Consider the following 56936-nt stretch of genomic DNA (forward strand, 5'->3'; position numbering starts at 1 on the left):
TCCCATGGACGCGTCTTCGCTGGTCACCTACGGTTTCGCCCATGACGAAACGCCAGGGGGCCCCGCCGGCAAGGCGGGTGATAGTCAGTGGATCGACGTTCGAGGAGCGGATCGGGTACGCCCGGGCCGTCGTCGACGGCGACCGGGTGCACGTGTCGGGGACGACGGGGTTCGACTACACGTCGATGACGATTTCCGACGACGTCGTGGAGCAGGCCGAGCAGTGCCTGCGGAACATCGGGGCCGCGCTCGCCGAGGCGGGGTGCACGTTCGCGGACGTGGTGCGGGTGCGGTACCTGCTGCCCGCACGGGAGGACTTCGAGCCCTGCTGGCCCGTGCTGCGGCGGACGTTCGGCCGGGTGCGGCCGGCCGCGACGATGACGGTGTGCGGGCTCGCGGACGAGCGGATGCGCATCGAGATCGAGGTGGACGCGCGGCGGGGGACGGTCGCCGCGGGGCCCGGATCGGCGCTGCGGATCGAGCCGGTGGACGGGGACGCCATGGTGGAACAGTGGCGGCACGTGCACAACGTGATCGTGCCGCCGGCCGCCATGACCCTCGACGAGGCGCGTGAGCGCGTCGGACGCAACCGGCTGGCCAACGCCTACCTGGGGGACGTCCTCGTCGGCTGCTCCACCGTGCGGCCGCCCGGCGGCGAGGAGCGGGCGGCGACCGTGATCGCGCGGGTGCTGCCCGCCTACCGGGGGCGCGGGATCGGTACGGCGCTCTACGAGGAGGGGCTGGCGCACGCGCGCGTACTGGGTGCCGGGGCGGTGGAGACCGTGGTGCTGGCGGCCAACGCCGACGGGCTGCGGTTCGCCGGGGCGCGCGGGTTCGTCGAGAAGGAGCGGTACGTGCTCGACGGCGAGAGCGACGAATGGGTCGATCTCAGGCTCGCCGCCGGGCCGGCGTGACGCCTGCCGTCTCCCGCCGCACGGCCCCCGTCATGCCCCGTCATGACGGGGGCGTATGCCGAGTTTCCGCAGTACAACGATTTCCCGCGAACTTGCGGGAACCCGGTGTGTGCTGCATCACGTTCGAGTTGAATGAAGGCCAGTGAGCGAACCGACGTACGGTACGGCGGACGCAGCCTGCAGGGGGTCCAGGTGAGTGCTTCCCGGCGTAGTGGGACCACCGACGAGCTGGGGCCGGACGAGCCGGAGCAGCCCGAGCGGGACGGCGCGGACCTGTTGGCCGCGCTCCTCGACGGCATGGACGCGGCTCTGTGCGCCTTCGACGCGGAGGGGGTCGTCACCCACTGGAACCGCGAGGCGGAGCGGATCCTGGGCTGGAGCGCGGCCGAGGCCGTGGGACGGCAGGGCTTCGCCGGGTGGGCGGTGCGCAGCGCGGACGCCGGCGAGGTGGAGGACCGGCTGCTGTCCGCGATGCGGGCGCCGGGGCGGCAGGTGCACGAGTTCGCGCTGCTGACCAAGGACGGCGGCCGGGTGCTGGTACGCACCCAGTCCGCGGCGGTGCGCGGTCCCGACGGGAAGCCCGCCGGGGTGTACTGCGCGTTCAGCGAGGTGCACGCGCAGATCGACCTGGAGCGGTCCATCGCGCTGAGCGAGGCCCTGCTGGAGGACGCGAGCTGGGGTGTCGTCCTGGTGGACGTGGACCTGCGGCCCGCCGTGGTCAACGCGCACGCGGCGCGGGCGCTGGGCGCCGGGCGTACGTCCGTCCTGGGGCGGCCGCTCGGTGATCTGCTCGCCCAGGGCGTCGAGGAGCTGGAGAACGCGCTGACGCACGTCCTCGCCGAGGGCGCGCCGCCCGCACCGGCCGAGGTGTGGGTGAGCCTGCGCACGCCGGAGGGCGAACGGCGCCGGTGCTGGCGCAGCGGGTTCGTGCGGCTGGCCTCGCCGCTGGCCGAGGAGCCGGTGCCGTTGGGGGTCGGCTGGCTGTTCCAGGACGTCACGGAGTCGAAGCAGGGCGAGCAGGAGGCGGCGCTGCTGCGCTTCAGGGCCAACCAGCTGCACCGGGCGGCGCGTGCCGCGGCCGAGTGCGAGGACCCGGCGGAGGCCGCGATCGTCCACCTCGACTTCGCGCTGGCCGGGTTCGCCGACCACGCCCTGATCGACCGGGTCGTCGGCGGCGCCGCGCCGGACACCGACGCGGCCGAGCCGGTGCGGCTGGTCCGGGTCGCGGCCACGCCGTCCGGCGCGCCGGGGCCGAGCGTTCCGTCCGGGACCGCCGGGATGCCGGTGCGCTACGGCGAGGGGCATCCCGCCGTGCAGTGCGTGGAGCGGGCCGGCTCGGTGCGGGCCAGCGCCGGGGTGCGGACGGTGCCCGAGGAGCAGGTGCGGCAGTGGGCGGCGGCCCGGCAGTGGCCGGCGGACACGGTGCACGGCCTGTGCGCGGTGCTGCGCAGCCGCGGCCGGACCCTGGGCGTCGTCACCTTCCTGCGGGGCGCGGGCCGCAGCGCCTTCGAGCGGCCGGACGCCATGTACGCCGAGGACGTGGCGGTCCGGATCGCGACGGCACTGGACCTGGCCGGCGCGGTGGACCGGCGCTGAACGGGGCCCGGGTCCGTTCAGCGGCGGTAGAAGATGCGGTCCCCGTACTGGTCAAGGACGCGGCCGTTCCACTCGTGGCCGCCGTCCACGTTGCCGGAGCGCAGGAGCGGGGGCTCGATGCCGCGGTCGGCGAGGGCGGCGGCCGCCGTGGCCGTCATGGCCTGCATGAGGGCGCTGGTGACGACCGTGGAGGCGGGCGCGAAGGGCGCCGGGACGGTGTCCAGGGTGAGTTCCGCGTCGCCGACGGCGATCTTGGAGTCCAGCACGATGTCGCAGTGGTCCTTGAGGAACGTGCCGGAGGCGTGCCGCGACGTCGTCTCGGTCGCGTACGCCACCGAGGTCACCCCGACGACCCGGACGCCGAGGGCGCGGGCGTTCATGGCCATCTCCACGGGCAGCGCGTTGCGGCCGGAGAGGGAGATGATCACCAGGGCGTCGCCCTCGCGGAGCGGCGAGGAGTCCAGTACGGCGCTCGCGAGGCCGTCGACGCGTTCCAGGGCGGAGCCGAGCGTGGCCGGCATCACGTCGACGCCGACGACGCCGGGCACGGTGAGCAGGTTCATCAGGGCGAGTCCGCCCGCGCGGTACACGACGTCCTGGGCGGCGAGCGAGGAGTGGCCGGCGCCGAAGGCGAAGAGCCGGCCGCCGTTCTGCACGGTGTCGGCGAGCAGGGTGCCGGCCGCCTCGATGCTGTCCGCCTCCTCGTCGCGGACGCGTCGCAGGAGGTCGATCGCCGCGTCGAGGAACTGGCCGGCCGGCTTGCGGTCGCTCATGCGGGACCCCTTCGGTGTGGCTGCGTCGCGGATCACGGTGCGGTCTGGACCAGTGCGGTGTCAATACGGCGTCAACGCTGTGGGACGGTGGGGCGCGAGTGGGCGCGCGCGGGCCCGTCCGGGCCCGGCTTTTCGCGGCGCGGCACGGTTGTCGGTGGTATGCGTCAGAATTGGTGGCAGGGCCAGCGCACGCGCCGGTGGGCCGCAGCCTCCGGCAATCTCATCGAGGGGCACATATGTCCGGACTGATCGACACCACGGAGATGTACCTCCGCACCATCCTCGAACTGGAAGAGGAAGGTGTGGTCCCGATGCGCGCCCGGATCGCCGAGCGGCTCGACCAGAGCGGTCCGACGGTCAGCCAGACGGTGGCGCGGATGGAGCGCGACGGTCTGGTGTCCGTGGCGGCGGACCGGCATCTGGAGCTGACCGACGAGGGCAGGCGGCTGGCGACGCGCGTGATGCGCAAGCACCGGCTCGCGGAGTGCCTGCTCGTCGACGTGATCGGCCTGGAGTGGGAGCAGGTGCACGCGGAGGCGTGTCGCTGGGAGCACGTGATGAGCGAGGCGGTGGAGCGCCGCGTCCTGGAGCTGCTGCGGCACCCGACCGAGTCGCCGTACGGCAACCCGATCCCGGGCCTGGAGGAGCTGGGCGAGACGGACGGGGCCGACCCCTTCCTGGACGAGGGCATGGTGTCCCTCGCCGACCTCGATCCCGGGGTGGAGGGCAAGACGGTCGTCGTGCGCCGTATCGGCGAGCCGATCCAGACGGACGCCCAGCTGATGTACACGCTGCGCCGGGCCGGAGTGCAGCCCGGCTCGGTGGTGAGCGTGACCGAGTCGGCGGGCGGCGTGCTGGTGGGCAGCGGCGGTGAGGCCGCCGAGCTGGAGTCGGACACCGCCTCCCACGTGTTCGTCGCCAAGCGCTGACCGCACCGGGGCGGACCCGGTGGGCGGAATCGCAGCGGCCGGGCGTTTCCCGTGCGAGGCTGTGGCGTGAGGCAGAGGACGCGAGGGGCTCTTGGCCGTGGCCGGCAGTGATGTCGCGCCCGGGCCGGAGAGGGGGAGGGCGTGCCGGAGAGACGGAGAGGGCCCCGGCGCCGTGCGGCGCCGGGGCCTGTCCTCCCCTGTGCTGACCTGGAGCCCCGAGCTCTCAAGGTCAATCCCCTCGGACCGATTTCCCCGAGCGGTCCGCCTCCCGTTGAAGATCTCCCCTGGGCGGCGGCGATCAATCCCTGAGTGGTGTCACTCGAATGAGGGGTGTTGCTCGGCGGGACGGCTTTTTCGAATGGGTATTCGATAAGCTTCGATAAATCTGCACGGCAGGCAGGACACGGTTCACAGGACCGGCCGGCCCGCGAGGGCGGGCGGGTCCGAGCGGAGCTTGGGGGTGCCAGGACCAATGGCGCGGCGCATCGACGTGACCGGCGCGGGCGGCGTACGGCTCGCGGCCTGGGAGTTCGGCGACCCTCCCAAGACCGACCGGACGCAGGACCGGGCGCACGAGACGTCCGGCCCCGCATCCGTCCCCGCGATCCCCGCGTCCGGGGCCGCAGACCTGCCCGGCGTGCTGTTACTGCACGGCCTGATGGGCCGCGCCTCGCACTGGGCCCCCACGGCCCGCTGGCTCTCCGCCCGCCACCGTGCCGTCGCCCTGGACCAGCGCGGCCACGGCCGCAGCGACAAGCCCCCGCGGGCCGCCTACACCCGCGAGGCCTACGTCGGGGACGTCGAGGCCGCCCTGGAGCAGCTCGGTCTCGGCCCGGCCGTCCTCGTCGGCCACGCCATGGGCGCGCTCACCGCCTGGCAGCTCGCCGCCAAACGCCCCGACCTGGTCCGCGGTCTGGTCATCTGCGACATGCGGGCCTCCGCTCTCGGCGCCGCCTCCCAGCACACCTGGACCGAGTGGTTCCGTGCCTGGCCGGTCCCCTTCGCCACGCTCGCCGACGTCCGCAAGTGGTTCGGCGAGGACGACCCCTGGGTGGAGCGCCCCAACCCGGCCCGCGGCGAGTTCTACGCCGAGGTGATGGCCGAGTCCCCGGACGGCTGGCGTCCCGTCTTCGAACCCGAGCAGATGCTCCGCTCCCGCGAGACGTGGGTCTACGACGCCCACTGGGAGGAGCTGGCCCAGGTGCGCTGCCCCACCCTGGTCGTGCGCGGCCTCGACGGCGAGCTGGGCCGCGCCGAGGCCCAGGAGATGGTCCGCGTCCTGCCGGACGGCCAGTACGCGGAGGTCGCCGACGCCGGCCACCTCGTCCACTACGACCAGCCGGAGGCGTGGCGGGCGGCCATCGAGCCCTTCCTGACCGCCCTCGGGGGCGCCTGACCGCCCGCGCCCCACGGAGGAGGGCCCGTCACCCTTTGCTGACCGCCGTGAGGATCTCCGGCAGCCGCCGGGCCGTACGCGGCGCGGCCAGCCGCAGGCCGAGCAGCGTCAGCGCCGCGCCGTACACCGCGCCGACCGGCAGCAGCAGCCATCCCGAGTCCCCGGTGCCCGCGCTGACGTTCACCCAGATCGTCAGCGCGATCACGGGCGCGCACAGCAGGGCCGCACCGATCATGCCGCCGAAGATCGAGACCCAGGCCAGCCCGACCTGGCCGGGGGCGACGTTCTTGTAGCCCTCCTGCGGGATGGAGTACGGGAAGCGCGCCGAGGTCCACGCGCCGGTCGCCAGCATCGCGCCGAGCAGCGCGAAGGACAGCCCGAGCGCCTCGGGCAGGGTCCGCCAGTCGTCGAGCATCGCGGTGGTCAGCACCGTGACGAGGGTGGCGTACGGCAGCGTGATCAGCAGCAGCGCCAGTGCGCGGGCGCGCAGCTCGACGTAGGCGTCCCTGGTCGAGGAGATGGTCATGGCGACCATCCAGAACGCGGACGTGTCCTGGCCGAACTGGTTGTACATCTGGATGCCGAGCATCCCGGCGGCGAAGCAGGCGAAGTAGACCGATCCGGTGCCCTGCCAGGCGTTGAACACCGGCACGATCAGGCCGATGGCCAGCGAGGTCACCCACGCCGCCTTGGTCTTCGGGTCGCGCCACACATAGCGCAGGGTGCGTTCCATGGTGGTGCCGGTGCGGCCCGCCGGCAGCCAGCGGGCGGGCCCGGCCGAGCCGCGCTCGCGCACCGCGCCGGTGTCGCCCTGGACGGTGGAGCCGTCGGGCGCCGTCATCAGCCGCGTCAGATGCCGCGCCCACACCCGCAGCAGCAGCACCAGCGCCGCCGCGGTCAGCGCCAGCTGGGCCACCGCGACGCCGTACGAGCCCTCGCTCGCCGCGTCCATCGCGCCGACCGCGGAGGCGGGCGGCACCCAGCGCACCACGTCGGCCACCGGGTCCAGCTCGCCGAGCCCCGACGAGCCCAGCCGCTGCGCGCCGAAGTTGACGAGCTGGGCGCCGACGGCGACGACCAGCCCGCTGAGCACCGCGAGATCGCGCCCCTTGCGACTGGTCAGCAGCCGCACGTTGGCGGCGGCGACGGCCCGTGCCAGGGTCACGCACACCAGCAGCGCGAGGACCGCGCCGACGATCCCGACGGCGTACGCCGCCCCGCCGTGCGCGACCGCGACCACGGAACCGGCGAACAAGCACAGCGTGAACAGCGGTCCGATGCCCACCAGCGAGGAGACGAGCAGGGCCCGCACCAGGGGGCCGGGCCGCAGCGGCAGCATCACCAGCCGGGTCGGGTCGAGCGTCTCGTCGCCGCCGGGGAAGAACAGCGGCATCACCGCCCAGCCCAGGGCGAGCACCGCGGCGAGCAGCACGACCAGTGCGTCCACGTGCGCGTACCCGCGCAGCGCGACGAGACCGATCAGCTGGAGCGCGGTGAAGAGCAGCACGAGGACGGCGGAGGCGATGTAGGCGGCCCGCCGCCCGCCGGACTGGCGCAGGCCGTTGCGCAGGAGCGACAGCTTCAGCCGCACGAAGACGGTGGTGAGGGGGGTGATCTGTGCGGTCCCGGGGGCCGGTGCGGTCCGCGCTCTCATCGGGACCCGCCGCCCAGCCAGTCCAGGTCGGAACCGGCGTCCCGGCCGCCCGCACCGACGAGTTCGAGGAACGCCTCCTGCAGCGAGGCCGCCTCGCCGCGCACCTCCGCGAGGGTGCCGGTGGCGCGGATGCGGCCGGCGGCCATGACGGCCACCCAGTCGCACAGCGACTCCACCAGCTCCATGACGTGGGAGGAGAAGACGACGGTGGCGCCGGAGGCGGTGTAGCGCTCCAGGACACCCCGGATGGTCTGCGCGGAGACCGGGTCGACGCCCTCGAACGGCTCGTCCAGGAACAGCACTTCAGGGTTGTGCAGCAGTGCGGCGGCCAGCCCGGTCTTCTTCCGCATGCCGGTCGAGTAGTCGACGACCAGCTTGTGCTGGGCGCCCGAGAGGTCGAGCACGTCGAGGAGTTGGGTGGCCCGCTTGTCGACCTCGTCGCCGGGCAGTCCGCGCAACCGGCCGGTGTAGCCGAGCAGTTCCCGGCCCGACAGCCGCTCGAACAGCCGCAGCCCCTCGGGCAGCACCCCGATCCTGGCCTTCACCTCGGCCGGGTCGCGCCACACGTCGTGCCCGACGACCTCGACCGAGCCCTGATCCGGCCGCAGCAGACCGGTCACCATGGAGAGCGTGGTGGTCTTCCCGGCCCCGTTGGGCCCGACGAGCCCGATGAACTTCCCCGCCGGCAACTCCAGGTCGATGCCACCCACGGCCACCTGCTGCCCGAACCGCTTCCAGAGCCCCTGAACCCGCACGGCGCTGTTACTCACCACATCTCCCTCCGTCGCGATGAACCCTACGGGGGAGCAGCGCCCCTGAAGGGGCGCGGGGGAACGGCGCGAGTACCACGGACCGGCCCGCGGCCGCCGAAGAGACAGTAACCGGGCAGACGAGAAGGCGCCCCCTAACGATCCCTGCCGCACGCGTACGCCAACGGCGAGATCAGCTCCTCCACATCCGGCAGCCACCGATTCGCAGCGGTCGGCCGGCAGGCCCACTGGACCGCTCCCCACGTCCCGACCCGCGTGGGCGGCGCCGCCACGTACGCCCCCTCCCCGAGCACGCCCAGATCGAGAGCCCGGGGCGCCCACCCCAGCCGACGTACGAGATCCGGCACCTTCGCCCCCGCGCCCGGCAGGACGAAGAACCGCATCCGCCGGTCCGGTGCCAGCGTCACCGGCCCCAGCGTCAGCTCCATCCGCTGCATCCGGGCCAGCGCCAGGAAGCCGGCGGTCTCGGGCACGTCGACCGCGTCGAACGTCCGCCCCGTGGGCAGCAGGACCGACGCCGTCGGCTGCTTCTGCCACATCCGCCGGACGGCGCTCGCGCTGCCCGTCGCCTGCGCCGCCCAGTCCTCGCGCGCCGGGTGCGCGCCCGGGGCGGCGCACGCCGGGGCGCCGCAGGAGCAGTGCTGCACCCCGCCGGCGGGCACCAGCCGGGTGCCGGGAAACACGTCCCAGTGACGCTCCTCGGCGTAGCGAACGGCGGTCTCCAGCAGCGACGTGCCGCGCTGCTGCGGGATCTGGGCGGCTTCGGTGCCGGGGATGGTCTCTTCCACGAGATCCTCAACTCCCGTGCTCACCGGGGGTTACGGGGCCTCCGCGCGCGGGGGAGGTGCACCGATGCCGCATTCGGGGCGCATGGGTGCATAGGTGGGGGCGCGCAGGAGGATTCGCCGTGGGAGCTGGGTAACCACGACTGGGGTCGGCGCGGGCCGTTGCCCCGGCAATCCTCGCAAACTACGCAAGTCTCGCATTGTCGGCACATCGACTGGGCATTGATCTTCACGGCCGGATCCGCTTCGTCCACCGATCCGTCCGGACAGCATCGAGACCGCAAGAGACCGCATGGGGGTTACGCCATGGCCGCAAGGCCTCTCGTCGCGCGGCAGCCGAACGAACGACTGCAGGCGCTCATTCAGGAAGCGGGCTGCTCGAACGCGGGCCTCGCCCGCCGGGTCAACGTGTGCGGGGTCGAGCACGGTCTCGACCTGCGGTACGACAAGACCTCCGTGGCCCGCTGGCTGCGCGGACAGCAACCGCGGGGCCGGGCACCGGCGATCATCGCCGAGGCGCTCGGACGCAAGCTCGGCCGCACGGTCACGGTCGACGAGATCGGCATGGCCAACGGCAAGAACCTCGCGTCCGGCGTCGGTCTCCAGTTCTCGCCGACGGTACTGGGGGCCATCGAGCAGGTCTGCGAGCTGTGGCGCAGCGACGTGGGGCGCCGGGACTTCCTGTCCGGTTCCTCCGTCGCCGCCTCCGCGCTGGTCGAGCCCAGCCGGGACTGGCTGATTTCCGCCCCCGATCCGCAGGTGTCGCGGTCGGCGGGGCCGCGGGTGGGCCAGTCCGACGTGGCGGCCGTGAAGGCGATGACACAGGCACTGGTCGGCCTGGACCACCAGTACGGCAGCGGGCACGTGCGCCCGGTCCTCGTGCACTACCTGAACAGCGTCGTCTCCGGACTGCTGGCCGGTTCCTACCGGGAGGCGGTCGGACGGGACTTGTTCGCCACGGTCGCGCGACTGACGGAACTGGCCGGATACATGGCCGTCGACACCGGCCAACCGGGCCTCGCCCAGCGGTACTACATCCAGTCGCTGCGGCTCGCGCAGGCGGCCGGGGACCGCGGCTACGGCGGGTACGTGCTGGCCGCCTCCATGAGCCACCTCGCCGCGCAGCTCGGGAACCCGCGCGAGATCGCCCAGTTGGCGCGGGCGGCGCAGGAGGGCGCACGCGGGCGGGTCACACCGCGCGCGGAGTCGATGTTCCACGCGGCCGAGGCCCGGGGCCACGCGCTCCTCGGCGACGTGCGGGCGGCCCACGAGGCGGCCGGCCGTGCGGTCGGGGCGATGGAGTCGGCCGATCCGTCCTCCGGGGACGACCCCGTGTGGATCGCGCACTTCGACGATGCCTACCTGGCCGACGAGTTGGCGCACTGCCACCGGGACCTCGGCCAGGCCGACGCGGCGGCGCGCTACGCACGGCAGTCGCTGGAGGGGCACCCCGAGTCCCGGGCGCGCAGGCGGGCCATCGGCCATGTGCTGTTGGCCACGGCGCAGGTGCAGCAGCGCGAGATCGAACAGGCCTGCAACACGGCGACGAGAGCCGTGGAACTCCTGGAGACGCTGCGCTCGAACCGGGGCGCCGAGTACCTGGACGACTTCCAGGCCCGGCTCGAGCCGTACCGGGAAGAAGCCGTGGTCAGAGAGTTCGGTGCCCGGCTCGACCTGCAGGCCGCCGCGTGAACGGACGGGGCGCGAATGCGTGAACGGGCGTGAAACCGCGCCGTGGTGAGCGCAAAGGCACATCAACAGCGTGGCGCGGCCCGGTTTTGTTACTGCTGTCACAGGGAAGGAGTTGACGCCCCGGGCGGCGTGGCAGCGGGCTCCGGGGACCCGGTAGCGTGAGCCGACGATTCCGAAGGTCCCCCATTCGTAGGAGTCCCGGTGACGCAGAGTGGACAGGGCGAGGAGCCCTCGGCGCGGCAAGCGCGCGAAGGCATCGTGCTGCCCTCGGACGGTGGCGAGCCCCTGCTGCCCGGTCGGGCCGACGCGCCCGTCGGCCCGCAGGCCGGCGGCCCGCCCGCATCGGCGCCGCCCGGCGGACAGGCCTGGGACCGGCCCTGGGGCCCCGAGCAGCCGCAGAGCCCGCCCGCCGACCAGGGCTGGCCCACGCCGCCGGGCGCCCAGCCCTGGGGCGCCCCGCAGGCGCCCCAGCCGTCCGCCTGGCCGCCCGCGCAGGGCGACCCGGGGCGGGCCCCCGGTGCCCTGCCGTCCCAGGCCGGCCCCGGACCGCTGCCGCCGGAGGGCGCGCAGCCCCCGTCGTACGGGGCACCGGCGGGCGACCAGATCTACGGCGCGCAGCCGCCGTACGGGCAGCAGCACCAGCAGCAGTACGGCGGGGCGGCTGTGCCGCTGCCGTCCGCCGACGACGGCGCCACGCAGTTCATACCGCCCGTCGCGGCCTCCGCCGACGAGGGTGCCACCCAGTTCATCCCGCACATACCGCCCGCGGGGCCGGGCGCGCTGCCCCCGGAGAGCCCCGCGCAGCCGCACGCCGCCGAGTCGACGCAGTACCTCGGCCAGGCACCGCAGTACCCCGTGCAGTCCGCGCCCGCGTCCCACCCCGACGCGGAGGCGACGCAGTACATCGCGCCCGTGCCCGCCGGCCCCGCCGGTGCCCCGTTCGGTGCCGGGCCGGGCACCGACGAGGGGCGTCAGCCGCCCGCCGAGTTCGACAACCTCTTCCGCGGGGCGCCCGGTGCGGAGGGCCCGGCCTCGGCCACCCAGCAGATGCCGCGCTTCGACGCGCCCCAGGCGCCGTACCCCGGTGCCCAGGCCGGGTACCCACCGCAGGGCCCGGGCGGCGGCGGCAGGCGCCGCGGGGGCGGTGACGGCGGCGGCCGGGGCGGCCGGGGCGGGCGTACCGGCTCGCGGCTGCCGCTCATCGCGGCCGTCGGCGTGGGCATCGCCGTCGTCGGGGTCGGCGCCGGCGCGATGATGGCCGGCGGCGGGAAGGACGAGGACAAGGGCGGCAACCAGACGGTGTCGGCCACGGCCCCCGCCTCCGAGTCCGCGTCCGCCTCGGCCTCGCCGTCCGCCGACCCGGCCGAGGAGCAGGCCGTCGAGCTGGACAAGCTGCTCGCGGAGAGCGGCACCGGCCGCACCACGGTGATCAACGCCGTGGGTGACGTGAAGACCTGCGACAACCTGTCCCAGGCGGCCAAGGACCTGCGGGAGGCCGCCAAGCAGCGCAGCGGACTCGTCGACAGCCTCGACAAGCTCTCCGTGGACCGGCTGCCCCGGCACACCGAGCTGACCACCGCGCTCACCAAGGCGTGGCAGGCCTCGGCGTCGGCCGACAACCACTACGCGGCCTGGGCCGACCGGACGGCCGGCAAGAAGGGCTGCAAGAAGGGCAAGGCCACCACCCAGCCGTCGGCGGCCAACCGGGAGAGCGGCACGGCCAGCAAGGAGAAGGCCAAGGCCGCGAAGCTCTGGAACGCCATCGCCAAGAAGTACGGCCTCACCGAGCGGCAGCCGACCCAGCTGTGACCCGGCGGCCCGCTCCCGGCGGGCTCCGCACCTCTCAGGCCACGTCCGCGTCCCGGAGGGTCCCGGTGGTGTCCACGGCCCCCTCGCGGGCCGAGACCAGGCGGCCCTCCCGCACGACCTGGAGGGTGACCTCGGCGTTGACCAGGCGGGGGAAGCCCACCGAGGCCAGCTTGTCGGCGAAGGTCCACCGCAGGTCGGGCGTGAGCCCGCCCGTGCCGACCTCCAGGCCGTCGTCGAGGGCCCGCCGGACGGTGTCGGAGCTCATCTCCCCGTCGTCGAGGGACTCGACGACGGCCTTGAACACGGTGTACGCGATCCAGGTCGTCTGCACCCCGGCGTCCGCCGCGTCCACGTCGTTGTCGCCGAACGCCTGCTCCTTGACCAGCTGCTTCAGCCCGTCCCACGCCGGGTCGCCCACCGACGGGTACCAGCCGGTGACGTACGCCCCCTCGTAGGGACCGGACGCCCCGCCGCTCGCGTTGACCGTCGTCTGGTCGACGCTGCCGAGCACGGTCGCGGTCCGTACGCCGGGGTGGTCCTCGCGGGCGCGCCGGAAGGAGTCCATGAAGGTGCCGGTGCGGTCCCCGAGGACGGGCACGACGCATCCCGGCTTCCCCGGGCCGGTGTCCTCCCGTGCCAGTGCCTGCTCCGACTGGTCGTCGTACGCGGTGGCGTCCTCCGCGGCCCGCTGGTCGTGGGACCGACCGTGCCCGCCCGAGACCAGGCCCGAGTCCAGCAGCGGGGGCAGCTGGTCTCCCGCGATCGTGTCGGGGCGGACCAGGGTGACCGGCCCGCACGAGTCGGCTAGGGCGCTGCCGAGGCCCGCGAGGAGCGCCGGCTGACCCCCGTTGACCGGGTACGAAAGGGGACTGGTGAACTCGGTGTTGGTGAGGCCGTAACCGCCGATGTACGGGATGCGGGCGCCCTCGAGGACGGGGAAGAACGAGTCGGCGTGCTGGCTGTAGGAGCCCACCACGGCGACCGCCTTCTCCTTGACGGCTCGGCGGGCGCACTTCGCGGCGGCGACGCTGTCGTTGTGGTCGTTGCAGGTCAGGACGTTCAGCTTGCGGCCGCCGAGGCCGCCCCGGTCGTTGACCCAGCGGGCGTAGGCCTGGGCGAGCGCGGGCATGCCGGGTTTGTTGGTCGCGCCGGTGTCCTGCGGCGCCCAGGTCATGACGGTGATCGGGCCGTCGTCCCCGGAACCCCCCGTGGTACCGGGGACGACCCCGCAGCCGACGGCGAGCGACGCGCACGCCACCAGCGCGCCCGCGGACAGTGCGGCGGTGCGGGTGGCCCGGGAACGGCCTCGGGGGCCGCCGGGGGAAGTGCTGCGGATGGGTCGCCTGCCGGTCATGTCCCCGCACGATTCCGGCACCCGGCCAACCCGGGAGTGACCCGCGGTCAACGCATGGTGACGCGGAGGTGAATTGCGGGGGCCGGCGGGGCGCGGAGGAGAGGAACGTAGGATCGACGACCGTGCAAGGTTCGGAGAACTCTTCCCGTCGCGGCCGTCGCTCCACCACCATGGGCGGCATGCCACTCAACGACATGCCGTGGTGGCGCTGGCGCAGTCAGGTGCGCTCCGCGCTGCACATGCTCTCCGCCCCCGCCTTCCAGCGGGACGTCTGGCTGGCCGGTGTCGACGGCTACGGGGACGTCACCGACGCGGTGTACCGCCTGGTGGAGGACACCTGGCTGGACCACTGGTCGGCCGAGAAGTACGTGGGCACGGTCTTCCGCGACTCGCAGGAGGCCGCGCTGGTCGACACCGCCGTGCTGCGGGTCCTGCGGATCATGCACCAGGTCGGGCCGGACGCGCCGGTGACCGCGTACCTGGAGCACGCGGACTGGCCGGAGGCGGTGCGGGCGGCGCGCGACGCGCACGTACGGCTGGCCACCGGCGACGGCGAGGACCCGGAGACACAACCGCGCACGCTGGAGGTGCTGCAGATCATGACCAGGTCCGCCTGACCCGGTCCGCCTGCCGGGACGGCACGCGGTCCGGGAGGCCGGATATGGGACCCTGTGCTGCATGAATCCGCAGTCCTCCGCCGCCGTCCTCCCGGCCGACGTCCCGGCCGACCAGTACGTCCTCACGCTGTCCTGCCCGGACAAGCAGGGCATCGTGCACGCCGTGTCGAGCTACCTGTTCATGACCGGCTGCAACATCGAGGACAGTCAGCAGTTCGGGGACCACGACACGGGTCTGTTCTTCATGCGGGTCCACTTCTCGGCCGTCGAGCCGGTGACGGTGGACAAGCTGCGCGCCAGCTTCACCGCGATCGGCGACGCCTTCCACATGGACTGGCAGATCCACCGGGCCGACGCCAGGATGCGCATCGTGCTCATGGTGAGCAGGTTCGGGCACTGCCTGAACGACCTGCTCTTCCGCGCCCGGATCGGCGCGCTGCCCGTGGAGATCGCGGCGGTGGTCTCCAACCACACCGACTTCGCCGAGCTGGTGGGGTCCTACGGCATCCCCTTCCACCACATCACCGTGACGAAGGACACCAAGCCGGAGGCCGAGGCGCGGGTCCTGGAGATCGTGCGCGAGGAGAACGTCGAACTCGTCGTGCTGGCCCGCTACATGCAGGTCCTCTCGGACGATCTGTGCAAGGCGCTCAGCGGGCGGATCATCAACATCCACCACTCCTTCCTGCCGAGCTTCAAGGGCGCGAAGCCGTACCACCAGGCGCACGCGCGGGGCGTGAAGCTGATCGGCGCGACCGCGCACTACGTGACGGCCGACCTCGACGAGGGGCCGATCATCGAGCAGGAGGTCGAGCGGGTCGGCCACGACGTCACCCCGGACCAGCTGGTGGCGGTCGGACGGGACGTGGAGTGCCAGGCGCTGGCGCGCGCCGTGAAGTGGCACGCGGAGCGGAGGATTCTGCTCAACGGCCGCCGGACGGTGGTCTTCGCCTAGCGGGGGTGGGGGTGCGGTTTCGAGGACGGCTGCGGGTGCCCCGCGCCCCTTGAGGGACGTGCGGTGAACGCCCTTCGGGGGCGCGGGGAACTGCGCGACAAGCCACGACGCACCCGCAGCCGCCGACGAATCCGCAACCGCCCCCTACATCCGGCTCAGGCTCGCCGCGGCGAACAGCACGTCCCGGATCGCCTCCCGGTCCCCGACCTGGCCCGCCGCCGCCTCCGCCGGAGGCACGTGGCCCGCCGCCAGCCGGCAGAACTCCACGCCGTCCAGGGCGACATGGGCCACCTCGTGGTCGGGGGAGGCCGCCGCGCCGGGCGCGTCCAGCGGGATCAGCCACTCGCCGCCGCCCGAGCCCTCGATCTCCAGCCGCAGGCTGCGCCCCGGCTCGCCCGCCGCGACCAGGTGCGGACGGTCGCCGGGCGCGGCCAGACCCGCCCGGCGCCGGGCCGCGAGGACCCCCGGCAGCATCCGGGCCGCGAGGTCGATCATGCCGTTGAGGTGGCGCGCGGACGGCGGCGCGTACGGGTAGTCCACCGCCTCGGCGATGTCCTCCGCGTGCACCCAGCACTCGAACGCCCGGTCCAGCATCGCGTCCCGCAGCGGCAGCTCGAAGTCGCCGTAGGAGACCGGCATCCCGCCCGCGTCGCCGGTGAACGCCACCGTCCGGACGATGCCGTGGGTCTGCTCGCGCCAGGGCGCCCGCAAGGCGCGGGTGGGCGGGCGGCGCGAGGCCCGCCAGTACGCCTCCGTGCGGGCGGCCGGCGCCTGGCCCGGTGCCGCGCCGTCGCCCAGCGGGTCGTCGAGGCCCAGGGCGGCCGCGACCGTCCCGTCGACCGTCAGCAGGTGCGCGAGGACCCCGGCGACGGTGGTACGGCGGCTCGCGGCGCCGTCGTCCTCGAACCAGCGCAGCCGGACCGGCGCGTGCCACTCGGCGTCCCCGAAGTCCTGGAGCAGCGCGTCCAGGCGCGCGGTCTCGGCGTCGTAGGGGGCGGCCCACTCGGGCACCGGGATGCGGGGCGGCCGCCGCTCCAGGCAGCCGTCCAGCACGCGGGTGCGCAGGGCGGGGTCCAGATCGAGGCTTTCCGGCCGCTGGAGCAGCGTGACCGCCTCGCGCAGGCGCAGTGCCTCGTCGGCGCAGGCGTCGCACTCCCCGAGGTGCTCCTCGACGGCCGCCGCCTCCTGCGCCGAGCAGGCCGCCAGCGCCCACGCCCCGAGCAGTGACGTCAGCACCTGGTGCTCCAGCACGAGCGGCGGCTCGGGCAGTGCCCGTCCACCGTCCTCGACGGAGGCCCGGGGCAGCGGTATACGCGCGCCGGTGCCGGCCCCGGCGCCCGCGTCGTCGTCCGTCCCCTTCGTGTCGTGCTCGTCGTTGCCGTCGTCCTCGTCGTACGCCTTCATGCGGCACCCCCGTAGCCGGGCGGCGTGCCGGGTGGGTGCGGGGTGCCGGCGTCGCGGGCCGTGGACAGGAGCTGGAGGCCCAGGCGGAGCCGGCGGCGGGCCTCGTCCTCCGTGACGCCGAGGTCGACGGCGGTCTGGCGGTAGTCGCGGCGCTGGAAGTAGGCCAGCTCCAGGGCGGCCCGCAGCGGAGCGGGCATGGACTGGACGATGTAGTCGGCGCGGGCGGCGACCGAGGCGTGCCGCACCTTGGTCTCCAGCTCCTCGGCGGTGCCGGGCCCGCCCCGGACGAGCGCCGCCGTCTCGGTGGCGCGCAGCCGCTGGACGGCGAAGCGGTGGGTGAGCGTGGCGACCCAGGTGCGCAGCGGGCCCTGCCGGGGGTCGTAGGTGTCGGGGTGCTCCCAGACGTGCGCGAACACGTCGCGCGTGATGTGGTCGGCGGCCCGCTCGTCGTCGAGCACCCGGTGCGCCAGACCGTGCACCAGCGAGGCGAACCGGTCGTACAGCTCCCCCAGGGCGGCGGCCTCGCCGCGCGCGAGCCGCTGCTGCATCTTCCGGTCCCAGCGCAGTGGCACGTCCCTCTTCGCCATGCCGTCCCTCCACCCCCTCGTCCCCCTCGTCGGACCGGCCCGCGGCCACCCTCTCACCGAATGTAGTCGGCACGTCCGACAGCGCACGCCCCTTTGCTCCAATGTGCGCCCCCGACGGGCCGGAGGTGATATGGGCCTCCACTACCCTCTATCGTGCGACCGAAATCGATCGAACGGGATCGAAAGCGTCTGAAACAAGCCACTTCCGACCGGTCTCCGTTTCCGCCTCGGCGTTTGCGGGAACGGCCGGTGGGCAGGCGCGCCGCCAGGAAGCGTAAGTAGGGCTTCCGTTTCGGGTGAATCCAGGCGTTCCGGCGCTCCGACGGATGAAGGGCATGGTGGTGACGTTCAACGTGACCGGCGGGGAGCGGGGCCGGTGGGCCGTGCTCCAGGTGTCCGGCGAACTGGACCTGGTGACGTCACCGGTGCTGCGGCAGCGCGTGCACGACGAGGTGGCCGAGGGGCGGCACAGCCTCGTCCTGGACCTCTCCGAGGTCCTGTTCTGCGACTCCAGCGGGGTCGGCGTCCTCATCGCCTCCCGGCGGCTCATCCGCTCCTGCCAGGGCAGGCTGCGCCTGATACTGCCCGCTCAGGGCGCCGTCGACGGATCCCACGTCAACCGCGTGCTCGGCGCGCTGGGTGTGCGCCGGCTCTTCGACTGCCACCCCGATCTCGCCTCGGCGACCGGGGACGAGCCGCGCCCCCTGTCCGCGTAGACCCGCGCCGGCGCGCACGGGTGCGGCGCCCAGGGCACTTCGCGGCAAGTCGCGTCCGCGCCGGCGTCCGGCGACGTACGCTCCGGGCGGGACGTGCCCCGAACCCCTGAGACGGCCGGAGAGAACCATGGTCAACAGCGAGTACGAGCGCAGGATCGCCGCGCGGTTCACCACCTTCGACCAGGACGGCAACGGTTACATCGACCGTTCCGACTTCAGCGGGGCGGCCAAGGCCCTGCTCGCCGAGTTCGGCGTCGCCGCCCGCTCCGACAAGGGGCAGGCCCTGTACGGCGGCGCGGAGGCGCTCTGGCAGGGGCTGGCGGGCATCGCCGACCGGGACGGCGACCAGCGCATCACCCGTGAGGAGTTCGTCACCGGGGCGGTCAAGCGGCTGCGGGACAAGCCGGACCGGTTCGCCGAGATCGCCCGCCCCTTCCTGCGCGCCGCCCTCGCCGTCGCCGACGGCACCGGTGACGGGACGGCCACCGTCGCGGACACCGCGCGGGCGCTGACCGCGTTCGGCGTGCCCGGGGACGTCGCCCGGCCGGTCGTCGCCGCGCTCGACACGGACGGCGACGGCAGGGTGGGGGAGGCGGAGGTCGTCCCGGCCTTCGCCCGCTACTTCACCGTGCCCGAGTAGCGCCCCGCTCGGCCGGGCCGGAGCCGGAGCCCGGGGCGCCCGCCCGCGCACCGCATGTCGCGGATCGTGGCAGAACGACGTCACAGAGCGTTGATACCGGGTTGTGTCCGCCGCGTGACCCGTTACGGCCCGGAGTCGGCGCCACGCTCCGGTACCTTGTGTGGGATGCGAGTGGTCCTCAGCGCCGGCCGTGCCGCAGTTGCCCCCGGGGCGGCTCCGGAACCGACGGTGTGCGCCATGCCCCGCAGGGTGGAACGGCCGTCGGCCGCCGCCTGTTCGACTCCCCGGAATGTGCGTCGCACAGTATGGCGCACGAGTACTCCTTCGCGCTGGAATATGCCCGAAGCGCTTGTTGACGTGACTGTCCGTCAACCATGCTGTTCCACAAGGGATTCACGTTGGGTGATCCCCGCCCCGGCCGTTGTTCTGGCCATGCTGGAAATGGCTACGATCGTGGCCCTCATGAGGCGCGAGCCTTTGTGTCCGCCGGTTCGGATGGTGTGAGCGGTGCAGGTGCTTCAAGTGCAGCTGGAGGTCCGTCCAGACCCCTCGGAAGTGGGGCGTGCCCGGCGTTGGGCGCGTTCACGTCTGGCCGGGTCGGGGATACGGGCCGACGAACCCCTCGCCGAGACGCTGGTCCTGCTCGTCTCCGAACTCGTCACCAACGCCGTGGTGCACACCGGCCGTTCGGCGGTGCTGCGGCTGGTGCTGCCGGGTGCGGTGACCGAGGAGACGAAGGAGGCCACCGTCCGCCTGGAGGTGGAGGACGCCAGCGACCGCGCCCCGGTGCCCCGTTGCGCGGGCGGCGAGGCGACCGGCGGCCGGGGCCTCGCCCTCGTGGACGGACTCGCCGACCGGTGGGGCTGGAGCCGGGAGGGTACCGGCAAGCGCATCTGGTGCGAACTGGACCGCTCCTCCGGAGGCGAGGGCGGTGCGCCCGCCTGCGGCGACGGCGGTGGCGCGGTGGCGTACCAGGGCGTCGCCTTCGAAGTCGTGTGACGCCCGTGCGCCGGGGTCTGCTTCCGTGCGCGTCCCCGGCGAATCGGTGCACAAGTGCTGAAACTCCACTCACCAGTTGACGGATCGTGACGGTTTCCTCACGCTTGTAGCCACGATTCGCCGCGAGGGGACGACGAGGGCTCGGTGACGGAAGCCCTCGACGAGTGTGGGTCGTGTCGGCGGCGGTTCCCTCGGGGGCGACGGGAGCCGGGCGGGAGCGCCGGAGTCGGGTGGCGGCGCGCGATGCCGTGCTCGGGGCGGACAACGCCGCGCCGCCGGCCGACGAGAACTCATGGTCCACAGGGTGTGGACAACTCCGCGCGAAAGGTACGCCGGTACCCGGTCGGCGTGACGCCGAGCGCCGCCTGCAGGTGCTGCCGCATCGACTGGGCCGTGCCGAACCCCGCGTCCCGCGCGACCTGGTCGACCGACAGGGCGGTGGACTCCAGCAGGTGCCGGGCCCGTTCGACGCGCTGCCGGGTGAGCCACTGGCCCGGACTGACGCCGGCCTCCTCGCGGAAACGGCGGGTGAAGGTGCGTACCGACATCGACTCCTGGGCGGCCATGTCCCGCAGCTGGATCGGCTCGTGCAGGCGGCCGAGCGCCCAGGTGCGGGCGTGCGTCGTGGACGACTGCTGCGGATCCGGCACCGGCCGCTCGATGAACTGCGCCTGTCCGCCGTCCCGGTGGGGCGGTACGACGGTGCGCCGGGCCACCTCGTTGGCGACGGCGGTGCCGTGGTCGCGGCGCACGATGTGCACGCACAGGTCGATCCCGGCCGCGACCCCGGCCGAGGTGAGCACGTCGCCGTCGTCGACGAACAGCACGTCGGCGTCCACCCGCACCTTCGGGAACAGCCGCTGGAAGTGCTCGGCCGAGGCCCAGTGCGTGGTCGCCGGACGGCCGTCGAGGTACCCGGCGGCGGCCAGCACGAACCCGCCCGTGCAGATGGCGACGAGCCGGGCGCCGGGCCGCACGAAGGCCAGCGCGGCGGCCAGCTCCCCGGTCAGCAGGCCCTCCTCGTACACCGGACCCAGTTCGTAGGAGGCGGGGACGACGACCGTGTCCGCCGTGGCCAGCGCCTCCGGGCCGTTCTCGACCATGATCGCGAAGTCCGCGTCCGTGGCGACCGGGCCCGGCGGCCGGACGGAGCAGGTGACGACCTCGTACAGCGGACGCCCGCGTTCGTCGCGGGCGAGACCGAAGATGCGCGGCGCGATGCCCAGCTCGAAGGGGAGCAGGCCGTCGAGGGCGAGGACGACGACACGGTGCGGACGGCCCTCCGTGCCGGCGGCGGGCGGGGGGACGGAGACGCCGGAAGTGCCGGAGGTGTCGGAGGTGTCGGTGGCCATGGCCCGATCCTAGCGAACGATGTCCTCCGGGCCACTCGTCCGGCCCCGGACCGCTGCGGAGACTCGGTGACGTGCCCCAGACGACCGACGCAGCCGCAGCGGCTCCCGTACACCAGCCGGAGCCCACCCGACCGAGCCGCCCCCACGTGCACCGCGCCTGGTGGGTCGCCGCCGTCACCTTCGTGACGATCATCGGGGCCGCCGCCTTCCGCTCCCTGCCCGGCATCCTCGTGGACCCGCTCCACGACGACTTCGGCTGGTCGCGCGGCACCATCGGCGCCGCCGTCTCCGTGAACCTCGCCCTCTACGGGCTGACCGCCCCCTTCGCCGCCGCGCTGATGGACCGCTTCGGCATCCGGCGGGTCGTCGCCGTCGCCCTCATGGTGATCGCGCTCGGCTCCGGCCTGACCGTGTGGATGAACTCCGCCTGGCAGCTCATCCTGTGCTGGGGCCTGCTGGTGGGCCTCGGCTCCGGCTCCATGGCCCTGGCCTTCGCCGCCACCGTCACCGACCGCTGGTTCACCGAGCGGCGCGGCCTGGTCACCGGCGTCCTCACCGCCGCCTCCGCCTCCGGGCAGCTGATCTTCCTGCCGCTGCTGTCCTGGATCGTCGAGACGCACGACTGGCGCCCGGCGGCCGTCACCGTCGCCCTCGCCGCCCTGGCCGTCGTCCCCTTCGTCTGGCTCCTCCTGCACGACCACCCGGCCGACGTCGGTCAGAAGCCGTACGGGGCCGAGGAGTTCGTACCCAAGCCCGCCCCCGTGCCGGGCGCCGCGCGCCGCGCCCTCACGGTCCTGTTCGCCGCCGTCCGCACCGGCCCGTTCTGGCTCCTGGCCGGCACCTTCGCGATCTGCGGCGCCTCCACCAACGGCCTGATCCAGACCCACTTCGTGCCCGCCGCCCACGACCACGGCATGCCGATCACCGCCGCCGCCTCGCTGCTGGCCGTCATCGGCGTGTTCGACGTGGCCGGCACGATCGCCTCCGGCTGGTTCACCGACCGCTTCGAGGCGCGCCGCCTGCTGGCCGTCTACTACGCCCTGCGCGGCGTCTCCCTGCTCTTCCTCCCCATGCTGCTCGCGCCGAGCGTCCACCCGCCGATGGTCTTCTTCATCGTCTTCTACGGCCTCGACTGGGTCGCCACCGTCCCGCCCACCCTCGCCCTGTGCCGCGAGCACTACGGCGAGGACAGCGCGATCGTCTTCGGCTGGGTGCTGGCCTCCCACCAGGTGGGCGCCGCCCTCGTCGCCTTCCTCGGGGGCGTGGCCCGCGACCACTTCGGCTCCTACGACGTGGTGTGGATCGCCTCCGGCGCCCTGTGCGCGGCGGCGGCCCTGATGGCGTTGGTGATCCGGCGCCGGCCGACTCCGGTGGCCTCCCTGTCCTGAGCGGTCCTAGGGTGCGGGCATGGGGTGGGGGAAGACGGGGGAGTCCGGGAGGCGTCGGCGGCCGGACCGGCACGAAGCCGACTGGAACCGGGCGGTCGCGCTGTGCGCGGCCCAGGTGCCGCTGGTGTGGCTGGCGTGGTGGTTCGTCATGGAGGCGGGCCGGGACGACTACGGCTACGGGGGCGGCGGCTATCTGGGCATCTGCTGCGTGCCGCTGATCCTGCCGTTCATCGGCCTCTTCCACGCGGCCGCGCAGATCGCCCCCGCCGCGGCCCTGGCCCGCCTGCGGCCCCGCACCTTTCCCGGCCCCGGGTGGGCCTGGCACCTGGCCGGATCCGTACTGGTCGGCGCCGGCTGGTCGGTGCTGGGACGCGTGCTGTGGGACCGGCCGGTCGGCGACACCCTCCCGTGGTTCGCCGGGGTCGGTGTCCTGCCGGTGCTGGTCCTCGACCGCCTGCGCGGGCGGACGTGGGGAGGATGGGGCGTCTGGCTCCGTTCGGCGGGCGCGGGCCTCGTCCTCTTCGTGGTGTGCGGAGTGCCGGCGGCCGCCCTGGCCGGCGACTACGAACCCCCTCGGCTGTCCGCCGGGCAGCTCGCCGGGGAGTGGCGGGACGAGGACGGGGGTGTGCTGCGGCTGGTCCGGGGCGGCCGGGCCGAGCTGACCCGCGTACCGGTCCACAACGGCGTCGCCGAGGAGGGCGACTTCTCCCGGTGCGACGGCACCGGCACGTGGACGTTCGAGCGGGACAACGAGTTCATGGACACCGACCGCGACGGCGTCCTCCTGCGTCTCGACGGCGACTGCGGCGAGGAGACGTACTGGGCGATCGGCGGCACCGAGCGGAACCCCGAGCTGTTCGTCCTGTTCGGCGACCCGGACGCCGGGGACCTGCGCATCCTCGGCCGCGACTAGGACGGGCACCGGCCGGATCCTGCCGGGGGGGCGCGGAGCGCGGGGTGCGGCTCGCAGGTCTGCGGTGGTGTCGTTGGTTGCCGTCTGCCTCGTGCTCGCCTGTGCCCGTGCAGGAGGGGGCTCGTCGGGCCGTTCGGGTTGGTCGCAGGGCAGCGGGGTCCGGGGGTGGGCTCGGCCGGGGCGCGGGGTGGGCTCGGCCGGGGCGCGGGGCGCGGGGCGCGGGTCCGCGGTGGTGTCGTTGGTTGCCGTCTGCCTCGTGCTTGCCTGTGCCCGTGCGGGAGGGGGCTCGTCGGGCCCGTTCGGGTTGGTCGCACGGCAGCGTGGCCCGGCGGCCGGGCCGGACGACGCAGAGGACGCCCCCTAGCCCGGCAGCCGCGACACCCGCCCCGCCTGCCGCTTCGCCACCGCCCCGGCGATGCGCCCGGCGTCGATCGCCAGCTCCCGCAGCATCCCGCTGATCGGGTTGGTGAAGCCCGTGAAGTACAGGCCGGGGGCCGCGGCCGGGGTGCGGCCCCCGTGGACGACCGGCCTGCCGGTGCCGTCGAGGACGCCGAGGTGTCCGACCAGGCCCTCCAGGCCCCGCCGGTATCCGGTGGCCGCGATCACCGCGTCCGGGGCGAGGCGGGTGCCGTCGGCGAGGACCGCCTTGCCGTCCTCGAAGGACTCGACGGCGGCCACGACCTCCACCCGGCCGTCGCGGACCGCGTCGATCAGACCGACGTCCTGCACCGGGATCGCGCCCTGGGCGGCACGGGTGAGGAGGCCGGTCTCCGGGCGGGGCAGCCCGTGGGCCGACAGGTCGGGCGTGCTGATCCTGGCCAGCGGACGGGCGAGCCGGTCGACGAGCGCGGCCGGCAGACGGCGGACCAGGACGCCGTTGTACTGGGCGGCCCACCCCGCGGTCGAGCGTCGGACGATGTGCGGCGCCGTGCGCACCGAGAGCCGCACCCGGGCGGCCCCGCCCTCCACCAGGTCCACGGCGATCTCGGCACCGGTGTTGCCGGCCCCGACCACCAGGACGTCCCGGCCGGCGTACGGGGCCGGGGAGCGGTACTCGGCGGCGTGCCGCAACTCGCCGGCGTACGTGTCCCGGCCGGGCCAGCCGGGCAGCCGCGGGGTGTGGTTGAAACCGGTCGCCACCACCACCGCGGCGCCGGTCAGCTCCCGCCCGCCGGAGGCGTGCAGCAGCCACCCGGCCCCGTCGGAGGCGCGCTCGACGCGGAAGACCTCCACACCGGTGACGATCTCCAGCTGGTGGTGCTCGGCGTACTTCTCCAGGTAGCGCACCACGTCGGCGCGGGCCACCCACCGCCCGAAGCGGCGCGGCATCGGCAGGCCGGGCAGTGCCGAGAGGCGGCGGGTGGTGTGCAGCCGCAGCCGGTCGTAGTGGTGCCGCCAGGAGTCGCCGACGTGGTCGGCCCGTTCCAGGACCACCGCCCGCAGACCGCGGGCGCGCAGCGCGTGGGCGACGGCGAGACCACCGGGACCGGCGCCTATGACGTAGACGGGGCGGCCCGCGGGGTGGGCGGGCTGCTGTGGTTCAGCGGACGCTGTGGAGTCGGCCATGCGGCGAGCGTAATCGCGCCTACGGTTGATGGGTCTCGGTCAAGACCGGAATCGGTTGCGGATCGGTCACGAACGGGACCGGTGGGCTTGAATGGCCGGATGGCCCACACACGCATGTACACCCTCGACCCCTCCCTCTCCCACTCCGAACCCCGCGGGCACGGACTGCGCCTGCGCGCCTGGGACGCCGCCTCGGACGACGACGCGCAAGCGTGGCTGCGCGGCTGCCTGGACCCCGAGTTCCAGCGCTGGAACACGCCGCTCAAGCTGTGGACCGACCTCGCGGGGGCCCGCGAGTCGCTGCGCGGGCGGGCCCGGGACGCGGCGGACGGCAGGTCGGCGTCGTTCCGGATCACGGACGACGGGAGCGGTACGACGCTGGGGCACATCGGCCTCAACGAGATCAGCCGGCAGATGAAGGTGGCCAGGATCGGCTACTGGGTGCTCCCCGAGGCCCGGGGCCGGGGCGTCGCCACCCGTGCCCTGCTGCTCGCCTCGCGCTGGGCCTACGCGGAACTCGGCCTGCACCGCGTGGAACTGGGCCACGCGGTGGGGCACGACGCGTCCTGCCGGGTCGCCGAGCGGAGCGGCTACCGCGCCGAGGGGACCCTGCGCGAGGCGATGTTCGAGGCCGGCCGGCACGACGCGTTCCGGGACGTGCACCTGCACGCACGCCTGGCGACGGACGAGGAGCCGGCGCCGCCCGGCGCGCGGTGAGCGCGGTTCACGGCCACAGCAGCCGCCGGTCCCAGCCGTCGTCCCCGGCCCGCCGGTAGGACAGCCGTACGTGGCGCCGGCGGGCCTCGCCCTGGAAGAACTCCACCTCGTCGGGGCGCAGCCGGTACAGCGTCCAGGACGGGACCGGGGCGTCCGGTTCCCGGCCGGCCCGCTCCCAGGCCGCTTCGGAGGCGCGGGCCAGTTCGCCCGTCGAGCCCAGCTCCGCGCTCTGCCGGCCGGTGAGCGCGGCGGCCAGCGCACCGGTCGAGCGGGCGTGCAGGTCGGCCCGCGCCTGTTCGGCCGGGGCGACGGCGACCGGGCCGCGCAGCCGCACCTGGCGGCCCAGCACCGGCCAGTAGAAGACGAGCGCGGCGTGCGGGCGGGCGGCGAGCTGGCGGCCCTTGCGGCTGCCGGCGTGCGTGGCGAAGGCCCAGCCGTCCGCGTCGGCGCCGTGCAGCATGACGACGCGCGCGTCCGGCAGGCCCTCGGCGTCCGCCGTGGCCAGCGACACCGTGTGCGGCTCGCGCTCGCCGGCCGCGACCGCCTCGGCGAACCAGCGGGTGAACAGCTCCAGCGGGTCGCCGGGCGCCTCGGCCGGGTCGAGGGGCGGCAGTTCGGTGACCGCCGGGTCCCACACCCGCAGCGACCTCAGCAGCTCGGGCAGGCCGCTCACACGGAGCCGAGGTCGGAGGAGACCCAGCGTTCGGGCCGCATCCGGACGACGACCTGCTCGCCGTGGTTCCCCGAGGCGAAGGCGACGTAGCCGTCGACCTTCTCGGCCGGCAGGTAGCGCGCGGCGAGCTCCCGCAGGTGCTCCTCGGTCGCGGCGACCGTCCCGACGGCCGGCCCCTCCACCGACACGTAGCGGATGGTGGGCTCCAGGCGGTCGACCATCAGGGAGAACCGGCCCGCCTCGCCGATCAGCCGGTTCTTGCGGCTGTCGAGGCCGGTCATGATCCACGCCTCGCCGCCGGGTGCGTACTGGTACCAGATCGGCACGGTCAGCGGGGCGCGGCCCGCTCCCGCGTCGACCGCGAGCGCGGCGATGTGCGGCTCGGCCAGGAACGTCTCACGCTCTTCGCGGGTCAGGGCCACGGTTCTCCTCCGGCGGAAACGGGTGCGGATGCTGAGCACAACGTCGGTTGGACGGACGGCTGTTCCCCGTACGGCACCTTCGCGGGGCTGAACTTCGGGACGCCGAACTCCCAGGCGCTGGACATCGCGCCGACGCGGCCGAAGGGCCGGGGGCACGGTCGCCGAGTTCGGGCGGGCGGCCGGCGGGGCGGCCGATCGGGCTGGAGGTGCGGCGGACGGCGACGCGGCGGAAAATGACAGGCTGCCGCGCGGCGTACTACTTGACGGGCTTCTTTCCGGTGATGCCGAGATATGTCAACAGGGCGAGATGGGGCTTGAGTTCAGCCTGTTTCACACCCCAGGAGGAGAACCCCTTCTGATGCGAAGCGGCGGCCGCGAGCATGACGACGAGTGACCCGGCGATCGCCGCGGGGTTCACGTCCTTGTCGACCTTGCCCTTTGCCTGGAGATCGGCGACGGAATCCGTGAGGGGGGAATTCACCGAATTCAGGATCTTCATGCGGATTTTGGCGAACCGCTTGTCGCCCTCAGCCGCTCCGAGATCCACAACGCGCAGAATCGCGTCGTTCTTCCGCCAGAACTCCAGGAATCCGTCGACGAGTTCCTGTGCCGTCTGCCAGCCGGCCTTGCCGACCCAGGAGCGGCCCGCCGTCAGCTCGGCCAGCGAGGTGCTTTCCGCGGCCATGCGTTCGGCGATCTCCAGGACGGCACCCTCGACGTCCGGAAAGTACTGGTAGAAGGTCGCGGGCGACGTGCCCGCCTTGCGGGCGACATCGATGACTTTGACATCGCGATAGGGGGAGGAGCTGAGCATTTCGCTGAGGCAGTCGAGCAGTTTCTGCCTGGTCGCCTGCCCACGTCGACCGGCCACGCGGCCGTCGACGGTACGCACTTGTCCTGTCATGCCGTCAGCTTACCGACGGGTGATCCGAGCGCGATTCGGCCGACTGCAAATGGGGTGCGACGGCGAAGAGAGACCGGTGTGCCCGGTCTGCGCGGTGCGGGTGACGCGGTTACTTTGACGGCATGGCCGACAACGGGGCATTCGAGAAGAGGGAAGGCGTCCCCTGCTGGGTCGACGCACAGCTCTCCGACGTGGAGGCGGGCAGGCGTTTCTACGGCGAGCTGTTCGGCTGGACCTTCCAGGACGCGGAGAAGACGGAGGAGGGGGCGGCCGGGACCGTACGGGCGTGCCTGGACGGCGAGCCGATCGCCGCGCTGGTCCGCAAGACGGACGGCAGGATGCCCACCGTGTGGACCGTGTACTTCCACACCCCGGACGCCGCCGCCCTGGCCGCCCGGATCCGGGCCGGCGGCGGTCAGATCGTCACCCCGCCCCACCCGGTCGGCGACCTGGGCGGTGCCGCCCTGGCCGCCGATCCCGACGGCGCGGTCTTCGGGCTCTGGCAGCCGGGCCGCCGGACCGGCTTCGGACGCCGGCACGAGCCGGGCACCTTCGCCTGGGCCGAGCTGTACACCCGGGACACGGAGGCCGCCAACGCCTTCTACGGCGACCTGTTCCACGACGCGCTCTTCGGTGCGGACGCCTCCCCCGACTTCGGCCGCGCCCGGGTCTCCGACGTCTTCCCCGCCGAGATGCCGCCGCACTTCCTCGTCCACTTCCTGGTCGAGGACGTGGCCGCCGGGATCGCGACGGTGGCCCGGCTCGGCGGACGGGTGCGGGTCCCGCCCTTCGAGACGTCGTACGGGCGGGTGGCCGTGGTCTCGGACGGCCAGGGAGCGTCGTTCGCGCTGCTGCAGCGCTGAACGGGCCCCAGAGGGCGCATGGCGGGTGCCGCGACCCCCGCATTTGCCCGGAATCAGGCAAGACACCCCGATTGTCGTCAGGTTCGCCACCAGCGCTTCGGACAGGAAGAATCGGGGTGCGTGGCGCCACGGAGGTGCGGTGGTGAGACGCTGCACTTCGGTCGCGTACATATGTGGGTGGCGCGGCCCGTACGGGGAGGTGGCAGGCAAGTGGTGGATCAGCTGACGCAGCACGATCCGCGGCGCATCGGGCCGTTCGAGGTGCTGGGGCGGCTCGGCGCCGGCGGCATGGGGCTGGTCTATCTCGCGCGCTCGGCGTCCGGGCGGCGCGTGGCGATCAAGACGGTGCGCACGGAACTGGCCGAGGACCAGCTCTTCCGCGTCCGCTTCACCCGCGAGGTGGAGGCGGCCCGCGCGGTCTCCGGCTTCTACACGGCGGCCGTGGTCGACGCCGACCCGCGCGCCGCGGTGCCCTGGCTGGCCACCGCCTACGTCCCCGCGCCCTCCCTCGAGGAGATAGTGAACGAGTGCGGGCCGCTGCCGGCCCAGGCGGTGCGCTGGCTGGCCGCGGGCGTCGCCGAGGCGCTCCAGTCGATCCACGGCGCGGGCCTGGTCCACCGCGACCTGAAGCCCTCCAACGTCCTCGTCGTCGAGGACGGCCCCCGCGTGATCGACTTCGGTATCGCGTCCGGCGTCTCGAACACCCGGCTGACCATGACCAACGTCGCCGTCGGCACCCCCGCCTACATGTCCCCGGAGCAGGCCAAGGACTCCCGCAGCGTCACCGGCGCCAGCGACGTGTTCTCGCTCGGCTCCATGCTGGTCTTCGCCGCCACCGGGCACCCGCCCTTCCACGGCGCCAACCCGGTCGAGACGGTCTTCATGCTGCTGCGCGAGGGCCCCGACCTGGAGGGACTGCCCGACGAGCTGCGCCCGCTCATCGAGTCCTGCATGCAGATGGAGGCCACCGGCCGCCCCAACCCCGCCGACCTCCAGGCCCAGCTCGCCCCGCACCTCTTCGGTTCGGGCTCCGACGACAGCGGTACGGCCTCGGCGTGGCTGCCCGAACGGGCCGTGGGCCTGATCGAGGGGCGGCGGGGCGGCCGCCCCGCGGTCAGGCCCGCCACCACCGCCGGCGGCGCCCGCGGCCCGTCCGGCGCCCGCGCCGCCGTACACGCGCCCCCGCTGCCGCCCCCGCCCGCGCACGACCCCGTCGTACCGGCGCCGCCCGCGCACGGTCCCGCGGTACCCGCTCCCGTGGGCGCCCCGGACGGCGGGCCGGTCCGGCTGCCCGGCGCCGCGGTGCCCATCGGTCCCGGACCGCGCGTCGCCGGCATGCGCGCCGCCGCCGTCGCCGCGCCCCCGCCGGAGTCCGCCCTCGCCGCCTCCTGGTCCCGCCCGCGCCCCGGCGTCAACGGCGCCGACCCGGCCGTACCGGCCCCCTCGCCCGCGCCGGCCCCTTCCCCGGAGGCCTCGCCGGCCGGCTGGCGGCCCTGGCGGTTCCGCATGTCCAACGACGTCTGGGGCACGCCGCGGGTCGCCGGGGAACTGGTCTACGTCACCTCCTTCGAGGTGCACGCCCTGGATGTGGGCACCGGACGGCGCCGGTTCAAGACCCGGGACGTCGCCTGGTCGATGGCGGTCGCGGACGGCCGCATCCATGCCTCCGACGGCCCCACCCTCTTCGCCCTGGACGCCCGCGAGGGCGCCGACCTGTGGCGCGTGCAGACGGACGCCTGGGTGTACTCGCTGCAGGCCGAGCGAGGCACCGTCCTCACCGCCACCCGCGGCGGCGGCGTCCAGGCCTGGGAGGCCTCGGCCGGCCAGAAGCTCTGGGAGGTCACCGGCGCCCAGACCGACTTCGAGTCGCCCGAGGCCGGCGCCGCCCTCCACGACGGCACGGCGTACGTCTGGCAGGACGCCCGCCTGCGCGCCCTGGACGCCCGCACCGGGGACGAGAGATGGTCGTACCCGATCGGCGACGCCGCCTCCTGCGGCGGGGTCCCGGTCCGTCTGACCCAGGCCCCCGACGGCTACGTGTACGTCGCGGCCGGCACCCGGGTCCTCGCCGTGGAGGCCGCCTCCGGCCACGTCCGCTGGCACTTCGAGGCCCCCGCGGTCTTCCTGGCCCCGCCCACCTTCGTGCCGGGCCCCGCGGTGACCGGCGGCGGCGTCTACCTCGCCGACTACCTCGGCACCGTCTACGCCCTCGACGCCACCGACGGCCGCGACCGCTGGCGCATCGCGACCGAGGCCCGCTCCTCGACCGACCCGGTCCTGGTCGCCGCCGGCCACGTCCACGTGGGCAGCGGCAAGGGGCTCTACACCCTGGACGCGGTCACCGGCACCCCCAAGTGGCGCTTCCAGGCGGGCGGCGACATCGTGGGCGCGCCCGCGGTCGCCGAGGGCCGCATCCACTTCGGCTCGTCGGACCACCTGCTCTACACGCTGAAGGCCGACGACGGCCGGCTGCGCTGGAAGCTCGCCACCGGCGGCGAGATCACCGGCTCCCCGGTCGTCCGCGACGGCATCGTGTACGCGTGCAGCAAGGACCGCTGCGTGTACGCGCTGGACGCGGAGAAGGGCACGGGGACGGCCCGTACGACGTGAGGGCCGGCTCACCGCGAGGGCCCCGTGCGGCGTGAGGGCCCGTGCCCGAGCGGTGACGTGTCCGTGACATCCGCCCACTAGCGTGATCGTCATGACAACACGGGGGCGAGCACTCAGGTACACGGCGATCTCGGCACTGGTGGTCCTCAGCCTGACCGGCTTCTCGACCGGCCGTCACGGCCACGGTCACGGAGGCGACGGGGGCGGCGGCTGCAGCAGCTCCAGCCAGGACCACGACAGCTCGTCGTCCACTTCGGGCGGCGGCGACGCCTACAAGGACGACGACGACACCTACGGCACCGGCGGCAGCGGCTACCACGACTACGACGACGACACCTACGGCGACGACACGGGCAGCGGCGGCAGCGACGGCGGCGGCGAGGCCGAGGCCGCCGTCCTGAACCTGGTCAGCTGCGCCGGGGAGTCCGAGCCGTGGTCCACCGTCGAGGTGACCAACCCGAACTCCACCGAGTACACGTTCCCCGTCACCGTGCTCTTCAAGGACGCGGACGGCAAGACACTCGGCGAAGGCACCGAGGAGGTCACCGTCCCCGCGGACGGGGAGACCGCCGTCCGCGTCCCCTACGACGGCTCCGCCGTCCCGGACCACTGCGAACTGGACACGACGGTGCCGGCGCCGGTCTCCTGACCCCCTCCGCGCACACGTCGGCCGCGGCGGCTCCCCTCCGCGCCGCCGCGGCCGATCCCCGTGCGGGAAAACGGTCTACTTGCCCTCGCCGTCCCGGTCCAGGGCGGGCGGAGCCGGCATGGGGTTCTCCATCGTCCTGACGTCGGGCTTGGCCGGTCCGCTGGGCATGGGGTTCTCCAGCGTCGTGACGGCCCCGTCCTTCGGCGGCGTCGGCATCGGGTTCTCGAGCGTCGTGAAGGTCTCGCCGGAGGCCGCCTCGCCCGTGGCCGTCGCTTCCGTGTCCTGCTGGTTCTCGCTCATGGGCTTGGTCCCTCCGCTGTGACGACATGTGGCGAACGCCCGCCCGGTAGCTCCCCCGTTGGCCGCCGGGCGGGCGTCGGAGCCGCACCATAACTGGTCGGGCCCCCGTCAGACCGTCTGCCCCCCGACGCGACGGTGTGACGGGTACGACCATGCCGGGGCGCGATAAACGAATGCTGAACGCCCTTCGCGCGCGGGCGGCTCACGCGGCCGAGGCGGGCCGGAGCAGGGCCCTCGCCTCGCTCGCCTCTTCGGCGCCCTCCTGCTCGTACAGCCGCAGGGCCTTGCTCCAGCAGGCCATGGCCCGGTCCGTCTGCTCCAGCCCGGACAGGGCCCGGCCCAGTACGGTCAGGACGTTGCCCTGCATGCGGTCGCCACCGATGCAGCCGAGGGCGAGGGCCTGTTCGGCGTGCTGGGCCGCCTGCGCGGGACGCTGGGCCGCGAGGTGGACCTCGGCGATGCGGTAGTTCGTCGTGCCCTCCCACAGCCGCTGCCGGTGCGCGGTGAAAATCGTCAGCGCCTCGGAGAAGTGCCCGAGGGCCTCCGTGTGCCGGTCCGCCCTGTTGAGGGCGATGCCCAGCGCGTAGTGGCTGTTGGCGAGACGCACGGTCCTGCCGAACTCGGCGTGCGCCTCCAGCCCCCGCCTCGCGAAGTCGACGGCCTGCGCGACGTCGCCGGCTCCCAGGTGGGCCCGCGAGAGGTTGCACAGGGCCGTCGCCTCGGGAGGACGGTTGCGCAGGGCACGGAACCCCTCGATGGCCCGCTCGAAGAACGGCTTGCTGTCGGTGTGCCGCCCCTGGTGCAGGCAGATGAGCCCCAGGCTGTTGGCGACCCAGCCGACCGCGGCGCCGTCGTCGACGGACTCCGCGAGCCGCATCGCCAGCCGCGACTCCTCCTCCGCCTGGGCGATCCGGCCGGTCACCAGCAGGACGTCGGTGAGCACCGTCCGTGCCCGTCCCTCGGCCAGGGTGTCGCCGGCCGTGCGGGTGGCCTCGCACATCCCCCGGGCGGTCGCCTCGTACTGGTGGGAGTCGGCCCCGGACTCGGTGAGGTCCTTGGCCGCCCACAGCAGGTCCACCGCACGCCGCAGCCTGCCCGTCCCCACGGACTGGCGCACACCCGCCAGCAGCGGCGCCGCCTCCGTGTAGAGCCAGTCCAGGGCCGCCGACCCCTCGGTGAACGTCAGGCCCGGGTACTCCGTCGGCTCCAGGCCGTCCACCAGCCGGTCCCCGGGCCGCTCCATCGCGTACACCCCCGCCGCCGTCGCCAGGTAGAAGTCCAGCAGCCGAGACAGCGCCGCCGCTCGCTCGCTGGGCGGCTGTTCGTCCCGTTCCGCGCACGCACGCGCGTAGAGACGGACCAGGTCGTGGAAGCGGTAGCGGCCCGGCGCCGCCGATTCCAGCAACGACGTGTCCACCAGGGACTCCAGGAGGTCCTCGGTGTCCTGCGCCGGGAGGTCCAGGACCGCCGCGGCCGCCGCCAGGGAGATGTCCGGGCCGTCCGCCAGGCCCAGCAGCCGGAAGGCGCGGGCCTGGGCCGGTTCCAGCTGGCCGTAGCCCAGTTCGAAGGTGGCCTCGACCGCCAGGTCACCGGCCTGCAGCTCGTCCAGCCGGCGTCGCTCGTCCGCCAGTTTCGCCGCCAGGACCGACACCGTCCAGGTGCGGCGGGCCGCCAGCCGGGACGCGGCGACGCGGATCGCCAACGGCAGGAAACCGCACGCGCCGACCACGTCGAGCGCCGCCTCCCGCTCCGAGGCCACCCGCTCCTCGCCCACGATCTTCGTGAAGAGGGCCAGCGCCTCCTCGGGCGACATCACGTCCAGATCGACCAGGTGCGCCCCGGCCAGGTCCACCATCCGCACCCGTGCCGTCACCAGCGCCGCGCAGCCCTCCGTGCCGGGCAGCAGGGGCCGGACCTGGGCGGCGTCGCGGGCGTTGTCCAGCAGGACCAGGACACGGCGGCCGTCCAGGACGGAGCGGTACAAAGCGGCCCGCTCCTCCAGGGAGTCGGGCACGGCCGAGTCGGCGGTACCCAGGGCGCGCAGGAAGGAGCCCAGCACCGTCTCCGGCTCCGCCGGCCGCGCGCCGGCGCCCTGGAGGTCGACGTACAGCTGCCCGTCCGGGAAGGCGGCCCGCGCCTGGTGGGCGACGTGCACCGCGAGGGTCGTCTTGCCGACGCCGCCGATGCCGGCCAGCGCCGAGACCGCCATCACGCGACCCGTCGCCGCGTCCCCGGACGCCGAGCACAGGACGTCGCTCAGCTCGCGGACGAAGGACGCGCGTCCGGTGAAGTCGGGGACCGAGGCCGGGAGTTGCGCCGGGCGGACGGTGGCCGCCACTGTCTCCGCGGCCGGTGACGGGGGCTCGGCCAGGTGCGGGTCGGCCCGCAGGATCCGCTGCTGGAGTTCCTGGAGGCCGGGGCGCGGGTCGACGCCCAGCTCGTCGGCGAGCAGGCGCCGCGTGTCCGCGTAGACCGCGAGGGCCTCCGCCTGACGGCCGCTGCGGTACAGGGCCAGCATCAGCAGCTCCCGCAGGCGCTCGCGCAGGGGGTGGGCCGCCGTGAGCGCCGTCAGTTCCGAGACGGACTCGGCGTGACAGCCCTGTTCCAGGTCCATCTCCAGCCGCGTCTCCAGGAGTTGGAGCCGCCATTCGCCAAGGCGCACGCGCTGTGTCTGGGCATACGGGCCCGGTACGCCGGCCAGGACCTCGCCGTCCCACAGGGCCAGTGCCCGGCGCAGCAGGTCACGGGCGTGGCACAGGTCGCCGGAGCTCCTGGCCTTCTCGGCCCCGGCGGCCAGGTCCTGCGCCCTCGTCAGGTCCAACGCCCCGTCGGCCAGGTCCCGTACGGCGTATCCGCCCGACTCGCTGGCGAGCATTCCGGGGTCGAGGACCTTGCGCAGCCGGGACGCGTACGTCCGCAGCGCCGCCAGCGCCTGCGACGGCGGCTCCTCGCCCCACAGGGCGTCGATCAGCTCGGCCGCGGTGGCCGTACGGCCCTCGTGCAGCAACAGGGCCGCCAGCAGCGCGCGTTGCTGCGGCGAGCCGGTGGCCAGACTCTCCTCGCCCCGCCAGGCGCGCACCGGTCCGAGCACGCCGAAGCGGAGCGCGGCCGGCCCGTCCGGTTCCGCCGGGAATCCGGGACGCCGCTGCTCCGGAATCCGCGGTCCACCGTCCATGCCGTCCCCCTAGACATCCTGAGCAACCAGGTCAGTTTGCCTTGTTCATGCCGACCACGTCAGCCGTGGGAGACGCCGATCACAGGTTCTCCATCAGCCGGTCTTCCCCTGCCCCTCCAGCTCCACCCGTACCGTGAGCAGTCCCGTGCCGACGCCCATCGCCCGCACCGCGAGGCTGTTGTAGCGGGGGAGGCGGCGCAGGCGGGCGAGCGGGTCGTCGTCGGGCAGGAGGTGGGCCGTGCCCCGGTACCAGCGGCCCCTGAGCCGGACCCGGACGCGTGGGTCGGCCCGGATGTTGCGGACGTACTGGGACCGTTCGCCGAACTCCGACACCAGCCAGAAGGAGTCGCCGCTCCGGCGCCCGCCCACCGGGGTGCGGCGGGGCAGGCCGGAGACGCGGCCGGTGGTCTCCAGCAGGGTCTGGCCGGGCAGTCGGCGCACGAGGGCGTTGAGCCGGCGCTGGAAGGCCGTCACGGCCCGGTACTTGGTCTCGGCGTAGGACGACATCGTTCGTTCACGCTCCCGTCTCGTGGGACTCCATGTTCCCGGAAAACCTCGACGGGGAAGGTGTGGACCGGGCCGAGAGACGGGTGGTGCAGGGGTGCGGGTCGTGACGTGGAACCTGTGGTGGCGGTTCGGCCCCTGGGCCGACCGGCGTGGCGCGATCCGCGCCGTGCTGCGGGAGCTGCGGCCCGACGTGGTCGGGCTCCAGGAGGTGTGGGCCGTCGACGGAGGGGAGAACCTCGCCGAGTGGCTGGCCCGTGACCTGGGCCTGCACTGGGACTGGTCGCCCTCGCCCGCGCCCGAGCGGTGGCAGCGGCGGATCGGAGACGACACGGTGGGCGTCGGCACCGCGGTGCTCAGCCGCTGGCCCGTCGTGGAGCGGGCGGTGCTGCGGCTGCCCGCCCCCGCCGAGCTGGACGACGGGCGGCTGGCGGCGTACGCCCGCCTGGACGCGCCCGGGCACCGGATCCCCTTCTTCACCGTCCACCTGAACTCGGGCGGCCACGCCCCTGCCCTGCGCGCCGAGCAGTCCGCCGCCCTCGCCGCCTTCGTCGCCCGGCACCGGCACGGCACCGCCCACCCGCCCGTCGTCACCGGGGACTTCAACGCCCGCCCCGAGTCGCCGGAGGTGCGCCTGCTGCGGGCCGGGGGGCTGCACGACGCCTGGGAGCACGCGGCGCCGGGCGCGCCGTCCGGCACCTGGGACACCGCCAACCCGTACGTGGCCCACGCGGACGGCGAGCCGAGCGTACGGATCGACTACGTCCACGTGGGCCCACCGGGACCCGGCGGCATCGGCCGGGTCCTGGCGGTACGGCGGGCCGGCGCCGGCCCCGTCGACGGGGTCTGGCCCTCCGACCACGCGGCGGTCGTCGCGGACCTGGCCGACGGCGGGACGGACACCGCGTCGGCCACCGGCTAGGCCACCACGTCGGCCATGACCCGGGCTGCCGTGTCGGTGACTGCTCAGGTCGCCGTGTCGGTCACGGTCTCGGCCACCCCGTCGGTCACCGCTCAGGCCGCCATGCCGGCCTCCGCCGCGTCGGTCACCGCGTAGGTCGCCGCGTCGGTCACGGCCCGGGTCGCCGTGCCGGGCACCGCTCAGGTCGCCCCGTCGGTGACTGCTCAGGTCGCTGTGTCGGTCACAGTCTCGGCCACCCCGTCGGTCACCGCCCAGGCCGCCATGTCAGCCACCGCCGCGTAGGTCGCCGCGTCGGCCACCGGCTAGGCCACCACGTCGGCCATGACCCGGGCTGCCGTGTCGGTGACTGCTCAGGTCGCCGTGTCGGTCACGGTCTCGGCCACCCCGTCGGTCACCGCTCAGGCCGCCATGCCGGCCTCCGCCGCGTCGGTCACCGCGTAGGTCGCCGCGTCGGCCACCGGCTAGGCCACCACGTCGGCCATGACCCGGGCTGCCGTGTCGGTGACTGCTCAGGTCGCTGTGTCGGTCACGGTCTCGGCCCCCCGTCGGTCACCGCTCAGGTCGCCATGCCGGCCACCGCCGTGTCGGTCACCGCCCAGGCCGCCATGCCGGCCACCGCCCCGTCGGCCACCGCCCAGGACGCCCCGTAGGTGACCGCCCCGGCTACCGTCCCAGGAACACCGGGTTGGTGAACGCCGCCAGTGCCCCCGGCAGGGGGCCCGCCGCGGTCTCGTGCCGTATCTCCGCGCGCACGTAGGCCGCGTACGAGGCCGTCGTCCGCCACTCCGCCGTGCCCGCGCCGGACACCGGCAGGGGATCGCCGGTGAACAGCACGCCCTGGTCCGTGACGAACCGGACCGTGCAGCGCGGCGCGCCCGTCACCTCCAGGCGGACGGTGACCGGGGAGTCGCGGTCCACGCGCAGCCGCTCGCCGATGCCGGCGTGCTCGCCCCGGCCGCCGGACGCGGCGAAGGACAGGGACACCTTCGACGACTCGGCGACGTAGGACCGCCCGGCGCGGATACCCTCCTGGATCGCCTCCCGGGTCAGGTCGTCGGCGAGGACGACGGTCTGCGGGCGGCCGATCACGTCGGGGGAGCGGTGGGAGTCGCTGCTGCCCATCGCCGGGATCCAGTCCCGCCTCCCGTCGCGCACCGAGGCGACCAGCATGCCGTCCCAGTCGGCCAGCGCCACCTCGTCGTCGGGCGTGTACGCGCCGTTCCACACCTCGACCGCGTCCGCCTCGCCGAACCCGAACTTCCAGTTGCAGCCGATACAGGTGGCGTGCGGGTGGGCCGGCACGACCAGGCCGCCGGCGCGGCGGATCTGCCGGGCGAACCGGCCGAAGCGGTTGTCGCGGGCCCGGTAGCGCCAGTCGACGAAGGTGCCGGGATCGGTGCCCAGCGCGACGACGTGGCCGTTGCGGGTGGTCACCTCCTCGCCGAGCATGATCAGCAGGTCGTCCCCGGCCAGGTCGGCCCAGTGCGGGTGCGCGGAGTGCGTGTTGTGCTCGGAGGAGTTGATGAAGTCCAGGCCCGCCGCCCGCGCCAGCTCCGCGATCTCGGCGAGGGTGTAGCGGCCGTCGGAGTACTCGGAGTGGAGGTGGCAGTCGCCCCGGTACCAGGCGCGGCCCCGCCCCCGGGCCCGCTCGGGCGGGTACACCGGCCGGGGCGTCCGGTCCTCCTCGCCGTAGGTGAGCGTGACGGTGATCTCGTACGGCAGGCCCTGCGGGGCCACCGTGTACGGGCCGAGCGCGATGTGCCAGGTGCCCGCCCGCACCGGCCCCGGCACGTAGCCCGGCGTGGCGTCGTCCGCGCGGACGAAGAACTCCGTGCGGGCCCCGCCCGACCAGCCGCGGAAGCCCGGGCCGCCCAGCTCGGTGCCGCGCTCGTCGAAGAGGCCGATGTCGAGCGCGTTGCCCTGGGTGCCGGCCGGGACGGCGGGTCGGTCGTAGGTGTAGGCGACGTGGATCTCGCGCACTCCCCGGGGGACTTCGACCGGGACGTACACGAAGTCGGGGGAGCCGGGCGGGAGGGTGCCGCGCACCGTTTCCCGCCGCCGTTCCCGGGGTGCCGCCGAGGCGAAGCTCACGCTTCCCAACGTAAGCGCGGCGGCGGCTCCCGTCACGAACACCGCGCGTCTGCCCATTCCGGCGTGGTCGTCCTCGCACATGCTGCTGCTCCAGGTGTCGTCGTCTCGTGTCGTCGGTGACATGACGTCGGTGGTGCAGGGGTGGTGCGTGCAACCCTCGTATTGAGCCGTGAACTCCCGGACAAGGAAAGGGGTTTCGCATATTGAGGAGTCATTGAGGGCAGGAGACGGCGCGGCGGGCCGGCGGGACGGGAGCCCCGTGCCGATCACCCCGCTCGTATGCTCGAAGGATGACGACTTCCGCGACCTCCGGAACCGGACCCGCCGACCCCACCGGCCCCACCGAGAACTCCATGCGTCGCGCCCTCAAACGCGCCCGGGACGGCGTCGCCCTCGACGCGTCCGAGGCCGCCGTGCTGCTCCAGGCGCGCGGCGAGCACCTCGACGCCCTCACCGCGTCCGCCGCCCGGGTCCGGGACGCGGGACTGGAGGCCGCCGGGCGCAGCGGCGTCATCACGTACTCGAAGAGCGTCTTCGTCCCGCTGACCCGGCTGTGCCGGGACAAGTGCCACTACTGCACCTTCGTCACCGTCCCCGGCAAGCTGCGCCGGGCCGGCCACGGGATGTTCATGTCGCCGGACGAGGTCCTGGACATCGCGCGCAAGGGCGCGGCCCTCGGCTGCAAGGAAGCCCTCATCACCCTCGGCGACAAGCCCGAGGAGCGCTGGCCGGAGGCGAGGGAGTGGCTGGACGCGCACGGCTACGACGACACGATCGCCTACGTCCGCGCGATCTCGATCCGCGTCCTGGAGGAGACGGGCCTCCTCCCGCACCTCAACCCCGGCGTCATGACCTGGACGGACTTCCAGCGGCTCAAGCCCGTCGCGCCCTCCATGGGCATGATGCTGGAGACCACCGCGACCCGCCTGTGGTCCGAGCCCGGCGGCCCGCACCACGGCTCCCCGGACAAGGAGCCCGCCGTACGGCTGCGCGTCCTGGAGGACGCCGGGCGCTCCTCCGTCCCCTTCACCTCCGGCATCCTCATCGGCATCGGCGAGAGCTACGAGGAGCGGGCCGAGTCCCTCTTCGCGCTGCGCCGCGTCTCCCGCGCCTACCACGGCATCCAGGAACTGATCATCCAGAACTTCCGCGCCAAGCCCGGCACGGCGATGCGCGGCATGCCGGACGCGGAGCTGGACGAGCTGGTCGCCACGGTCGCCGTCGCCCGGCACATCATGGGCCCGTCCGCCTGCCTCCAGGCCCCGCCCAACCTGGTGGACTCGGAGTACGAGCGGCTGATCGTCGCGGGCATCGACGACTGGGGCGGCGTCTCCCCGCTCACCATCGACCACGTGAACCCCGAGCGCCCCTGGCCGCAGATCGACGAACTCGCCGCCAAGTCCCGGGCGGCCGGGTTCGAGCTGCGGGAACGTCTCTGCGTCTACCCGGAGTTCGTGCGGCGCGGCGAGCCCTGGCTGGACCCGCGGCTGCGTCCGCACGTGGCGGCACTCGCCGACCCGGAGACCGGGCTCGCCCGCGAGGACGCGGTGGTCGAGGGGCATGTCTGGCAGGAACCGGACGAGGCGTTCACCGCCACCGGCCGCACCGACCTGCACGCCACCATCGACACCGAGGGCCGCACCTCGGACCGCCGCGACGACTTCGACGAGGTGTACGGCGACTGGGGAGCCCTGCGCGAGGCCGCCGCACCCGGCATGGCGCCCGAGCGCATCGACACCGACGTACGCGCCGCGCTCGCCACGGCGGCCGACGACCCGACGAGGCTGACGGACGACGAGGCCCTCGCCCTGCTGCACGCCGACGGCCCGGCGCTGGACGCCCTGTGCGGCATCGCGGACGACGTCCGCAAGAGCGTCGTCGGCGACGACGTGACGTACATCGTCACCCGCAACATCAACTTCACCAACGTCTGCTACACCGGCTGCCGCTTCTGCGCCTTCGCCCAGCGCCGCACCGACGCCGACGCCTACACGCTCTCCCTGGACCAGGTCGCCGACCGCGCCCAGCAGGCCTGGGACGTGGGCGCGGTGGAGGTGTGCATGCAGGGCGGCATCCACCCCGACCTGCCCGGCACCGCGTACTTCGACATCGCGCGGGCGGTGAAGGCCCGCGTCCCCGGCATGCACGTGCACGCGTTCTCGCCGATGGAGGTCGTCAACGGCGCGACCCGTACCGGCATGTCGATCCGCGAGTGGCTGACCGCCGCCAAGGAGGCGGGCCTCGACTCGGTCCCGGGCACGGCGGCGGAGATCCTCGACGACGAGGTCCGCTGGATCCTCACCAAGGGCAAGCTGCCGGCGGCCACCTGGATCGAGGTGATCGAGACGGCCCACGAGCTGGGCGTCCGCTCCTCGTCCACGATGATGTACGGCCACGTCGACCAGCCCCGCCACTGGCTGGGCCACCTGCGCACGCTCGCCGGGATCCAGCAGCGCACGGGCGGCTTCACGGAGTTCGTGACGCTCCCCTTCATCCACACCAACGCGCCGGTCTACCTGGCGGGCATCGCCCGGCCCGGGCCCACCCTCCGGGACAACCGCGCGGTGACCGCGATGGCCCGCCTCCTCCTGCACCCGCACATCCCCAACATCCAGACGAGCTGGGTGAAGCTGGGCACCGAGGGTGCGGCGGAGATGCTCCGCTCCGGGGCGAACGACCTGGGCGGCACCCTCATGGAGGAGACCATCTCCCGCATGGCGGGCTCGTCCTACGGGTCGTACAAGTCGGTCAGGGACCTGATCGCGGTCGCCGACGCGGCGGGCCGCCCGGCGAAGCCGCGCACCACGCTCTACGGCCCGGTCCCCGAGGAGCGGCAGCGGGCGGCGCGGGACTCGGACGGGCACCTGCCGGAGCTGCTGCCGGTCCTGGACTGATGCGCGGGCGCACGCTTCGGAGGCGGCGCGAGCGCGCAGTACGATGATCGGGCCCCCGGTGTGTCGGGGTTCTCGTAGCTGAGGAGATGCGTGCCCGTGCCTGCCCGACTTCCCTCATGGGCGTGGGTCTCCGGTCTGACCGTGGGCGCGATCGCGGCGGTGACCGTCCTGGCCGTACAGGCGGACCAGGGACCCCACCCCACCGCCGTGGCGACGAAACCGCGCCCGTCGGCGTCGGCGGACGCGCACCCCACGCCGAAGGAGACCGCGCCGGCCCCGGTACCGGAGGGTTCCGGCACCGGGCGGCGCGTCGTCTACTCGACGGGCCAGGACCGGGTGTGGCTGGTCGACGCCAGCGACGCCACCCGGCGGTCCTTCAAGGTGTGGCCGGGCACGGTCGACCCCGATCCGGGCAAGTACAGCGTCGGCACCCGCCGCCAGGAGCCGACGACCGGCTCCGACGGGGTGCGGATCGAGCAGATCATGTACTTCACCCAGGAGGACGGCGTCTGGGTCGCCTTCTCCAACGCGGTGGACGGGTCCTCGCCGCCGCCCGCCGCCGGTGCCAGGACCGGCGGCATACGGCTGCCCAAGGCGGACGGCGACGCGCTGTGGGAGTTCGGCACGTCCGGTACGACGGTCACTGTGGTGGCCTAGCCGCCGCCTCGCCGGACGGCAGGTGCGCCACGATCAGCACGACGCCGCTGAACAGCAGCACCCGCGTCGCCGCGTCCAGCCCGTTCCAGTCCTCCGACTGCCACATCGCGAACCACTCCCCGCCGATCGCGAGGAACCCGGCGCCGAAGAGCAGCATCAGCATGAGCGTGCCGTACGTGGTGAAGCGCCGTGCCGGGGCGTGCTGGCGGCGTATCCAGAGCCAGGTCGCCCAGATCAGCACGAGCGCGGCGGCGGTCTCCCACACGATGATCGCCACGTAGGCGGTGTCCTGGAGACCCTTGCTCGTGATCGCCCGCCACATCAGGTCGTCGTCCTTGAACGTCGTGTCCATCGCGAGGACGTGATGCACGTACTGCTGGTTGTTGTCGAAGTCGGTGATGTTCCCGAGGGCCACCAGGGCGATGTAGAGGGCGAGGACCGCGGTGAGCACGGTGGAGGCGAGTAACAGGGTGCTGCGGGGGTTCTTGGTCATGGCAGCACTATTCCGAAACCGGGGACCGGGGGAGTGGGCAGGGTCCGCAACGTGATCTCTTCGAAGCGTTCCGCCGCCGCAGCGCGGTGATCGCGGCCGCCCGCGCCGGGAACGCGGCAGGGCCCGGCCCTGCCGGAAACGGCCGGTCACTCGCAGACGGCCGTGTCCACCAGGTCGAAGACGTGCTGGTGGGCCGCCATCATGTCGGCGGGCTCCGCGGCCACCGAGCTGGACAGTGCCGTCGTCGCCACCGTGGCCGCGCGGCCGTCCTGGGTGGCGCCGCCGTAGGTCTCGTATCCGTGGATGGAGCCGCCGTGGCCCCACATCTCGCCGCCGCAGGACAGTGGGGTGCGGAACAGGCCCAGGCCGTATCCGGTGCCGGGCGTGGGGGCGCCCTCGGTCACCGGGACCGTGGTCTTCATCTCCTTCAGCTCGGCGGCGTCGAGGACCTCGCCGCCGAGCAGGGCGGAGAAGAAGCGGTTGAGGTCGCGCGGGGTGGTGACGAGCTGGCCCGCGGCCCAGGCCTGGGACGGGTCGAGGCTGGTGATGTCCTCCAGCGGAGCGCCGGGGGTGGCGGCGGCGTAGCCCTTGGGGTGGGCGCCCCGGATGCCGCGCTCGCCGACGCCCGGCCAGTAGGTGTCCTTCAGGCCCAGCGGCTCGATGATCCGGTCGGTGATCTCCTCGCCGAAGGGGCGTCCCGTGACCTTCTCGACGAGCAGGCCCGCCAGGGCGTAGTTGGTGTTGCTGTACTGCCACTTCGCGCCGGGCTCGAACGCCGCCTTCTGGCTCAGGGCGAGGTCCACCAGGTCACGCGGGTTGTAGTACGTGTCGCGGACCTCGAACGGGTCCAGGCCCAGCGACTGGACGTAGTCGGGCAGACCGCTGGTGTGCTGGAGCAGGTCGCGCACCGTGATCCGGCCGCCGTCGATGCCGTCGCCGTGCACCAGACCCGGCAGGTACGTCTCGATCGGCTCGTCCAGCTTCACCTTGCCCTCGCCGACCAGCTGGAGCACGACCGCCGCGGTGAAGGACTTGGTGTTGCTGCCGGCCCGGACCCGGCCGTTGACCGGCACGTCCGCGCCGGTCGCCAGGTCGCCGCTGCCGGCCGTGTAGTCGCGGGTACGACCGTCACGGCCCTCGACGGCGGCCAGCGCGGCGGGGAATCCGTCCTCGCGCACCAGGTCCTTCGCACCCTCGCGCACGGCGTCGCGGTGACCGGCGTGGTCCGGGGCGCCGTAGGCCAGGGAACCGGTCACGGCGAGGCCGCCGCCGAGGACCGCGAGCGCGGCGACCACCGACAGCACGCGGCCGCGCTGCTTCCGCGGCTTGGACGGGACGGAGGCGGGGAGACGAACGGACACGGGATTTCCTCTCAACGGGGCTGCTCTCGGAACGCCTTGAGCCTTTCGCGAACCGGCCGTCCGCTCGATGGGGCCAGGTGCCGGAAACGGGGTGTACCTTCCACCACCCCCGGTCGTGAGCGTTTCCACACCGATCCCGCCCGTCTGCGCCCTGAACCGACCGTCCTCGTTCGCATACAGTGCTGGGCGTCGTACGTACGCACAGTGCCGAGGGGAGGTCCACGTGGGCGGGACGACCGGTGCCGTCTGGGGGCGTGCGGAGCAGCAGGACTTCCGCAGCCGGGTGCGCGGGACACTGCTCGGCGTGGCCGTCGGGGACGCCCTGGGCGCACCCGTCGACTCCCTCGCCCTCGACGCGATCCGCGAGGCCCACGGCGCGGAGGGGCTCTCCGACCTGGCCGCCGCCTACGGCCGGCGCGGCGCCGTCACCCACCTCACCCAGCTCACCCTGTTCTCCGTGGACGGGCTGATCCGCGCCCAGGTACGGCGCGACACCGGCGCCTGGCACCCGCCGACCGACCTGCACCGGGCCTACCGGCGCTGGGCCGCCACCCAGCGCGACTGGGGGCCCGACCTGCGGCGCAAGGACGACGGCTGGCTGGCCCACGAGGAGTGGCTGTACGTCCGCCGGGACGCCCCGCGCGCCCTGCTGCTCGGCCTCGGCGACGAGACGATGGGCACCCCCGAGGCACCCAAGAACCCCGACGAGCGCGGACCCGAGGCCGCCGCCCGCTCGGCGCCGTTCGGGCTCCTGGTCGGCTGGGAGCCGCAGCTGGTCGCCCAACTCGCCGTGGAGTGCGCGGCCCAGACCCACGGCCACCCCACCGGCTGCCTGGCGGCGGGCGCGTACGCAGTGGTCGTGCACGGGCTGGCGCGGGGCGAGAGCCTGGACGCCGCCGTGCAGCGGGCCCTGGCGCTGCTCGTGCCCCGGCCGGGACACGAACCCGTGGCGACCGCGCTGCAGCACGCGCTGGGCGCGGTACGGCAGGGGCTGCCGACCCCGGCGCGGGTGACCGAGCTGATCGGCGCGGGCACGGCGGAGGGCCTGGTCGCCGCCGCCGTGTACTGCGCCCTGGTCGGCGAGGACGTACGGCACGGGCTGCGCCTCGCCGTCAACCACGACGGCCCCTCGGCGGCGACCGGCGCGCTGACGGGCGGCCTGCTCGGCGCCCTGCACGGCGAGACGGCGCTGCCCCCGGCCTGGCTGGCCGAACTGGAGGGCCGCCGGACCCTCCTGGAACTGGCCGACGACTTCGCCATGGAGATGACCCAGGGCCCCGCCCTGCACGGCCCGGCGGGCTCGTCCCCCGGCTGGCTGACGCGGTACCCGCGGGCGTAGTCCCGTACGACGGTCCGTACGAGGCCCGCGCCCGGTACGAAGTCCCGGCGGGAAGAGTCACGTTTCGAGAAGCGCCCACCCGGGGGCCGCGGCTAGCGTGCATGCCATGGACATCAGCATTCACACCACCGCGCTGCCGCACGACGACCCGGACGCGTCCCTGGCCTTCTACCGGGACGTCCTCGGCTTCGAGGTCCGCCAGGACGTCGGCAACGGCAGGATGCGCTGGATCACGGTCGGGCCGGCCGGCCAGCCGGACGTCTCACTGCTGCTCTCGCCGCCCGCCGCCGACCCCGGCATCACCGACACCGAGCGCCGCACCGTCGCCGAGATGATGGCCAAGGGCACCTATGGCTGGATCCTGCTGGCCACCAAGGACCTCGACGGCACCTTCGAGAAGGTGCGCGCAGGGAACGCCGAGATCGTCCAGGAACCGACCGAGCAGCCGTACGGCATCCGGGACTGCGCCTTCCGGGACCCCGCGGGCAACCAGATCCGCATCCAGGAACTGCGCTGAGCGGAAGGCGGCCGGTGACCACCGCCGCGGCCACCGCCCGCCCGCACCTCCCGGACGGGATCTAGTCGCCCACCCGGCTGCGGCCCACCGCGTCGTCCACCCCGCCCGACGGCGCCGGGATCGCGGCCGCCGCGCCGGAGGCGTCGCCGTCCCCGTCCGTGTTGACGCGCTCGATGACCGCGAGCCGCTCCGGGGTGTCCTCCGGCCTCAGGTAGCCGATCAGGACGTACAGGACGAGCGAGACCGCCAGCGGGACGGAGACCTGGTACTCCAGCGGCACCCCGCCGTCCACGCTCCAGTTGATCGGGTAGTTGACCAGCCAGAAGGCCACCAGGCCCAGCGCCCAGCTGGTGAGCGCCGCCGTCGGGCCCGAGCGGCGGAAGGGCCGCAGCAGACCGAGCATCATCGGGATCGCGATGGGGCCCATCAGACCGGCGACCCACTTGATCACGACGGTGATGATGTCCTTGAACGTCGGCGAGTCGACCTGCGTCGCCACCGCCATGGACAGACCGAGGAAGACCACCGTCGTCAGCCGGGCCGCCAGCAGACCCGAGCGCTGCCCCCAGCCCCGCGCCCGCTTCGACAGCACCGGCGCCACGTCACGGGTGAACACGGCCGCGATGGCGTTGGCGTCCGAGGAGCACATGGCCATGGTGTGCGAGAAGAAGCCGACGACGACCAGGCCCAGCAGCCCGTGCGGCAGCAGCTGCTCGGTCATCAGGGCGTAGGAGTCCGAACCGTCCGCCTTCTGCGACTCCACCAGCAGCGGCGACATCCACATCGGGAAGAACAGCACCACCGGCCAGACCAGCCACAGCACCGCCGAAAGGCGCGCCCCCCGCGCCGCCTCGCGGGCGTCGCGCGTGGCCATGTAGCGCTGGGCCTGGTTGAGCATGCCGCCGTTGTACTCGAAGAGCTTGATGAAGAGGAAGGCCAGCAGGAACACCGTCCCGTACGGGCCGACCAGCGGCTTCCCGTGGCCCTGGAGGGCGGGCTCGTCCCAGGCGCCGAAGAATCCGCCGTGGTCGCCGAGCTTCAGGGCCACGGCCACGAACATCGAGACGCCGGCCAGCAGCTGGATGACGAACTGGCCCAGCTCGGTCAGGGCGTCCGCCCACAGGCCGCCGATCGTGCAGTAGATGCCCGTGATGACACCGGTGATCAGGATGCCCTGGTTGAGGGTGATGCCGGTGAACACCGACAGGAGGGTGGCGATGGCCGCCCACTTCGCGGCCACGTCCACGATCTTCAGCAGCATGCCGGACCAGGCCAGTGCCTGCTGGGTGGGCAGGTTGTACCGGTTCTTGAGGTACTCCAGCGGCGAGGCCACGTGCAGCCGTGAGCGCAGCCGGTTGATGCGCGGCGCGAACAGCTTGGAGCCGATGGCGACGCCGAGCGCGATGGGGAACGACCACGTCACGAAGGACGTGACGCCGTAGGTGTAGGCGATGCCGGCGTAGCCGGTGAACATCACCGCGCTGTAGCCCGACATGTGGTGCGAGATGCCGGACAGCCACCAGGGCATCTTGCCGCCGGCCGTGAAGAAGTCGCTGACGTCGTCCACGCGTTTGTGCGACCAGACACCGATCGCCACCATGACGGCGAAGTAGCCGATGAGCACGGACCAGTCGAGACCGTTCATGTGCCCCCTTCCGGGGTCCGCCTTGTGAACTCCGCCCAGCCGGTTGGCACTTCGCTTGAGCGGGGTAGGGGCGTGGCAGGCCGCGAAGTGCCCGCTCATCGTGGGTGCGTCGACGCGGGCACGACAAGGAAGGGGAAGGTCAAGAGGGAGTAAAAAGGTTCGGCTTACTGACCTGCGTTCATCTACATGAACGATAGTGAGGCGGCCCCCGAAGAGGCCGCCCGGTCCGCTACTTCAGCTCGGCGGGACACGGCGTGCCCCGCTTCAGCCCGTACGGCGCCGACAGCCGGTACGTACCCGCCTCGGGGGCGACGAGCGTCGTCCACACGTCGCCGTCGGCGGTCTCCTCGGTCTCCGTCAGACAGCCGTTGACGTTGTCGTACGTCTTCGGTGTGCCCTCGGGCGCGTTCTTGGAGGCCTCCGTCTCCTGCGGCGGCTTCAGCTTGTTGCCCTCCTCGTCGACCAGGCTCAGCCACGGCGAGTACGGCATCCGGATCAGGACGCGTCCCGCTTCCTGCACGTCGATGACCCACTCGTCCTGCTCGGCGCGCCGGACGACCGCGTCGGGCTCCGCCAGCGGCGTCGGATCGGTCACCTGGAACAGCTGCCAGTTGGCGTCTCCCCAGATCTGCTTCAGATACGGCAGGCCCCGCTGCAGCAGCTCCCGCTCCCGCTTGCCGCCGTCCCCGTCCGGCTCGCCCTTGGGCAGCACCACGTAGTGCACCGCCCAGCGCCGCAGCCATTCGTGGTAGTTCGCCGAGTTGAGGGTGTCGTCGTAGAAGAGCGGGTTGCGCTCCATGTCGGCCTGGCGGGTCCAGCCGCGGGCCAGGTTCACGTACGGCGCGAGCGCCGAGGCCTCCCGGTGGGAGCGGGCGGGCACGGCCTCCACCCGGCCCTGCTCCGCGCCGACCTTCTGCAACTCGTTCACGAGCGGCGCCAGCTCACGCGCCCACGAGGCGGCGGGCGTGGTGTGGACGGCGTCGTCGGCCGACTTGAAGCCGATCCAGCCCGCGAAGCCGGCGAGCGAGACCACCAGCGCGTACCACTTGCGCGACTTCGGCACCGTGAACGGCAGCGCCGCCACCAGCATCACCCCGGCGAAGAGCATCGCCAGACGGGTGATGTTGGAGCCGATCTGCGAGCTGATCAGCCAGACCAGCAGCACGGCCAGGCCGTAGACCGCCGACGTGATCCGCACGGTCTTCCAGGTGCGGGGCACCAGCCAGTACCCCGCAGCCGAGTACAGGACCGGCAGCACCACCGAGCCGAACCCCATGGGCTGGGTGCCGGAGAAGGGGAACAGCACCGCCGACAGTGCGACGACCGCGGCCGGGGCCACGCCCAGCGCCCAGGCGCCCGGACGGCGCTTCTGCAGGAACAGGGCCACCGCCACCAGGCCCACGAACAGCCCGGAGACCGGCGAGGCCATCGTCGACAGGGCGGCCAGCGGCGCCGCGCACAGTCCCTTGGCCCAGCGCTCGTGCCGCCAGCGGTGGGGCCAGCAGAACACGGCGGCGACCGCACCGAGCCCGAACATCATGCCCAGCCCGAACGTGACCCGGCCCGACACCGCGTTGGCCAGCAGCCCGAAAAGTCCGGCCAGTGACGCCCACAGCGGATTGCGGACCACCCGGCTGCGGATCAGGACCAGCGTCAGCAGCCCGGCCGACACCGTCCCCGCGATCATCATGGTCGTGCGCACGCCGAGCACGGACATCAGGTACGGCGAGATCACGCTGTACGACACCGGGTGCATGCCGCCGTACCAGGCGAGGTTGTACGCCGAGTCCGGGTGCCGGCCGACGAACTCGGCCCACGCGTCCTGTGCCGCGAGGTCGCCGCCACTGTTCGCGAACGTGAAGAACCACACGATGTGGAGCACCCCGGCCAGGGCGGTCATCGACAGCACGGGGTGGCGCAGCATGCGCTCGCGCAGGGCCATCAGGGCGGTGTTCACGGCCGACGGCGCCTTCGGCTCGACGGGCTCGGGCCGGGCAGGCCGTGACCCGGAAGGGTCCGACCCGGAAGGACCGGACCCGGAAGGACCGGACCCGGAAGGACCGGACCCGGAAGGTCGGGGCTCACCGTCGCCGTCCGCCGGGTCGTGGCCGTCCGCCGGGTCGTGGCCGCCGGTGCTCTTCGTGCTCTCCGCGTGCTCACCGGCGTCCCTGCGGGGCTCGGGTACGCGTGGTCGCGGGCCGGCTCCCGGACCCTGATCGGCGTCGTCGGCGCGTGTCGGCTCCGCAGTGGCCACCTGAAGGCACTCCCCGTGTCCCGTCTTCTTCTTTGGGCCGTGTCCCGTTCCCACGACCGGCGACTGCCCCGTTTCGTGACGCTAGCACGCGGCCCCGCACAGTTGCCTCCTCCCTTTCGGGACCCTCCCGGACCCCGCGAGGACGCGAACGCCCCCGCGGCCGGGCGGCCGCGGGGGCGTTCGCGTGGGGCGTCGCTCCGGCCCGGCGGGGCCGGTCGTCAGCCCAGGCGGGTCAGCTTGTCCGAGAAGCCGGGCTCGACGAGGTCGTCCCGCAGCGCCACCGGCACCTTCACGGCGCCGCTGGTGCCGCCGTCGCCGACCGTGAGGGTGCCGACCTTGGTGCCGGCCTTCGCGGTGTGCGGCACCTCGTCCGCGTCGAAGGTCAGCTTCACGGTCAGTCCGCCCCAGCCGACGGCCTTGACGTCCTTCGCGGCGACGACCGGCGTACGGCCGCCGAGGCCGTCGTCGACGTACCCGACGACGCTCCCCTTCTTCAGGATCGTCGACGACTGCAGGGTGTCCTGGGCGGCCCGGATCAGCTTGTCGCTGGAGTCCAGCGCGGCGGCGAGGATCCCTCCGCCGACGTCCGGCTGGCGCACCACGGCCCCGACGATGGTCCGGGTCTCGCCGCCGACCTCCTTCTTCGCCGCGAAGACGAGGTTGCCGAGCGCGGAGGTGGTGGTGCCGGTCTTGATGCCGACGACGCCGTTGTGACCGACCAGCTGGTTCCAGTTGCCGTGGTTCTCGTTCTTGTAGTCGTTGTACGACATCATCGCGGCGACCTCGCGGAAGGCGGGCTCCTTCATCGCGGCCTTGGCCAGCTTCACCTGGTCCACGGCCGTGCTCACCGTCGTGTTGTTCAGCCCCGACGGGTCGGTGTACGTGGTGTTGGTCATGCCGAGGTCCTTGGCGGCGGCGTTCATCTTCTCCACGAACGCCTTCTCCGACCCGGCGTCCCAGCGGGCCAGCAGCCGCGCCACGTTGTTCGCGGACGCGATCAGGATGGCGCTGAGGGCCTCGCGCTGGGAGATCGAGTCACCGGCGTAGACGTGGACGGTGGACTCGTCGCCGGCGTCCGACTGGTCCTCCGCCGCCTGGTCGATCTTGATCTTCGGACCCTCGGCGCCGCTCTTGAGCGGGTGGTCGCGCAGGACGACGTACGCCGTCATGACCTTGGCCACGCTCGCGATCGGCACCGGCTTCTGGTCGCCGGACGAGCCGAACGAGCCGATGCCCTGCACGTCGAGGGCGGCCTGGCCGCTCTCGGGCCACGGGATCTGCGGCTTGCCGCCCTCGAACGTGAAGCTGTCCTGTGCCGTGAGGTCGAGGGTCGGCGCGGGCAGCGGGCGCATGGACTGCACGACGCCGAGGATGATCACCAGCAGGACGACCAGCGGCGTCCAGATCTTGACCCGGCGCACCGTCGTCCGCAGCGGGGTCTCCGGGGGCGGCGGGGTGTTCGTCAGCTCCGCCAGCAGGTCCAGCGGCGGCTTGGGCGGCAGCGGCTGCTGCGTGGTCCGGTCGGGCCCGACGTGCGGCCTGGGAGCGGTGACCCCGGCACGGGGTGCCTGCGGCGCATTGGGCGCCTGCGCGTCCCGCGGGGGCTTGCGGTTGGCCGGCGCGTCCGGATTCCGCAGCGCCACGAACTTGCTGGTCCGCTCGGCATCCCCCTCGGACCGCGCGGGGGTGCCGCCCTTCTGCCCGGCCTTCCTGGCGGCGGAGGCGGCGTCCCCCAGCTTCAGCATCGTCGTCGGCTGGTCGACTGCGGGCTTGCCCGGCCGCGGCGCCTTGAACACGGCGGTGGGCTGATCCACGGGCGGCGCACCACCGTCGCCGTCGTCGCCGCCGTCGCCGTCGCCGTCGTCGGCGTCCCGCCTGGCCCCCTCTGCGTCCGAGCCCGGCTCGGGCTCCGGCTTCGAGTCCGAGTCCGGCGTGGACTTCGAGTCCGAGTCCGGCTTCGGTTCTGGTTTCGCTCCCGAGCCCGGCTCCGCTCCCGGGGCGTGGTCTGCGTCCACGCCGGAACCCGGTTCGGCGTCGGCATCCGAGGCCGTGGCCGAGTCGGCGCCGACGGCCGGCTCCTCGTCCCCGCCCGCTGCGGAGCCCGAGCCCGAGGCCGCGTCCGCGTCCGAGGCGGCGCCGGAATCCGAGGCAGTGCCCGAAGCCGGCGCGGAGCCCGCGTCGGAGCCGGAGCCGGACGCCGGGCCGGAGCCGGAGCCGGACGCCGGGCCGGAGCCGGAGGCCGAGTCTGCGTCGTCGTCCGAGGCGGAGCCTGACCCGGAGGCTGCGTTCGTGTCCGTGGCAGCACCTGCATCGGAGCCGGACGCCGAGCCCGAGTCCCCGTCCGGGTCAGCGCCGGAATCCGGGTTGGCGCCCGGGCCGGAGCCGGACGCGGGGCTGGAGCCCGAGACTGCGTCCGTGTCCGAGGCCGTGCCCGACCCCGAGGCCGTGCCTGAGGCTGCGTCGCCGTCGGAGGCGGAGTTCGGCCCCGAGGCGGTGTCCGTGTCCGCGGTGGTGCCGGAATTCGGGACTGAGCTCGCGTCGGAGCCGGACGCCGGGCCCGAACCCCCGTCCGAGACAGCACCCGAACCCGAGGGCCTGTCCGAGCCGGAGGCCGCGTCCGGCCCCGAATCCGAGGCAGCGCCCGAAGCCGGCGCGGAGCTCGCGTCGGAGCCGGATGCCGGGCCCGGGCCCGGGCCCGAGGCTGCGTCGGCGTCCGAGGCGGAGCACGACCCGGAGGCAGTGCCCGAAGCCGGGGCGGCGTCCGCGTCGGAGCCGGACGCCGGGCCCGACGCGGCGGCGTCCGTGTCGGAGTCCTGGTCCGCGTCCGTGTCGGAGTCGCCGTCGGCCGTCTCGGCCTGGTCGGTGTCCTGCGGGGCGGCCTCGGGCGCGTCGGCGCCCGTGTCGCCGTCCCGTGAGGACTCCTCGTCCCGCGGGTCCTCGGGCCGTGCGTTGGCGGCGGCCCGCTCGTCCGCGGTGGCCACCCAGGCCGCGACGGCGTCCCTGAGCCGGCCGTCGGTCCCGGCGGCGTACGCCGCGTCGGCGACCCCGGACCCCTCCGGAGCGGCGGCGGACGCCTCGGCGTCGTCGTCCTCGCCGGAGGTCTCCGCCTCCGGCGAGGACTCGCGGACCGACAGCACCCGGGTCGCCGTGTCGACGCCGCCACCGGACCCGGACCCTGCGGACCCCGCGGAGCGCTTCGCGTCCTCCCGCGCCACCGCCAGCCGCGGATCACGCGTCTCGCTCGCCTCGGCCCTGGCTTCGGGAACCGGACCCGCGCTCCCCGACGTCGGTTCTTCCGACGACTCGCGCTGCTTCGACCTGTCGGGGGACTCGCCCGCCACCGATGCCTCCTCCATGCGCCGCACGTCCTGTGCGCGCTACCGAACCCGTACCGAAACCATTTACCAGTGTCCTGTGTACGGGTGGAACCCACGCGGTAGACGAGAACGACATACCTACCGGTTCCACTACGAAGCGGTCACGCACCCTCGACAGACCAATGTGAGAGGGGTCACCCTGTCTGTCATCCACGCGGGGAGGCATGGATGGGCAGGAGCCGCAGAACACTTCCGGAGGAGCTTCTGCTGCTGGCGTTGGACCCGACCACGGGTACCACCGCACAGCCGCAGTCGCTCGACCTCGGTCTGGCCGGAGCACAGCTGGTGGAGCTGGCGCTGGCCGGACGGATAGCCCCAGACGGGGATCGTATCGCCGTGGTGGCCCCACGGCCGACAGGAGATCCAACACTGGACTGCGCGTTGGAGTTGCTGCGAAGGCGTGGCGCTCCGGTACGGGCGGTCAACTGGATTGGCGGACCCCGCCTGGGGCTGCGCCAGACCTACCTCTCGCATCTGGAGCGATGCGGCATGGTGCATGCCGTGGAGGGCCAGATGTGCGGGGTGCTGCCGACGACTCGCTACCAGGCGACGGACACGGCGATCAGCCGGGAGATCAAGGCCCGGCTGGACTCGGCGATCCGCACCGGCGTACCGCCGGACCCGCGGACCGCGGCGCTCGCCGCGCTGGCCCACGCGGTCGGACTCGGCAAGCACCTCTACCCGGGCAACGAAGGACGCTCGTCGCGGTCCCGGCTGCGGGACCTCATCAGGCACGACCCCATGGGCGGTCTGGTGGCGCACGCGGTGATGGACGTCCAGAACGGCGCTGCGGCACAGCCACGCCGCAGTCCGGCCCCGGCCGGTCGCCCGGCCCCGGGACCGGGGGCGAGGCCCGCCCCGGAACCCGCCCGCGGTGTTCCGGCACAACCGAGCCACGGATCCATGGCGCGAGCGGTCGCGCACTAGCCCGGCCGGCGCACCGCACCACCAGCACCACCGCATCACAGCACCGCAACGCAACGCCGCACCGCCAGTCCCCAAGCCCGGTCACGGGAGCCGCAGGTCCGCGCGGGGCGGTGGCACCGACCGTACGTCCGGCCCGACCGGACCGCGGAAAGGTTCCGCCGCCTCGCGCGGCCGCATGTGGGGGTGGTGCTCCGAACTGGCGTGTACGCGGCGCATATCGACCGTTTCCCAGCGGTAGAAAGCACCTTGGTGGCAGTCTGCTCAGCAGCAGATACACAAAGTGGCAAGTACGAGTCACCCAGCCGGAGGTGCACGTCCCGTGGCGTCGAGTGTCAATCCCACCGTAAGGCGGCGTCGGCTGGGCCAGGAGCTGCGCCGGCTCCGCGAGCAGAAGGGCATGACGGCCGAGGAGGTCGCCGAGCGGCTGCTGGTCTCCCAGTCGAAGATCAGCCGTCTGGAGAACGGACGGCGCAGCATCAGCCAGCGCGACGTCCGAGACCTGTGCGGCGTGTACGAGGTCGAGGACCAGCGGATCGTCGACTCGCTGATGCAGATGGCGAAGGACTCGCGCCAGCAGGGCTGGTGGCACGCCTTCGGGGACATTCCGTACAGCGTCTACATCGGCCTGGAGACCGACGCCGAGTCGCTGCGCACCTACGAACCCCAGATCATCACCGGCCTGTTGCAGACCCGGCCCTACGCCGAGGCGCTCATCCAGGGCGCGTTGCCCGAGACGTCGGTCGCCGACGTGGAGAAGCGGGTGCAGGTCCGTATACGGCGGCAGGAGCGCATCTCCGCCGAGCACAACCCGCTGCGGCTGTGGGTGGTCCTCGACGAGGCCAGCCTGCGCCGGGTGGTGGGCGGCAAGCAGGTGATGCGGGAGCAGTTGGAACACGTCGCCGAGATGTCGCAGCTGCCGCACATCACCGTGCAGGTGCTGCCGTTCGACGTCGGGGCGCACCCCGGCATCAACGGCCAGTACTCCATCCTGGAGTTCGCCGACGCGGCCGACTCCAGCGTGGTGTACATCGAGGGCGTGACCAGCGACCTGTACCTGGAGAAGGCGCCGGACGTGCAGAAGTACACGGTGATGTACGAGCATCTGCGGGCGCAGGCCCTGAACGTGGAGCAGTCGCGGCAGCGCATCGAGGACGTGGCGAAGGAATACGCGCGCTGAGCCGCCGAAGCCCTCGGCCGGACGCTCGAAGCCGGACAAAGGCGGGATAGTACATCCCTGCCACGATGTACTGGAAGACTCACCTGGAATATGCCACCCGGTCGGGTGAATGGCTGCTCCGTCCGGGAAGGCCAGCGAGTAGCGTCGATCACGCCAAAGATCAAACGTCATTGGCGTGAACCACACCCGCGACTCGCCATCGGAGCAGACATGGCAATTCTTCAGGGCGCCCAGGAATCGTGGACCAAGTCCTCCTACTCCGGAGGAAACGGCGCGTGCGTCGAGGTCCGGTCACCGGTCGTGGCGGCGCTCGCCGTCCGCGACTCCAAGGTGACCGGCGGCCCGGTCCTCGCCTTCCCCGCCGACGCGTGGACCGCCTTCGTGACCTCGGTCAAGGAGTAGCGCCGCCACGCGTCACCCGTCAGTACCGCCGACGGCGCCCTCTCGACCAGTTCGCCGACCTTGCCGAGAGGGCCCCGCCGACTCGCCTCAGCTCACCGGGAAGGCCACGTCGCACACCGGGTCCTCCGGGCCCGCCGCCTCCCAGTCGGCGAAGTACACCTCGCGGCACGGCCCCGTCACCGTCAGGCCCCGCGCGGCGATCCACTCCTCCACCGCCCCGAAGGCGGCCAGGATCTGCGGATAGGCCACCTGGGCCTTGGTGATCCGGGTGTAGGCCAGCCGCCCGGCCGGCTCCACCCGCACCCGCGTCAGCCGGGCCCGCCCCCGCTCCTCGCTCCACGCCCGCGCCGCCGCCTCGTCGGCGACCGGCACGCAGGACTCGGCGGGACCGTCGCTCTCCTCCGACACGTCCGAGTGGTAGAGGACGAACGGCGCCGCCGTCACACCCCCGCAGTCCCGGGCCGCCTCCTCCAGACGCCCAAGCGAGGCGCCGATCCACGCCGGCAGCTCGTCCGCCAGCACGTGCCGGCTCTCGCTGATCACCACCTGTTCGGGCACGTCCACCGTCTCGACCACGAATTTTCCGTGCACGTCGCAATCCCTTCCGGTCAGCCGTCCACGGAGGTACTCGGCGAGCGTGCGCTGCCCGGCCAACCGGGCCTCCACGTCCGCCCAGTAGGCGTCGAGCAGAGCGGCGGCCCGGCCGCCGTCCGCGTCCACCACCTCGGCGATCCGCGCGAGTGGCATGTCCAGCCGGCGCAACAGGGCCACCAGCCGGGCACGTTCGGCCTGCCCGGCGCGGTAGTACCGGTAACCGGTGGCCTCGTCCACGTGGGCGGGTGCCAGCAGACCCAGCCGGTCGTACAGCCGCAGTGCCTTGGCCGACAGCCGGGCCCGCGCGGCGAACGCGCCGATGGTCAGCAACGCCTCCCCGCGCACGTCGCCCACGCGCTCCCCCATGCCGTCGTCCATGCCGGCGCCCATGCCGTCGTCCTCCGTCACCGGGCGGCCGTTCCGCCCGGTGACCGAGACGCTCGGGCTTGCCCCAGGGGGAAGGTCAACCGGCAAGGCGCGCCTCGACGGCCGCCACGACCTCGGCCGCCTCCGGCTCGGTCTGCGGGGAGAACCGGGCGGCGACCTTGCCGTCCCGCCCGATCAGGAACTTCTCGAAGTTCCAGCGGATGTCCCCGCTGTGCCCCTCGGAGTCGGCGAAGCCGGCCAGCCGGTCGTACAGCGGATGCCGGCCCTCCCCGT

At 73.5% G+C, this 56936-nt stretch carries 48 protein-coding genes and 1 pseudogene (1 of these 49 cut by a window edge); 26 read left to right on the plus strand and 23 right to left on the minus strand.

From position 1 onward, the window contains the following. The first annotated feature begins 41 nt into the window (after positions 1-41). Entirely contained in the window at positions 42-914 is an 873-nt protein-coding gene (locus ACIQFU_RS26750) for a GNAT family N-acetyltransferase (RefSeq protein ID WP_402554717.1), read from the plus strand. A 192-nt stretch (positions 915-1106) separates the two neighbouring features. Next, on the plus strand, positions 1107-2510 hold the full coding sequence (locus ACIQFU_RS26755; RefSeq protein ID WP_402554718.1) for a PAS domain-containing protein: 1404 nt from the start codon (positions 1107-1109) through the stop codon (positions 2508-2510). A gap of 17 nt (positions 2511-2527) precedes the next feature. Here the strand turns inward: ACIQFU_RS26755 and ACIQFU_RS26760 are convergent, their stop codons facing one another. Beyond that, positions 2528-3283, minus strand: a complete 756-nt coding sequence (locus tag ACIQFU_RS26760; protein ID WP_402554719.1) for an SIS domain-containing protein — start codon at positions 3281-3283, stop codon at positions 2528-2530. A gap of 236 nt (positions 3284-3519) precedes the next feature. Here ACIQFU_RS26760 and ACIQFU_RS26765 point away from each other — a divergent pair, with 236 nt between their 5' ends. Next, a complete protein-coding gene (locus ACIQFU_RS26765; protein ID WP_402554720.1) occupies positions 3520-4212 on the plus strand; it encodes a metal-dependent transcriptional regulator in 693 nt (230 codons plus the stop codon). Positions 4213-4684: 472 nt separating this feature from the next. Then, a complete protein-coding gene (locus tag ACIQFU_RS26770) occupies positions 4685-5608 on the plus strand; it encodes an alpha/beta fold hydrolase (protein ID WP_402554721.1) in 924 nt (307 codons plus the stop codon). 28 nt (positions 5609-5636) lie between these two features. Here the strand turns inward: ACIQFU_RS26770 and ACIQFU_RS26775 are convergent, their stop codons facing one another. The 3 genes from ACIQFU_RS26775 to ACIQFU_RS26785 form a co-directional block, all read right to left on the minus strand. Continuing rightward, on the minus strand, positions 5637-7262 hold the full coding sequence (locus tag ACIQFU_RS26775) for a transporter (protein ID WP_402554722.1): 1626 nt from the start codon (positions 7260-7262) through the stop codon (positions 5637-5639). Then, positions 7259-8035, minus strand: coding sequence for an ABC transporter ATP-binding protein (locus tag ACIQFU_RS26780; RefSeq protein WP_402554723.1), 777 nt, complete (start codon positions 8033-8035; stop codon positions 7259-7261). The genes ACIQFU_RS26775 and ACIQFU_RS26780 overlap by 4 nt, the downstream gene beginning before the upstream one ends. A 131-nt stretch (positions 8036-8166) precedes the next feature. Further along, complete coding sequence (locus ACIQFU_RS26785; RefSeq protein ID WP_402554724.1) at positions 8167-8820, minus strand: bifunctional DNA primase/polymerase; 654 nt, start codon at positions 8818-8820, stop codon at positions 8167-8169. A gap of 303 nt (positions 8821-9123) precedes the next feature. Between ACIQFU_RS26785 and ACIQFU_RS26790 the strand changes: the two genes are divergently transcribed. Together ACIQFU_RS26790 and ACIQFU_RS26795 are read left to right on the plus strand one after the other, a co-directional pair. Beyond that, the gene (locus ACIQFU_RS26790; RefSeq protein WP_402554725.1) at positions 9124-10509 is read left to right on the plus strand and encodes a transcriptional regulator; all 1386 of its coding nucleotides are present in this window, start codon (positions 9124-9126) and stop codon (positions 10507-10509) included. 201 nt (positions 10510-10710) lie between these two features. Next, on the plus strand, positions 10711-12318 hold the full coding sequence (locus ACIQFU_RS26795; protein WP_402554726.1) for a hypothetical protein: 1608 nt from the start codon (positions 10711-10713) through the stop codon (positions 12316-12318). Between the two features lie 34 nt (positions 12319-12352). Here ACIQFU_RS26795 and ACIQFU_RS26800 read toward each other — a convergent pair whose 3' ends face one another. After that, on the minus strand, positions 12353-13672 hold the full coding sequence (locus tag ACIQFU_RS26800) for an ABC transporter substrate-binding protein (RefSeq protein WP_402554727.1): 1320 nt from the start codon (positions 13670-13672) through the stop codon (positions 12353-12355). Between the two features lie 170 nt (positions 13673-13842). On the opposite strand from ACIQFU_RS26800, the gene ACIQFU_RS26805 reads away from it, so the two are divergent. Together ACIQFU_RS26805 and purU are read left to right on the plus strand one after the other, a co-directional pair. Next, positions 13843-14289, plus strand: a complete 447-nt coding sequence (locus ACIQFU_RS26805; RefSeq protein ID WP_402554728.1) for a hypothetical protein — start codon at positions 13843-13845, stop codon at positions 14287-14289. Positions 14290-14350: 61 nt separating this feature from the next. Continuing rightward, entirely contained in the window at positions 14351-15244 is an 894-nt protein-coding gene (gene purU, locus ACIQFU_RS26810; protein WP_402554729.1) for a formyltetrahydrofolate deformylase, read from the plus strand. A gap of 144 nt (positions 15245-15388) precedes the next feature. Here the strand turns inward: purU and ACIQFU_RS26815 are convergent, their stop codons facing one another. Together ACIQFU_RS26815 and ACIQFU_RS26820 are read right to left on the minus strand one after the other, a co-directional pair. Further along, positions 15389-16648 carry a maleylpyruvate isomerase N-terminal domain-containing protein gene (locus ACIQFU_RS26815; RefSeq protein ID WP_402554730.1) on the minus strand — a complete coding sequence of 420 codons (1260 nt, stop codon included), beginning with the start codon at positions 16646-16648 and terminating at the stop codon, positions 15389-15391. After that, positions 16645-17235, minus strand: a complete 591-nt coding sequence (locus ACIQFU_RS26820; RefSeq protein ID WP_402554731.1) for a sigma-70 family RNA polymerase sigma factor — start codon at positions 17233-17235, stop codon at positions 16645-16647. Before ACIQFU_RS26820 ends, ACIQFU_RS26815 begins: the two co-directional genes overlap by 4 nt. 335 nt (positions 17236-17570) lie before the next feature. Here ACIQFU_RS26820 and ACIQFU_RS26825 point away from each other — a divergent pair, with 335 nt between their 5' ends. The 3 genes from ACIQFU_RS26825 (at position 17571) to ACIQFU_RS26835 (ending at position 19590) form a co-directional block, all read left to right on the plus strand. Continuing rightward, positions 17571-17951 (plus strand): STAS domain-containing protein, encoded by a 381-nt coding sequence (locus ACIQFU_RS26825; RefSeq protein WP_007388697.1) that lies wholly within the window; start codon positions 17571-17573, stop codon positions 17949-17951. 127 nt (positions 17952-18078) lie between these two features. Beyond that, positions 18079-18591, plus strand: a complete 513-nt coding sequence (locus ACIQFU_RS26830) for an EF-hand domain-containing protein (RefSeq protein WP_402554732.1) — start codon at positions 18079-18081, stop codon at positions 18589-18591. A 522-nt stretch (positions 18592-19113) separates the two neighbouring features. After that, positions 19114-19590: an ATP-binding protein gene (locus ACIQFU_RS26835; RefSeq protein WP_402554777.1), complete on the plus strand. Its 477-nt coding sequence runs from the start codon at positions 19114-19116 to the stop codon at positions 19588-19590. Between the two features lie 290 nt (positions 19591-19880). Here the strand turns inward: ACIQFU_RS26835 and ACIQFU_RS26840 are convergent, their stop codons facing one another. Further along, positions 19881-20942, minus strand: a complete 1062-nt coding sequence (locus tag ACIQFU_RS26840) for a GlxA family transcriptional regulator (protein WP_402554733.1) — start codon at positions 20940-20942, stop codon at positions 19881-19883. Between the two features lie 71 nt (positions 20943-21013). On the opposite strand from ACIQFU_RS26840, the gene ACIQFU_RS26845 reads away from it, so the two are divergent. Continuing rightward, a complete protein-coding gene (locus ACIQFU_RS26845) occupies positions 21014-22330 on the plus strand; it encodes an MFS transporter (protein ID WP_402554734.1) in 1317 nt (438 codons plus the stop codon). 19 nt (positions 22331-22349) lie between these two features. Further along, positions 22350-23243: a hypothetical protein gene (locus ACIQFU_RS26850; RefSeq protein ID WP_402554735.1), complete on the plus strand. Its 894-nt coding sequence runs from the start codon at positions 22350-22352 to the stop codon at positions 23241-23243. 360 nt (positions 23244-23603) lie between these two features. On the opposite strand, the gene ACIQFU_RS26855 is transcribed toward ACIQFU_RS26850, so the two are convergent. Beyond that, entirely contained in the window at positions 23604-24809 is a 1206-nt protein-coding gene (locus ACIQFU_RS26855) for a flavin-containing monooxygenase (protein ID WP_402554736.1), read from the minus strand. A 99-nt stretch (positions 24810-24908) separates the two neighbouring features. On the opposite strand from ACIQFU_RS26855, the gene ACIQFU_RS26860 reads away from it, so the two are divergent. Then, positions 24909-25526, plus strand: a complete 618-nt coding sequence (locus ACIQFU_RS26860) for a GNAT family N-acetyltransferase (RefSeq protein WP_402554737.1) — start codon at positions 24909-24911, stop codon at positions 25524-25526. Positions 25527-25533: 7 nt separating this feature from the next. Here the strand turns inward: ACIQFU_RS26860 and ACIQFU_RS26865 are convergent, their stop codons facing one another. The 3 genes from ACIQFU_RS26865 to ACIQFU_RS26875 all read right to left on the minus strand — a co-directional run bounded on the left by ACIQFU_RS26865 (position 25534) and on the right by ACIQFU_RS26875 (position 27513). Then, positions 25534-26199, minus strand: coding sequence for a pyridoxal 5'-phosphate synthase (locus ACIQFU_RS26865; RefSeq protein WP_402554738.1), 666 nt, complete (start codon positions 26197-26199; stop codon positions 25534-25536). After that, a complete protein-coding gene (locus ACIQFU_RS26870) occupies positions 26196-26621 on the minus strand; it encodes a pyridoxamine 5'-phosphate oxidase family protein (protein WP_402554739.1) in 426 nt (141 codons plus the stop codon). The genes ACIQFU_RS26865 and ACIQFU_RS26870 overlap by 4 nt, the downstream gene beginning before the upstream one ends. 256 nt (positions 26622-26877) lie before the next feature. Further along, complete coding sequence (locus tag ACIQFU_RS26875) at positions 26878-27513, minus strand: TetR family transcriptional regulator (protein WP_402554740.1); 636 nt, start codon at positions 27511-27513, stop codon at positions 26878-26880. 134 nt (positions 27514-27647) lie between these two features. Between ACIQFU_RS26875 and ACIQFU_RS26880 the strand changes: the two genes are divergently transcribed. The 3 genes from ACIQFU_RS26880 to ACIQFU_RS26890 all read left to right on the plus strand — a co-directional run bounded on the left by ACIQFU_RS26880 (position 27648) and on the right by ACIQFU_RS26890 (position 31647). Next, a complete protein-coding gene (locus ACIQFU_RS26880) occupies positions 27648-28388 on the plus strand; it encodes a VOC family protein (protein ID WP_402554741.1) in 741 nt (246 codons plus the stop codon). A 210-nt stretch (positions 28389-28598) separates the two neighbouring features. Next, on the plus strand, positions 28599-30998 hold the full coding sequence (locus ACIQFU_RS26885) for a PQQ-binding-like beta-propeller repeat protein (protein WP_402554742.1): 2400 nt from the start codon (positions 28599-28601) through the stop codon (positions 30996-30998). A gap of 91 nt (positions 30999-31089) precedes the next feature. Then, on the plus strand, positions 31090-31647 hold the full coding sequence (locus ACIQFU_RS26890) for a hypothetical protein (protein WP_402554743.1): 558 nt from the start codon (positions 31090-31092) through the stop codon (positions 31645-31647). A gap of 75 nt (positions 31648-31722) precedes the next feature. Here ACIQFU_RS26890 and ACIQFU_RS26895 read toward each other — a convergent pair whose 3' ends face one another. The 3 genes from ACIQFU_RS26895 to ACIQFU_RS26905 form a co-directional block, all read right to left on the minus strand. Further along, positions 31723-31947, minus strand: coding sequence for a hypothetical protein (locus ACIQFU_RS26895; protein ID WP_402554744.1), 225 nt, complete (start codon positions 31945-31947; stop codon positions 31723-31725). Between the two features lie 202 nt (positions 31948-32149). Further along, the gene (locus ACIQFU_RS26900) at positions 32150-35122 is read right to left on the minus strand and encodes an AfsR/SARP family transcriptional regulator (RefSeq protein WP_402554745.1); all 2973 of its coding nucleotides are present in this window, start codon (positions 35120-35122) and stop codon (positions 32150-32152) included. Between the two features lie 93 nt (positions 35123-35215). Beyond that, a complete protein-coding gene (locus ACIQFU_RS26905) occupies positions 35216-35629 on the minus strand; it encodes a nitroreductase family deazaflavin-dependent oxidoreductase (protein ID WP_402554746.1) in 414 nt (137 codons plus the stop codon). A 94-nt stretch (positions 35630-35723) separates the two neighbouring features. On the opposite strand from ACIQFU_RS26905, the gene ACIQFU_RS26910 reads away from it, so the two are divergent. Next, entirely contained in the window at positions 35724-36548 is an 825-nt protein-coding gene (locus ACIQFU_RS26910) for an endonuclease/exonuclease/phosphatase family protein (RefSeq protein ID WP_402554747.1), read from the plus strand. A gap of 663 nt (positions 36549-37211) precedes the next feature. Here ACIQFU_RS26910 and ACIQFU_RS26915 read toward each other — a convergent pair. Continuing rightward, positions 37212-38720 carry a CehA/McbA family metallohydrolase gene (locus ACIQFU_RS26915; RefSeq protein WP_402554778.1) on the minus strand — a complete coding sequence of 503 codons (1509 nt, stop codon included), beginning with the start codon at positions 38718-38720 and terminating at the stop codon, positions 37212-37214. Positions 38721-38929: 209 nt separating this feature from the next. Here ACIQFU_RS26915 and ACIQFU_RS26920 point away from each other — a divergent pair, with 209 nt between their 5' ends. Together ACIQFU_RS26920 and ACIQFU_RS26925 are read left to right on the plus strand one after the other, a co-directional pair. Next, positions 38930-41533 carry a bifunctional FO biosynthesis protein CofGH gene (locus tag ACIQFU_RS26920; protein ID WP_402554748.1) on the plus strand — a complete coding sequence of 868 codons (2604 nt, stop codon included), beginning with the start codon at positions 38930-38932 and terminating at the stop codon, positions 41531-41533. 96 nt (positions 41534-41629) lie between these two features. Continuing rightward, a complete protein-coding gene (locus tag ACIQFU_RS26925; RefSeq protein WP_402554749.1) occupies positions 41630-42190 on the plus strand; it encodes a hypothetical protein in 561 nt (186 codons plus the stop codon). On the opposite strand, the gene ACIQFU_RS26930 is transcribed toward ACIQFU_RS26925, so the two are convergent. Together ACIQFU_RS26930 and ACIQFU_RS26935 are read right to left on the minus strand one after the other, a co-directional pair. Further along, positions 42174-42683, minus strand: a complete 510-nt coding sequence (locus ACIQFU_RS26930; protein WP_402554750.1) for a DUF2165 domain-containing protein — start codon at positions 42681-42683, stop codon at positions 42174-42176. The two genes, ACIQFU_RS26925 and ACIQFU_RS26930, sit on opposite strands and share 17 nt — an antisense overlap. A 146-nt stretch (positions 42684-42829) precedes the next feature. Continuing rightward, positions 42830-44044, minus strand: coding sequence for a serine hydrolase domain-containing protein (locus ACIQFU_RS26935; RefSeq protein WP_402554751.1), 1215 nt, complete (start codon positions 44042-44044; stop codon positions 42830-42832). Positions 44045-44267: 223 nt separating this feature from the next. On the opposite strand from ACIQFU_RS26935, the gene ACIQFU_RS26940 reads away from it, so the two are divergent. Both ACIQFU_RS26940 and ACIQFU_RS26945 read left to right on the plus strand, forming a co-directional pair. Next, positions 44268-45383 carry an ADP-ribosylglycohydrolase family protein gene (locus ACIQFU_RS26940; RefSeq protein ID WP_402554752.1) on the plus strand — a complete coding sequence of 372 codons (1116 nt, stop codon included), beginning with the start codon at positions 44268-44270 and terminating at the stop codon, positions 45381-45383. 106 nt (positions 45384-45489) lie between these two features. Further along, positions 45490-45900 (plus strand): VOC family protein, encoded by a 411-nt coding sequence (locus tag ACIQFU_RS26945; RefSeq protein ID WP_402554753.1) that lies wholly within the window; start codon positions 45490-45492, stop codon positions 45898-45900. A 61-nt stretch (positions 45901-45961) separates the two neighbouring features. Here the strand turns inward: ACIQFU_RS26945 and ACIQFU_RS26950 are convergent, their stop codons facing one another. The 3 genes from ACIQFU_RS26950 to ACIQFU_RS26960 form a co-directional block, all read right to left on the minus strand. Next, positions 45962-47545 (minus strand): sodium:solute symporter family protein, encoded by a 1584-nt coding sequence (locus tag ACIQFU_RS26950; RefSeq protein ID WP_402554754.1) that lies wholly within the window; start codon positions 47543-47545, stop codon positions 45962-45964. A gap of 229 nt (positions 47546-47774) precedes the next feature. Beyond that, entirely contained in the window at positions 47775-49799 is a 2025-nt protein-coding gene (locus tag ACIQFU_RS26955) for an MFS transporter (RefSeq protein ID WP_402554755.1), read from the minus strand. Between the two features lie 218 nt (positions 49800-50017). Continuing rightward, a complete protein-coding gene (locus tag ACIQFU_RS26960; RefSeq protein WP_402554779.1) occupies positions 50018-51151 on the minus strand; it encodes a serine hydrolase in 1134 nt (377 codons plus the stop codon). Positions 51152-51288: 137 nt separating this feature from the next. Between ACIQFU_RS26960 and ACIQFU_RS26965 the strand changes: the two are divergent. The 4 genes and pseudogenes from ACIQFU_RS26965 to ACIQFU_RS26980 form a co-directional block, all read left to right on the plus strand. After that, positions 51289-51351, plus strand: a pseudogene (locus tag ACIQFU_RS26965) (hypothetical protein); the annotation flags it as partial. Positions 51352-53344: 1993 nt separating this feature from the next. Continuing rightward, entirely contained in the window at positions 53345-54103 is a 759-nt protein-coding gene (locus ACIQFU_RS26970; protein WP_402554756.1) for a GPP34 family phosphoprotein, read from the plus strand. 319 nt (positions 54104-54422) lie between these two features. Beyond that, positions 54423-55280 (plus strand): helix-turn-helix domain-containing protein, encoded by an 858-nt coding sequence (locus tag ACIQFU_RS26975; RefSeq protein WP_402554757.1) that lies wholly within the window; start codon positions 54423-54425, stop codon positions 55278-55280. Positions 55281-55490: 210 nt separating this feature from the next. After that, the gene (locus ACIQFU_RS26980; RefSeq protein ID WP_059301326.1) at positions 55491-55682 is read left to right on the plus strand and encodes a DUF397 domain-containing protein; all 192 of its coding nucleotides are present in this window, start codon (positions 55491-55493) and stop codon (positions 55680-55682) included. Positions 55683-55769: 87 nt separating this feature from the next. On the opposite strand, the gene ACIQFU_RS26985 is transcribed toward ACIQFU_RS26980, so the two are convergent. Together ACIQFU_RS26985 and ACIQFU_RS26990 are read right to left on the minus strand one after the other, a co-directional pair. Next, the gene (locus tag ACIQFU_RS26985) at positions 55770-56666 is read right to left on the minus strand and encodes a MerR family transcriptional regulator (protein WP_402554780.1); all 897 of its coding nucleotides are present in this window, start codon (positions 56664-56666) and stop codon (positions 55770-55772) included. Positions 56667-56739: 73 nt separating this feature from the next. Next, positions 56740-56936, minus strand: partial view of a glutathione peroxidase gene (locus ACIQFU_RS26990; protein ID WP_402554758.1) — the final stretch only. 325 nt of this gene lie beyond the right edge of the window; 197 of the gene's 522 nt are visible here — the last part of the coding sequence; its start codon lies beyond the right edge, outside the window — the gene reads right to left on this strand; its stop codon occupies positions 56740-56742.

The organism is Streptomyces sp. NPDC093065 (assembly GCF_044754585.1).
GTDB lineage: Bacteria > Actinomycetota > Actinomycetes > Streptomycetales > Streptomycetaceae > Streptomyces.

Coding starts and splice junctions, on each gene's coding strand:
- ACIQFU_RS26970 (WP_402554756.1), top strand. CDS start 53,345: ATGGGCAGGAGCCGCAGAACACTTCCGGAGGAGCTTCTGCTGCTGGCG.
- ACIQFU_RS26765 (WP_402554720.1), top strand. CDS start 3,520: ATGTCCGGACTGATCGACACCACGGAGATGTACCTCCGCACCATCCTC.
- ACIQFU_RS26825 (WP_007388697.1), top strand. CDS start 17,571: ATGGTGGTGACGTTCAACGTGACCGGCGGGGAGCGGGGCCGGTGGGCC.
- ACIQFU_RS26960 (WP_402554779.1), bottom strand. CDS start 51,151: ATGCGCCCGCTGCCCGCGCCGACCCTCGACCTCACGGCACAGGACAGC.
- purU (WP_402554729.1), top strand. CDS start 14,351: ATGAATCCGCAGTCCTCCGCCGCCGTCCTCCCGGCCGACGTCCCGGCC.
- ACIQFU_RS26860 (WP_402554737.1), top strand. CDS start 24,909: ATGGCCCACACACGCATGTACACCCTCGACCCCTCCCTCTCCCACTCC.
- ACIQFU_RS26790 (WP_402554725.1), top strand. CDS start 9,124: ATGGCCGCAAGGCCTCTCGTCGCGCGGCAGCCGAACGAACGACTGCAG.
- ACIQFU_RS26770 (WP_402554721.1), top strand. CDS start 4,685: ATGGCGCGGCGCATCGACGTGACCGGCGCGGGCGGCGTACGGCTCGCG.
- ACIQFU_RS26750 (WP_402554717.1), top strand. CDS start 42: ATGACGAAACGCCAGGGGGCCCCGCCGGCAAGGCGGGTGATAGTCAGT.
- ACIQFU_RS26915 (WP_402554778.1), bottom strand. CDS start 38,720: ATGTGCGAGGACGACCACGCCGGAATGGGCAGACGCGCGGTGTTCGTG.
- ACIQFU_RS26895 (WP_402554744.1), bottom strand. CDS start 31,947: ATGAGCGAGAACCAGCAGGACACGGAAGCGACGGCCACGGGCGAGGCG.
- ACIQFU_RS26985 (WP_402554780.1), bottom strand. CDS start 56,666: ATGGGCGCCGGCATGGACGACGGCATGGGGGAGCGCGTGGGCGACGTG.
- ACIQFU_RS26930 (WP_402554750.1), bottom strand. CDS start 42,683: ATGACCAAGAACCCCCGCAGCACCCTGTTACTCGCCTCCACCGTGCTC.
- ACIQFU_RS26775 (WP_402554722.1), bottom strand. CDS start 7,262: ATGAGAGCGCGGACCGCACCGGCCCCCGGGACCGCACAGATCACCCCC.
- ACIQFU_RS26905 (WP_402554746.1), bottom strand. CDS start 35,629: ATGTCGTCCTACGCCGAGACCAAGTACCGGGCCGTGACGGCCTTCCAG.
- ACIQFU_RS26950 (WP_402554754.1), bottom strand. CDS start 47,545: ATGAACGGTCTCGACTGGTCCGTGCTCATCGGCTACTTCGCCGTCATG.
- ACIQFU_RS26890 (WP_402554743.1), top strand. CDS start 31,090: ATGACAACACGGGGGCGAGCACTCAGGTACACGGCGATCTCGGCACTG.
- ACIQFU_RS26840 (WP_402554733.1), bottom strand. CDS start 20,942: ATGGCCACCGACACCTCCGACACCTCCGGCACTTCCGGCGTCTCCGTC.
- ACIQFU_RS26850 (WP_402554735.1), top strand. CDS start 22,350: ATGGGGTGGGGGAAGACGGGGGAGTCCGGGAGGCGTCGGCGGCCGGAC.
- ACIQFU_RS26945 (WP_402554753.1), top strand. CDS start 45,490: ATGGACATCAGCATTCACACCACCGCGCTGCCGCACGACGACCCGGAC.
- ACIQFU_RS26900 (WP_402554745.1), bottom strand. CDS start 35,122: ATGGACGGTGGACCGCGGATTCCGGAGCAGCGGCGTCCCGGATTCCCG.
- ACIQFU_RS26830 (WP_402554732.1), top strand. CDS start 18,079: ATGGTCAACAGCGAGTACGAGCGCAGGATCGCCGCGCGGTTCACCACC.
- ACIQFU_RS26820 (WP_402554731.1), bottom strand. CDS start 17,235: ATGGCGAAGAGGGACGTGCCACTGCGCTGGGACCGGAAGATGCAGCAG.
- ACIQFU_RS26920 (WP_402554748.1), top strand. CDS start 38,930: ATGACGACTTCCGCGACCTCCGGAACCGGACCCGCCGACCCCACCGGC.
- ACIQFU_RS26815 (WP_402554730.1), bottom strand. CDS start 16,648: ATGAAGGCGTACGACGAGGACGACGGCAACGACGAGCACGACACGAAG.
- ACIQFU_RS26800 (WP_402554727.1), bottom strand. CDS start 13,672: ATGACCGGCAGGCGACCCATCCGCAGCACTTCCCCCGGCGGCCCCCGA.
- ACIQFU_RS26760 (WP_402554719.1), bottom strand. CDS start 3,283: ATGAGCGACCGCAAGCCGGCCGGCCAGTTCCTCGACGCGGCGATCGAC.
- ACIQFU_RS26805 (WP_402554728.1), top strand. CDS start 13,843: ATGGGCGGCATGCCACTCAACGACATGCCGTGGTGGCGCTGGCGCAGT.
- ACIQFU_RS26855 (WP_402554736.1), bottom strand. CDS start 24,809: ATGGCCGACTCCACAGCGTCCGCTGAACCACAGCAGCCCGCCCACCCC.
- ACIQFU_RS26980 (WP_059301326.1), top strand. CDS start 55,491: ATGGCAATTCTTCAGGGCGCCCAGGAATCGTGGACCAAGTCCTCCTAC.
- ACIQFU_RS26880 (WP_402554741.1), top strand. CDS start 27,648: ATGGCCGACAACGGGGCATTCGAGAAGAGGGAAGGCGTCCCCTGCTGG.